64 protein-coding genes and 1 tRNA gene (2 of these 65 only partly in view) are annotated in these 57671 nt (G+C 40.0%); 7 read left to right on the top strand and 58 right to left on the bottom strand.

The features are described 5' to 3' along the window. Positions 1-1357: the 3' portion of a peptide ABC transporter substrate-binding protein gene (locus CPS94_RS02045; protein WP_112286351.1), read on the top strand. 281 nt of this gene lie to the left of the window's left edge; 1357 of the gene's 1638 nt are visible here — the last part of the coding sequence; its start codon lies off the left edge, out of view; its stop codon occupies positions 1355-1357. Between the two features lie 42 nt (positions 1358-1399). On the opposite strand, the gene CPS94_RS02040 is transcribed toward CPS94_RS02045, so the two are convergent. The 3 genes from CPS94_RS02040 to CPS94_RS02030 all read right to left on the bottom strand — a co-directional run bounded on the left by CPS94_RS02040 (position 1400) and on the right by CPS94_RS02030 (position 3480). Beyond that, positions 1400-1912 (bottom strand): tRNA (cytidine(34)-2'-O)-methyltransferase, encoded by a 513-nt coding sequence (locus CPS94_RS02040; protein WP_112195435.1) that lies wholly within the window; start codon positions 1910-1912, stop codon positions 1400-1402. Positions 1913-2104: 192 nt separating this feature from the next. Next, positions 2105-2962 (bottom strand): methyltransferase domain-containing protein, encoded by an 858-nt coding sequence (locus tag CPS94_RS02035; protein ID WP_112195437.1) that lies wholly within the window; start codon positions 2960-2962, stop codon positions 2105-2107. 8 nt (positions 2963-2970) lie between these two features. After that, positions 2971-3480: an aminoacyl-tRNA deacylase gene (locus tag CPS94_RS02030; protein ID WP_004048208.1), complete on the bottom strand. Its 510-nt coding sequence runs from the start codon at positions 3478-3480 to the stop codon at positions 2971-2973. Between the two features lie 221 nt (positions 3481-3701). Here CPS94_RS02030 and CPS94_RS02025 point away from each other — a divergent pair, with 221 nt between their 5' ends. Then, positions 3702-4679 carry a GMP reductase gene (locus CPS94_RS02025; RefSeq protein ID WP_004048209.1) on the top strand — a complete coding sequence of 326 codons (978 nt, stop codon included), beginning with the start codon at positions 3702-3704 and terminating at the stop codon, positions 4677-4679. Between the two features lie 54 nt (positions 4680-4733). Here the strand turns inward: CPS94_RS02025 and CPS94_RS02020 are convergent, their stop codons facing one another. After that, positions 4734-5096 carry a PTS glucitol/sorbitol transporter subunit IIA gene (locus CPS94_RS02020; RefSeq protein ID WP_076150053.1) on the bottom strand — a complete coding sequence of 121 codons (363 nt, stop codon included), beginning with the start codon at positions 5094-5096 and terminating at the stop codon, positions 4734-4736. Between the two features lie 193 nt (positions 5097-5289). On the opposite strand from CPS94_RS02020, the gene CPS94_RS02015 reads away from it, so the two are divergent. Continuing rightward, positions 5290-6312: a lactonase family protein gene (locus CPS94_RS02015; RefSeq protein WP_112195439.1), complete on the top strand. Its 1023-nt coding sequence runs from the start codon at positions 5290-5292 to the stop codon at positions 6310-6312. A gap of 5 nt (positions 6313-6317) precedes the next feature. After that, positions 6318-6962: a copper homeostasis protein CutC gene (locus CPS94_RS02010; RefSeq protein WP_191981792.1), complete on the top strand. Its 645-nt coding sequence runs from the start codon at positions 6318-6320 to the stop codon at positions 6960-6962. A 78-nt stretch (positions 6963-7040) separates the two neighbouring features. Here CPS94_RS02010 and CPS94_RS02005 read toward each other — a convergent pair whose 3' ends face one another. From CPS94_RS02005 to CPS94_RS01985, 5 genes are all read right to left on the bottom strand, one after another. Then, positions 7041-8003, bottom strand: a complete 963-nt coding sequence (locus CPS94_RS02005) for a YdcF family protein (RefSeq protein WP_225357133.1) — start codon at positions 8001-8003, stop codon at positions 7041-7043. A gap of 65 nt (positions 8004-8068) precedes the next feature. Then, positions 8069-9436: a magnesium transporter gene (gene mgtE, locus CPS94_RS02000; RefSeq protein ID WP_004048221.1), complete on the bottom strand. Its 1368-nt coding sequence runs from the start codon at positions 9434-9436 to the stop codon at positions 8069-8071. 15 nt (positions 9437-9451) lie between these two features. After that, on the bottom strand, positions 9452-10348 hold the full coding sequence (locus CPS94_RS01995; protein ID WP_112195445.1) for an RluA family pseudouridine synthase: 897 nt from the start codon (positions 10346-10348) through the stop codon (positions 9452-9454). Continuing rightward, complete coding sequence (locus tag CPS94_RS01990; protein WP_004048223.1) at positions 10326-11144, bottom strand: NAD kinase; 819 nt, start codon at positions 11142-11144, stop codon at positions 10326-10328. Before CPS94_RS01990 ends, CPS94_RS01995 begins: the two co-directional genes overlap by 23 nt. A gap of 36 nt (positions 11145-11180) precedes the next feature. Continuing rightward, entirely contained in the window at positions 11181-11810 is a 630-nt protein-coding gene (locus tag CPS94_RS01985) for a GTP pyrophosphokinase (protein WP_112195447.1), read from the bottom strand. Between the two features lie 204 nt (positions 11811-12014). On the opposite strand from CPS94_RS01985, the gene CPS94_RS01980 reads away from it, so the two are divergent. Then, the gene (locus CPS94_RS01980) at positions 12015-12644 is read left to right on the top strand and encodes a DsbA family protein (RefSeq protein ID WP_112195449.1); all 630 of its coding nucleotides are present in this window, start codon (positions 12015-12017) and stop codon (positions 12642-12644) included. A 45-nt stretch (positions 12645-12689) separates the two neighbouring features. Here CPS94_RS01980 and pepF read toward each other — a convergent pair whose 3' ends face one another. The 6 genes from pepF to nrdD form a co-directional block, all read right to left on the bottom strand. Next, positions 12690-14498 carry an oligoendopeptidase F gene (pepF, locus tag CPS94_RS01975; RefSeq protein WP_112195451.1) on the bottom strand — a complete coding sequence of 603 codons (1809 nt, stop codon included), beginning with the start codon at positions 14496-14498 and terminating at the stop codon, positions 12690-12692. Positions 14499-14536: 38 nt separating this feature from the next. Further along, positions 14537-15511 (bottom strand): competence protein CoiA, encoded by a 975-nt coding sequence (locus tag CPS94_RS01970; protein WP_112195453.1) that lies wholly within the window; start codon positions 15509-15511, stop codon positions 14537-14539. A gap of 91 nt (positions 15512-15602) precedes the next feature. Next, positions 15603-16352, bottom strand: coding sequence for an adaptor protein MecA (locus CPS94_RS01965; RefSeq protein WP_004048228.1), 750 nt, complete (start codon positions 16350-16352; stop codon positions 15603-15605). A 134-nt stretch (positions 16353-16486) separates the two neighbouring features. After that, positions 16487-16885 carry a transcriptional regulator SpxA gene (gene spxA / locus CPS94_RS01960; RefSeq protein ID WP_004048229.1) on the bottom strand — a complete coding sequence of 133 codons (399 nt, stop codon included), beginning with the start codon at positions 16883-16885 and terminating at the stop codon, positions 16487-16489. A 356-nt stretch (positions 16886-17241) separates the two neighbouring features. After that, on the bottom strand, positions 17242-17919 hold the full coding sequence (gene nrdG / locus CPS94_RS01955; RefSeq protein ID WP_112195455.1) for an anaerobic ribonucleoside-triphosphate reductase activating protein: 678 nt from the start codon (positions 17917-17919) through the stop codon (positions 17242-17244). Further along, the gene (nrdD, locus tag CPS94_RS01950; RefSeq protein WP_112195457.1) at positions 17909-20074 is read right to left on the bottom strand and encodes an anaerobic ribonucleoside-triphosphate reductase; all 2166 of its coding nucleotides are present in this window, start codon (positions 20072-20074) and stop codon (positions 17909-17911) included. Before nrdD ends, nrdG begins: the two co-directional genes overlap by 11 nt. A gap of 334 nt (positions 20075-20408) precedes the next feature. On the opposite strand from nrdD, the gene CPS94_RS01945 reads away from it, so the two are divergent. Beyond that, positions 20409-21002 carry a TIGR01440 family protein gene (locus CPS94_RS01945; RefSeq protein WP_112195459.1) on the top strand — a complete coding sequence of 198 codons (594 nt, stop codon included), beginning with the start codon at positions 20409-20411 and terminating at the stop codon, positions 21000-21002. Between the two features lie 107 nt (positions 21003-21109). On the opposite strand, the gene smpB is transcribed toward CPS94_RS01945, so the two are convergent. The 10 genes from smpB to rpoN all read right to left on the bottom strand — a co-directional run bounded on the left by smpB (position 21110) and on the right by rpoN (position 33414). Beyond that, a complete protein-coding gene (smpB, locus tag CPS94_RS01940) occupies positions 21110-21577 on the bottom strand; it encodes an SsrA-binding protein SmpB (protein WP_004048245.1) in 468 nt (155 codons plus the stop codon). A 22-nt stretch (positions 21578-21599) separates the two neighbouring features. After that, positions 21600-23990 carry a ribonuclease R gene (gene rnr / locus CPS94_RS01935; protein ID WP_112195461.1) on the bottom strand — a complete coding sequence of 797 codons (2391 nt, stop codon included), beginning with the start codon at positions 23988-23990 and terminating at the stop codon, positions 21600-21602. Between the two features lie 99 nt (positions 23991-24089). Next, on the bottom strand, positions 24090-24326 hold the full coding sequence (secG, locus tag CPS94_RS01930; protein WP_004048247.1) for a preprotein translocase subunit SecG: 237 nt from the start codon (positions 24324-24326) through the stop codon (positions 24090-24092). Positions 24327-24413: 87 nt separating this feature from the next. Then, positions 24414-25979: a ClC family H(+)/Cl(-) exchange transporter gene (locus CPS94_RS01925; RefSeq protein ID WP_112195463.1), complete on the bottom strand. Its 1566-nt coding sequence runs from the start codon at positions 25977-25979 to the stop codon at positions 24414-24416. Positions 25980-26101: 122 nt separating this feature from the next. Next, entirely contained in the window at positions 26102-27427 is a 1326-nt protein-coding gene (gene eno, locus CPS94_RS01920; RefSeq protein ID WP_004048249.1) for a phosphopyruvate hydratase, read from the bottom strand. Between the two features lie 118 nt (positions 27428-27545). After that, complete coding sequence (tpiA, locus tag CPS94_RS01915; RefSeq protein ID WP_004048250.1) at positions 27546-28301, bottom strand: triose-phosphate isomerase; 756 nt, start codon at positions 28299-28301, stop codon at positions 27546-27548. Positions 28302-28385: 84 nt separating this feature from the next. Further along, positions 28386-29579 (bottom strand): phosphoglycerate kinase, encoded by a 1194-nt coding sequence (locus CPS94_RS01910; protein WP_004048251.1) that lies wholly within the window; start codon positions 29577-29579, stop codon positions 28386-28388. Positions 29580-29681: 102 nt separating this feature from the next. Further along, positions 29682-30695, bottom strand: a complete 1014-nt coding sequence (gene gap, locus CPS94_RS01905; protein WP_010689278.1) for a type I glyceraldehyde-3-phosphate dehydrogenase — start codon at positions 30693-30695, stop codon at positions 29682-29684. Between the two features lie 58 nt (positions 30696-30753). Continuing rightward, positions 30754-31782, bottom strand: coding sequence for a sugar-binding transcriptional regulator (locus CPS94_RS01900; protein ID WP_112286350.1), 1029 nt, complete (start codon positions 31780-31782; stop codon positions 30754-30756). 345 nt (positions 31783-32127) lie between these two features. Beyond that, positions 32128-33414, bottom strand: coding sequence for an RNA polymerase factor sigma-54 (gene rpoN / locus CPS94_RS01895; RefSeq protein WP_112195467.1), 1287 nt, complete (start codon positions 33412-33414; stop codon positions 32128-32130). A 66-nt stretch (positions 33415-33480) separates the two neighbouring features. On the opposite strand from rpoN, the gene CPS94_RS11280 reads away from it, so the two are divergent. After that, positions 33481-33552: transfer RNA gene (locus tag CPS94_RS11280), tRNA-Arg, on the top strand. A 534-nt stretch (positions 33553-34086) separates the two neighbouring features. On the opposite strand, the gene CPS94_RS01890 is transcribed toward CPS94_RS11280, so the two are convergent. The 33 genes from CPS94_RS01890 to CPS94_RS01730 all read right to left on the bottom strand — a co-directional run. Next, entirely contained in the window at positions 34087-34203 is a 117-nt protein-coding gene (locus tag CPS94_RS01890) for an XkdX family protein (protein WP_112195469.1), read from the bottom strand. Beyond that, positions 34196-34480 (bottom strand): hypothetical protein, encoded by a 285-nt coding sequence (locus tag CPS94_RS01885; RefSeq protein WP_112195472.1) that lies wholly within the window; start codon positions 34478-34480, stop codon positions 34196-34198. The genes CPS94_RS01890 and CPS94_RS01885 overlap by 8 nt, the downstream gene beginning before the upstream one ends. A gap of 4 nt (positions 34481-34484) precedes the next feature. Then, positions 34485-35510, bottom strand: coding sequence for a collagen-like triple helix repeat-containing protein (locus CPS94_RS01880; protein ID WP_112195474.1), 1026 nt, complete (start codon positions 35508-35510; stop codon positions 34485-34487). Positions 35511-35519: 9 nt separating this feature from the next. Beyond that, entirely contained in the window at positions 35520-36776 is a 1257-nt protein-coding gene (locus tag CPS94_RS01875) for a LysM peptidoglycan-binding domain-containing protein (protein ID WP_191981793.1), read from the bottom strand. Then, a complete protein-coding gene (locus CPS94_RS01870; protein WP_112195477.1) occupies positions 36776-37123 on the bottom strand; it encodes a phage holin, LLH family in 348 nt (115 codons plus the stop codon). Before CPS94_RS01870 ends, CPS94_RS01875 begins: the two co-directional genes overlap by 1 nt. Continuing rightward, on the bottom strand, positions 37114-37305 hold the full coding sequence (locus CPS94_RS01865) for a hypothetical protein (protein WP_112195479.1): 192 nt from the start codon (positions 37303-37305) through the stop codon (positions 37114-37116). The genes CPS94_RS01870 and CPS94_RS01865 overlap by 10 nt, the downstream gene beginning before the upstream one ends. A 6-nt stretch (positions 37306-37311) precedes the next feature. Continuing rightward, positions 37312-37686, bottom strand: coding sequence for a hypothetical protein (locus CPS94_RS01860; RefSeq protein WP_112195481.1), 375 nt, complete (start codon positions 37684-37686; stop codon positions 37312-37314). Between the two features lie 37 nt (positions 37687-37723). Beyond that, entirely contained in the window at positions 37724-38713 is a 990-nt protein-coding gene (locus tag CPS94_RS01855) for a hypothetical protein (protein WP_112195484.1), read from the bottom strand. 5 nt (positions 38714-38718) lie between these two features. After that, positions 38719-39228 (bottom strand): Ig-like domain-containing protein, encoded by a 510-nt coding sequence (locus CPS94_RS01850; RefSeq protein WP_112195486.1) that lies wholly within the window; start codon positions 39226-39228, stop codon positions 38719-38721. Between the two features lie 15 nt (positions 39229-39243). After that, entirely contained in the window at positions 39244-39375 is a 132-nt protein-coding gene (locus CPS94_RS01845) for an XkdX family protein (protein WP_112195488.1), read from the bottom strand. Position 39376: 1 nt separating this feature from the next. Next, positions 39377-39754, bottom strand: coding sequence for a hypothetical protein (locus CPS94_RS01840; protein WP_112195490.1), 378 nt, complete (start codon positions 39752-39754; stop codon positions 39377-39379). Positions 39755-39772: 18 nt separating this feature from the next. Next, positions 39773-40240, bottom strand: coding sequence for a hypothetical protein (locus CPS94_RS01835; protein WP_112195493.1), 468 nt, complete (start codon positions 40238-40240; stop codon positions 39773-39775). Positions 40241-40256: 16 nt separating this feature from the next. Next, positions 40257-41144, bottom strand: a complete 888-nt coding sequence (locus tag CPS94_RS01830; protein WP_112286349.1) for a hypothetical protein — start codon at positions 41142-41144, stop codon at positions 40257-40259. 14 nt (positions 41145-41158) lie between these two features. Further along, positions 41159-43111: a phage tail spike protein gene (locus CPS94_RS01825; protein ID WP_182465656.1), complete on the bottom strand. Its 1953-nt coding sequence runs from the start codon at positions 43109-43111 to the stop codon at positions 41159-41161. Continuing rightward, a complete protein-coding gene (locus CPS94_RS01820; protein WP_112286348.1) occupies positions 43111-43830 on the bottom strand; it encodes a distal tail protein Dit in 720 nt (239 codons plus the stop codon). The genes CPS94_RS01825 and CPS94_RS01820 overlap by 1 nt, the downstream gene beginning before the upstream one ends. Continuing rightward, entirely contained in the window at positions 43817-47614 is a 3798-nt protein-coding gene (locus tag CPS94_RS01815; protein ID WP_238145369.1) for a tape measure protein, read from the bottom strand. Before CPS94_RS01815 ends, CPS94_RS01820 begins: the two co-directional genes overlap by 14 nt. A gap of 187 nt (positions 47615-47801) precedes the next feature. Beyond that, entirely contained in the window at positions 47802-49055 is a 1254-nt protein-coding gene (locus tag CPS94_RS01810) for an RNA-guided endonuclease InsQ/TnpB family protein (protein WP_112193438.1), read from the bottom strand. 44 nt (positions 49056-49099) lie between these two features. Then, entirely contained in the window at positions 49100-49759 is a 660-nt protein-coding gene (locus CPS94_RS01805; RefSeq protein ID WP_112286347.1) for a hypothetical protein, read from the bottom strand. A gap of 4 nt (positions 49760-49763) precedes the next feature. Further along, complete coding sequence (locus CPS94_RS01800) at positions 49764-50408, bottom strand: Gp15 family bacteriophage protein (RefSeq protein ID WP_112286346.1); 645 nt, start codon at positions 50406-50408, stop codon at positions 49764-49766. A gap of 5 nt (positions 50409-50413) precedes the next feature. Further along, positions 50414-50872: a hypothetical protein gene (locus CPS94_RS01795; protein ID WP_112286345.1), complete on the bottom strand. Its 459-nt coding sequence runs from the start codon at positions 50870-50872 to the stop codon at positions 50414-50416. A gap of 52 nt (positions 50873-50924) precedes the next feature. After that, positions 50925-51488: a phage tail tube protein gene (locus tag CPS94_RS01790; protein WP_112195504.1), complete on the bottom strand. Its 564-nt coding sequence runs from the start codon at positions 51486-51488 to the stop codon at positions 50925-50927. A 15-nt stretch (positions 51489-51503) separates the two neighbouring features. After that, positions 51504-51902, bottom strand: coding sequence for a phage tail terminator protein (locus CPS94_RS01785; protein WP_160192574.1), 399 nt, complete (start codon positions 51900-51902; stop codon positions 51504-51506). Then, positions 51902-52258 carry a minor capsid protein gene (locus tag CPS94_RS01780; protein ID WP_112195508.1) on the bottom strand — a complete coding sequence of 119 codons (357 nt, stop codon included), beginning with the start codon at positions 52256-52258 and terminating at the stop codon, positions 51902-51904. Before CPS94_RS01780 ends, CPS94_RS01785 begins: the two co-directional genes overlap by 1 nt. Next, on the bottom strand, positions 52258-52623 hold the full coding sequence (locus CPS94_RS01775) for a putative minor capsid protein (protein WP_112195510.1): 366 nt from the start codon (positions 52621-52623) through the stop codon (positions 52258-52260). Before CPS94_RS01775 ends, CPS94_RS01780 begins: the two co-directional genes overlap by 1 nt. Further along, a complete protein-coding gene (locus CPS94_RS01770; RefSeq protein WP_112195512.1) occupies positions 52617-53006 on the bottom strand; it encodes a head-tail connector protein in 390 nt (129 codons plus the stop codon). Before CPS94_RS01770 ends, CPS94_RS01775 begins: the two co-directional genes overlap by 7 nt. A 16-nt stretch (positions 53007-53022) precedes the next feature. Further along, the gene (locus CPS94_RS01765) at positions 53023-53898 is read right to left on the bottom strand and encodes a capsid protein (protein ID WP_112195514.1); all 876 of its coding nucleotides are present in this window, start codon (positions 53896-53898) and stop codon (positions 53023-53025) included. 11 nt (positions 53899-53909) lie between these two features. Next, the gene (locus CPS94_RS01760; RefSeq protein WP_162626392.1) at positions 53910-54488 is read right to left on the bottom strand and encodes a phage scaffolding protein; all 579 of its coding nucleotides are present in this window, start codon (positions 54486-54488) and stop codon (positions 53910-53912) included. 111 nt (positions 54489-54599) lie between these two features. Beyond that, a complete protein-coding gene (locus tag CPS94_RS01755; protein WP_112286343.1) occupies positions 54600-54827 on the bottom strand; it encodes a hypothetical protein in 228 nt (75 codons plus the stop codon). Beyond that, on the bottom strand, positions 54814-55509 hold the full coding sequence (locus tag CPS94_RS01750; protein ID WP_112286342.1) for a phage minor capsid protein: 696 nt from the start codon (positions 55507-55509) through the stop codon (positions 54814-54816). Before CPS94_RS01750 ends, CPS94_RS01755 begins: the two co-directional genes overlap by 14 nt. 196 nt (positions 55510-55705) lie before the next feature. Then, a complete protein-coding gene (locus tag CPS94_RS01745; RefSeq protein WP_112193438.1) occupies positions 55706-56959 on the bottom strand; it encodes an RNA-guided endonuclease InsQ/TnpB family protein in 1254 nt (417 codons plus the stop codon). Positions 56960-57037: 78 nt separating this feature from the next. Continuing rightward, positions 57038-57265 carry a DUF6877 family protein gene (locus CPS94_RS01740; protein WP_162626391.1) on the bottom strand — a complete coding sequence of 76 codons (228 nt, stop codon included), beginning with the start codon at positions 57263-57265 and terminating at the stop codon, positions 57038-57040. Between the two features lie 43 nt (positions 57266-57308). Next, positions 57309-57569, bottom strand: a complete 261-nt coding sequence (locus tag CPS94_RS01735) for a hypothetical protein (protein ID WP_112286340.1) — start codon at positions 57567-57569, stop codon at positions 57309-57311. A 3-nt stretch (positions 57570-57572) separates the two neighbouring features. After that, on the bottom strand, positions 57573-57671 hold the 3' end of the coding sequence (locus CPS94_RS01730; RefSeq protein ID WP_112286339.1) for a DUF1642 domain-containing protein. 456 nt of this gene lie beyond the right edge of the window; 99 of the gene's 555 nt are visible here — the last part of the coding sequence; its start codon lies beyond the right edge, outside the window; it ends in the stop codon at positions 57573-57575.

Below are 57671 nucleotides of genomic sequence, written 5' to 3'. Positions count from 1 at the left end.
TGGGCTGACCTATACGATGACCTTACGCAAAAATGCTAAATGGTCAAATGGTGATCCCGTCACCGCTCATGACTTTGTCTATGCTTGGCATCGAGCTGTTGATCCTAAAAATGCAGCTCCAGGATCATATCTTTACAGTGGGATCAAAAATGCTGATGCGATCATCGCAGGTAAGATGGCACCAGATACCTTAGGCGTCAAAGCAAACGGTGACTATGAACTTGTTGTTCAACTTGAACAACAGACACCTTACTTTAAACTTTTGATGGGCGATATTCGTTTCTTCCCGCAAGATCAAAAAGCCGTTGAAAAATATGGAGCTAAGTATGGAGCTTCAGCTAAAACCACCGTTTTTAACGGTCCTTTCTTATTAGAAGGTTGGACGGGGTCTAACCTAAACTGGAAATTCGTTAAAAATAAAGATTACTGGGACAAAAAACACGTCAAGATGGAGACCGTCAACTTTAAAGTCAATAAGAGCACCACAACAGCTTATAACCTTTATCAAGCAAATAAAGTTGACTTCACAACGCTTTCTGCTGAACAAGCAAAGGAATTAGCCAAAACACCAGGTTATAAAGTTTTACAAGAAGCTCGCACAACATATATGGAATATAACTTAGAGAAGAAAGAATTCAAAAACAAAAAGATCCGTCAAGCATTATCTTATGCGATCGACCGTAAGTACTTAGCTAAAAATGTTGCTGGAGGCGGCGCTGTTCCATTGACCAATTTCGTTCCCAAAGACCTAGCCAAGTTTAAAGGTAAAGATTTTTCTGAGCTAGCTGCTACTAAGGTTGGCGTGACATATAATAAAAAATTAGCCCAAAAGTTGCTCAAAGAAGGTCTCAAAGAATTAGGTGAAGATCATTTTGAATTTACCTTACTAGGACGCGATGATGAAACGTCTAAAAAAGAGACTGAGTTCATCCAAAGTCAGATCGAGCAGACTTTACCTCAAGTTAAGGTCGTAACACGTAATATCCCAGGAAAAGTTATCATCGCTCAAGCTTCAAAAGGTGATTTCGATGTTCAACTTACCGGTTGGCTAGCTGATTTTGCTGATCCGATCAATTTCTTAGATGTTGAAACAAAAGCAAACTTCACTAACATGGGTAATTATGATAGTCCTGAATACAATAAGCTTGTTACTGCAGCTAAAACAACTGATGCTTTAAATGAAAATAAACGCTTCGAAGACATGATCAAAGCTGCTAAGTTACTCAACGAAGATCAGCCAGTTGTTCCATTACTTCAAGATAATGTTCCTGAAATGCTTCGTCCAACAGTACACGATATGGTTCAAAATTCAGCTGGGATCACAGATGATTTTAAAGAAGTTTATGTGACTGAATAGTTAAAAAAGAGACTTGCCTTTTATGACAAGCCTCTTTTTTAACTATTTTAATTTATCGTTTTCATACGTATGTGTCTTATCAAGCTTTGGAAAACCTTGTTGTCTTAGAGCTTCATAAACTACGATCGCTGCTGTATTCGATAAGTTCAACGCCCGAATGTGTTCATCGTTTTGTGGGATCCGAATACACTTTTCTTCATTTTGGCGCATAAAATTTTCTGGCAAGCCAGTCGTTTCCTTTCCAAAAAGAAAATAATGATCAGTCTTAGGATCGGTATAGTCGACTTCAGTATATGCTAAATTAGCAAATTTTGAAACGACATGTAATTTAGCATCAGCACCTAAAATTTCTAAAAATGCTGGTAAATTAGCATGATAAGTGATCTTTACTTTATCCCAATAATCTAAGCCAGCTCGTTTTAAATATTTATCATCAGTTGAAAATCCCAAAGGTTCGATCAAATGTAATTCAGTATTCGTTCCTGCACAAGTTCGAGCGATATTGCCAGTATTTGCTGGCATCAAAGGTTCAAATAAAACAATATGGTTAGCCATCTTTTTTCTTCTTTCATTTTAAGATCTTATTTACATAAAAAAAGCGTAACTGTTCGGTGTGGGCACGGCGAACAATTACGTTAATGAAGTACAATCACATAGCAACTAACGACAGTGCATTAATTACTCATAACCGATTTCTTATCGACTATCATAGCACTTATTTAGGTAGTTTTCAATCTTTTTTCAAAATTATTTTTCACCACTGAGTAAGGTCACATCCACTGTGATCTGCTTTAATGGCTGACTCGCAGCTTTTTGCAAGCTTTCAGCCGAAGCTCCCCACTGTAAAGGCGTCATTTTCATAAGTGCAGTAAACAAAGCATCATCTAACGAAAAACCATACTTTATCCGCGTACTAGTCGCTTTAGGATAGTGCTTATAGAAAAGATCCAACACTTTTTGATTACTATATTCGTGTTTTTCATCATTTTCAGCATACAATAACCGCCGTAATTCACCTAGATAGTTAGCATTTGGAATGACTTTCAAAAGTTTGCCCGATTTTTTCTGGACCCGTGCAAATTCACTATAGGCAGATGGTGAAAAAATATCGATCAAGTAATCAAAACTTTGTTCACTAAATGGAAGATCAGCTAGATCGGCAATGCAAAAAAAGCCAGCCGTTTCTTGTTGTGTTGCCAGATTGATCGCACGTTTCGAAATATCAAAGCCTACATATCGGTCAGAGCTATCAGCTTGCTTATGTTCTAAGCGTTGTAAAACACTACCTTCTCCACAGCCAATATCAAGTACTTTGATACCTGCTCGTTTACCGATCTGGTTTGTTATTTCTTCAATGATCGGATCAAAAAAGCCAGCTTGTAATAGAGTACGGCGCGCTTGCCACATTGCATCGTCATCATAGTCACTCTTGACGCCATGCTTGATCAAATACAAGGTCCCTTTTTTAGAAAGGTCAAATTGATGCTCTTTGATACAGTAAACTGTCGTCTTTTCTACTTTACTAAAGGGCGCTTTACAGGTCGGACACCGAAATAACTCTTTGTTTTGCGCAACAAATCGTGCTCCCCGTTCGATTTTTTTCATACTCATCCCTACTTTTCGACCTTGATATATTTACCCTTGACTAGATCTATTAGATCAGTTTGTTTTAAGCGGACCGAACGCCCTACTTTACCAGCTGAAACTGAGATCAATGGTTGATCTTTGATCCGTTCATCAAAATAGATCGGAAATCCCTTACGTACATTGATCCCGATCGGCGTATTAGCACCATGGATATAGCCCGTGATGTTGATCAAATTTTTGTTATCGGCTAAATGAACTTGCTTTTTGCCTAGCTCTTGGGCTACCAACTTAAGGTCGATCTCATATTCAAGTGGTAAACATACGACCACATAATCTTTAGGATCTTTATTTGCTTGTAAGACGATCGTTTTTAAAATAGATTTGGGATCGACACCTTGAGCATTAGCTTCATCTAGTGCAGATCGCCCCCTAGTCAACCATTCAAATGAAGCTTCTTCATATTCAATATGATGTTGATCTAGGATCCGCTCGTCATTTGTCTTTTTTTCTTTATTTTTTTTAGCTTTTTTTGCCATAAATTCTCCCTCACTTTCACTGCTGCTTTATTTTAACGTGGATCCATGTACTTGTCGAATTGCTTAATTTATTAAGTCAAATTTAATCAATGTAAAAACCGAACCTTTTTTAATACGAATATTTTTTTATTTGACTTACTCTGACTAATACGTTATATTTAATTTTGCTCTTTGGAGTTAATGATTTTTTTTACGAATAATAGATAAAGGGGTTTATAATCATGCCAGTATTTGATTATGAAGATATTCAACTTGTTCCTAATAAATGTATCGTTAAAAGTCGGTCTGAGATCGATACCCGCGTTAAATTTGGTCCAATGACCTTCAACATTCCTGTCGTTCCGGCCAATATGCAAACCGTGATCGATGAAGACCTAGCTATTTGGTTAGCGCAAAACGGTTATTTCTATATCATGCACCGGTTTGAAGAAAACGAACGTGTCCCATTTGTTAAAAAGATGCACCAACTTGGACTCTTTGCCTCGATCTCAGTCGGGGTCAAACCACAAGAATATCAATTGATCGATCAACTTGCACAGGAAAACTTGATCCCTGAGTACATCACGATCGATATCGCCCACGGTCATTCAGATACCGTGATCGATATGATCAAATACATCAAGGCAAAACTCCCTGGGACCTTTGTGATCGCCGGTAACGTTGGAACTCCTGAAGGCGTACGTGAGTTAGAAAACGCCGGGGCTGACGCTACTAAAGTCGGGATCGGACCGGGTAAAGCCTGCATCACTAAAGTCAAGACTGGCTTTGGGACTGGCGGTTGGCAATTAGCGGCTCTTCGCCTCTGCGCTAAAGCTGCTCGCAAACCGATCGTAGCTGATGGTGGGATCAGAACTAACGGCGATATCGCTAAATCTGTTCGTTTTGGGGCTTCAATGTGTATGATCGGCTCAATGTTTGCTGGACATGCCGAAACACCAGGCGAGATCATTGAACAAGACGGTAAAAAATATAAGACTTATTTTGGTTCAGCTTCTCAATACCAAAAAGGCGAATACAAAAATGTTGAAGGTAAGAAGCTCTTAGTTCCTTATCGTGGGCACATTTCCGATACCCTTCGCGAAATGCAAGAAGACTTACAATCCTCCATCTCTTATGCTGGGGGGCGTGACTTAGCTGCACTTCGTAAAGTCGATTATGTGATCGTTAAAAACTCGATCTTCAATGGTGACCAATACTAAAGAATGAAACAGATCCCCTCTAGGACTTAAACAGTCTTAGAGGGGATATTTTATCTATCCGTAAATGATCTGCGTTCCTTGTTTGATCACTGGCATAGTATGTGGCTCTAAATAGAGTACATTTTCTTGGAGATGCTCTTTTTCTGGTACCGGTTTAAAGTTGAGTACGGTATGCCCGATCGTTGTTAGGTTACTTTCAACTAATTCACCTAAATATTTTACATGATAAACTTGATCATCGATCTGGATCTTAGAACCGATCTTTAGATCATAGTTCTTGGCCGCATCATTTTCAAAGCGTTGGATCACAGAAACTTCTCGTAAGCGAGGAGAAGCTGTTTCATCAAATAAGATCACCATTGGCTCATCTTTAGAGACTGCCTTAGCTCCGATTTCAATAACTTCACTTTTGATCATAACTTTACAAACCCTCTCTAGCACATCACCTAATTTTGCGTCGCTTTATCTACACAACACAGCTACATTATACCGCACTTTTATGTAGAAAAGTAGTTTTTCTACCATTTGCGGACTTTCCAACCCAGGTTACACAATTTTTCTGCTAAAAATGTTAAAATAGTAGTTGAGCAAGATGAATGGAGGGATTTTTTTGAAAGAACAGATCTACTTTGGAACTTATACCAAAAAAACTAGCCAAGGTATCTATCACGCTTTTTTAGACACTGACACCGCTCAAGTTTCCACGCCCCAAGTAGCGATCACCGTGGAAAATCCTACTTACTTAACTATAACTGATCAAACTTTGCTGACCGTAGCAAAAGAAGGTCCGTTAGGCGGAATAGCTGCTTATGAACTAGCAGATGACAGCTATGTCCTTACAGATGACGCCCTTGTAGCTGGCCCCAATCCATGTTATGTAGCTTTCGATAAAAAGCGGTCTTTAGTCTACACTGCTAATTATCACAAGGGACAGATCGATGTTTATCGTTTAAATAATGATAAAACATTGACTCTTTGTGATTCTGTCGTCCAGACTGGCTATGGCCATGGCCCGCGTAAAGAGCAGGATGGCTCACACGTTCACTATACCGATCTAACTCCTGACGGGCGTTTGGCGGTCGTTGATCTAGGTAATGATACGGTCTCAACTTACGATATTTCAGCTGAAGGTAAGTTAGCACCGGTTTCGATCTTAAAAACCAAGGCTGGGCTCGGACCACGTCATTTAGTGTTTGCTCCTGATAAAAAGACAGCTTATTTGGTCGGAGAACTTTCAAGTACGGTTTCTGTGCTTGATTATGATCTTACGACTGGTGCTTTTTACTTACGCCAAACTGTAAATACGATCCCAGATGATTGGACTGAACATAACGGGGCAGCTGCGATCAGAATTTCTAATGATGGTCGCTTTGTCTACGTTTCTAATCGCGGGCACAACTCACTTGCTGTCTTTGAAGTTTTGGATGGAGAATTGAAATTGATCCAACACCTTACGACTCACGGTGATTTCCCCCGTGATTTTGCGCTAGATCCAACTGAAAGATTTATTTTGGTCGCTAACCAAAATACTGATAATGCAACTTTGTATACCCGTGACCAAGAAACCGGATTACTTGCTTGTTGCCAAAAAGATATTCCTCTTCCCGAGGGCGTCTGCGTTTATTTTAACTAAAAGGAATGAAGAATTTGCTTTATCGCGAAGTTTGCTTAGAAAATTATACTGATCTGCCTCAAGCTGTTTTAGATGGTGCTGACCGGATCGAGATCTGTGACAATCTCGCTGTCGGTGGAACTACGATCAGTAAAGGTGTTATGGGTGAAGCCATCAAATATACCCATGAAAAAAATATTCCCTTAGTGATCTTAGTCCGTGCTCGTGGTGGAAATTTTGTTTACAATGATATCGAATTAAAGATCATGGAAGCTGACATCTTAGAAGCCCAAGCTTTAGGTGCTGATGCTGTTTGTATCGGGGCTTTAACAGCTGATGGCCAAGTCGACTACGAAGCAATGGAAATACTCATTGCCGCAGCTGGTGGAATGGAACTCGTCTTTAATATGGCCTTTGATGAATTGAACTTTGACGAACAAAAACAAACGATCGATTGGGCCTGCGAACAAGGCTTTAGTCGGATCTTGACCCATGGCGGTCCTAAAGATACTCCGATCGAAGCTAATTTAGGGCATTTAAAAGAACTCATCGCTTATGCTGACAAGCGGATCACGATCCTACCTGGTGGCAAGATCACCGCTAAAAATGCCCAAGCTGTAGCTGACGCCTTACAAGTCACTGCCGTCCACGGAACTAAATTATTAGCTTGAGCTAGATAACAAGTCTGACATTCGTTGGGCTTGTTTTTTTATACCAAAAAAGCCAGCCCTCTGACTGACTCGAAATAATTATATCTTTAAATACGCAAATGCCATATATACAACACCTAAAGCCAAAATGACGCTCAGTTGTAACTTGTAGGTGATCCTTAGATAAGCGATATATTCACGCATAAACGCATTGAGTGTAAAATACCAGCGCGTTTTGGCACCAAAGCCAACACATTTAAGCCCTTGGCGTTTAGCGATCACTAAGGCACGATAAACGTGATATGAATTAGTAGCGATCCCAAACTTAGCCTCTGGTGTCATCAAACGATGTGAAAATAAGATATTTTCATACGTAGTCGTGGACTTATTTTCAACGATGATATCGTCTGCAGGTATCCCTTGCTTTACAGCATAGTTCTGCATTGCTTCACCTTCTGCGATCACCTCATCTGGTCCTTTTCCTCCCGACATGATCAATTTTAAACCTGGTGTCTTACGGTAGATCTCAAGCGCCCGATCGATCCGCGCTGCCAATAACGGGGTTACTTCAGTTCCATTTAATCCTGCACCTAAGACTACGATATAGTCAAGTTTTGGCAACTTAAGATGGACTAGATTCAAAGTCAACGTTACAGTATACATTACCATAACGAGTAAGAAATAGACCGTCACCGAACCTAAATAACCATAGGCGTACATCCAAATATTTTTATCAGTAAAATGGCCAAACATCGGCCAGATCACTAAGTAAGCAACACAAAAAATTCCAAAACCTAGTGATAATAGATTATGGAATTTAAAGCCTTCATTTAAGATCACCTTGATCCCATTATAAAGAAAGGCTGACACTAACACAAACGGCCACAATACCATACATATCGTCACTATGATCGCTAAAAAGGTAATAATGTAAACCAACCACTGATGAGCATACAAAAACTCACTGTACCTCATTAAGATCGCAACGATAAAGACCGCCGTTGTCAGTAAAAAGGTCACAAATGAAACGCCAGCCCATAAAGAACGGGGCTCGTGTTTCATGGTATAAGTAAACCAACCAATCCCAATTAAGAATATCAATACAAATATTAACATTTAAATTACCCTTATGTCCCCATAAAAAATTTCATAAATAATTTTGCAATATTAAAGTAGATCAACACCGAAGTCAAGTCACTTAAGGTTGAAATAAATGGACCTGAAGCCACAGCGGGATCGACGCCGATCTTATCCATCAAATTAGGAATAAAACTTCCAGCTAAGTTTGCCACCGTGATCGCACACATCATTGCCATCCCGATAACAAAGCCTAAAATAAAGTTTTGCTTCCAAAAACCAACGATCAAAAAGATCGTCAAACCTGTAACTAATCCCGTAACAAGACCCGTCAAAAGTTCAATAAAAAATTGGCGATAAACAGACGGTTGATCTTCATCACGACTAGCTAGGCGACGAACTGCGACCGCCAAACTCTGTGTCCCCGCATTCCCAGCAGTACCCGTGATCGAAGAAACAAAGATCGCTAAAATACTAGCTTGGCTGATCATACCTTCATAGTGCGAGATCAATGTCGTCGTCGACATCCCCAGCAATAACAAGACGATCAGCCAAGGCAAACGATTGCTCGCAGCCTTGATCGGATTATCTGCCACTTCTTCTGTATCAACAGCAGCCAAACCAGAGTAGTCCTCAGCAGATTCTTCATCGATAACGTCAATGATATCATCGACGTTGATGATCCCGATCAATTTATTCTCATAATCGGTCACTGGGATCGCTAAGAAGTTATAGTCCCTGATCGTCTGTGCAACTTCAGCTTGATCATCAGAAACTTTAACTGACATTACAGGTGTTGTCATGATATCCGTGATCATTTGATCATCATCATTTATCAAAAGATCACGCAACGTCAAAACACCGATCAACTTATTATCAGCGCCAACAACATAAACATAATAGATCGTTTCGGCATCGCTTGCTTCACGTTTGACAACATGCATTGCCGAGCGGACCGTCTGATTGCCAGCGATCGCCACATATTCCGTCGACATGATCGCACCCGCAGTTTTATCTTCATAGTGCAACATTTCACGGATCTCAGCGGCTTTTTCGGTCGGCAAAAGGCGCAGATAACCCGCTAGATCTTTCTTGGGCACATATGCCAAGATATCGACTGCATTATCGGTATACATCTCATCAATGACATTTGCCACATATTGTGGCGTCATTTCTTCAAAGTATTTTACGACTTCTTCGGGTTCATCTTCGATCGCATCAAACATGTCTCCGACTTCCTTGGCTGTTAAATAGCGATACAGCCTTGCTCTTTGTTGTGAATTTAATTCAGTAAAGATCTGTGCTTGTTCATAAACGTGCAGATCCAAGTAATTTTCTCTAAATTGCCGTGCTTTTTGGCTGTTTAGCAACTGGATGATCTTCTCGTCACTTTGAATTTTTACCAGATTTTCAGCCATATGCATCCCTCTTTTCTAATTATTTGCTAGATACTGTTGCATATCTCGTGGTAATTCACAAGTAAACTCAACGTCTTTTTCTAAAAAAGGATGATAAAAGCGCAGATAGGCACAGTGCAATGCTTGCCGTTGTAAAGGCAAAACTTTGGCACCATCATACAAGCGATCGCCTAATAACGGATGCTTTAAATAAGCACTGTGAACGCGGATCTGATGTGTCCGTCCCGTGTGCAATTGGATTCGATACAATGTCGCTTGGCCTACACTTTTCTTATACCAATATTGAGTTTTAGCAAACTGACCGCTTGCTACTACTCGCCGCTTGATCAAACTACCCTCTTGGCGCCCGATCGGCAAGTTTACTATAAAATGTGGGTTCGTCAGTTTACCCGTAAGTAAAGCCAGATATTCCTTTTTGATCGTATGCGCATGTTGTTGCTGATCGATCAAAGCATGGGCATATCGATGTTTAGCAACTAAAACTAATCCAGTCGTATCACGGTCTAGTCTGGTTGCAATATGAACAACGGTCTGCGCGTAACCCCGTAATTTGTAATAACCCACGATCCGATTGACCAATGAATCAGTTCGCTGCTCGGTCAGTGGTGATGGGATCGTAGTCAAACGTGCTGGTTTATTGACGATCAAATAATGATCATCTTCATAGACGATATCTAACGGGACATATGATGGGATCACTGCCTCTTTGCGCGGATGTTCCGGTGGTAAAATGATCGTTATTTTATCACCTTTTTTTATTTGATCCACGATCCGACCTGAAGTGTTATTCACCAATAATTGGCCACCTTCATGTCTGATCTTAGCTGATAAACGTCGTGACACGCCCTTTTGTTTTAAAAATGTCTTTAAATGACAGTTATTTTCTTCGTTATAAATCCATTCTATTTTCATCTTCAGTTCCTATAAAGGCGTCTTGAACTCGGCGCCAAAAATGTGTGTGGCGGTATTTAGCAAAATAGATCCGTCTTTTTGAGACTTTATATTGGATCTCACAGATCTGACGATTATGATATGATTCTGAGTCAACGGTCAAAACAAAATCGCTCCCTTTTCCCGGTCTAAAGGTGATCCAATCATTAGGTGCCACGATCATTGGTGAACTCAAAGTCCGAAAAACTCGATTATTGATCGAACCGATCTCGGCTATCTGCAAGACCTCAAGATTAGGGTGAACTACTGCCCCACCAAGCGATTTATTATACGCAGTCGAACCAGTTGGAGTCGAAACACATAAACCATCACCTCTAAAGCGCTCAAAAAGTTCACCCCCGATATACACATCCGTTACCATAGTGGCACTATTGCGCTTTAAGGTCGATTCATTCAATGCTAAATAACGCTCACGCCGCGGGCTATCAGCGTATTTAACGGAAACTTCCAATAACGGGTAACTGACAGATTGACGATTATCCGACTGCAGACTGATCACTAAGTCGTCGATCTCATCATCACGCCAATCCGTATAAAAACCTAAGTGTCCCGTATGAACACCCACAAAACGAACTTGTTCTAATTTATCTTCATAATGATGAAAAGCCGATAGCAAAGTGCCATCGCCCCCGATCGTCACTACAACATCGGGCTCTTTATCATCGATCACAAAATGGCGTTCCACAAATTTTTGGTATAATTTTTTCTTAACTGCTTGAGATTTAGCTCGTTTATTAGCAAAAATTGCGATTTTCATTATTCTCACTTCCATGGTCGAATGTGTCTTGATTAGTTACTCTAATCCCGTATGCTTATCTTCAAATAATCTTTGTGCCTCATTGACTTCTTCTCTAATACTAGACATTTCTTGATCAAGTGCAAAAGCGATCTCAGCACTTGTTTCTAGTCTCATCGCAACTTCAGGTGGAATACATCCTTGGTACTTGTAGTTGAGCGAATGTTCGATCGTAGCCCAAAAATTCATCGCTAACGTCCTGATTTGGATCTCAACTTTTAGTTGTTGCTCACGCTCCAGCAATTGGACTGGATACATGACCACTAAATGATAGGAACGGTAGCCACTTTCCTTAGGCGTTTTGATGTAATCACGTTCTTCGATCACCTGCATATCTTTTCTTTTCCGTAAAAGTTCAACTACACGATAGATATCTTCCACAAACTGACACATGATCCGTATCCCAGCAATATCTTCCATATCCTGTGATAAACGCTTGGGCTGGATCTTGCGCCGTTTCATCTTTTCTAAAATACTTGGTATTGGTTTGACTCTGCCGGTGACATATTCAATTGGACTGCGGTTGCCGCTTTTTTTAAATTGCCCCCGCAAAGTTCTGAGTTTGAGTTTTAACTCATTGACCGCTTGATCGTAAGGCTCTAAAAAATTGCTCCAATCGTCTTCCATTAAATAGATCACCACCTTTCCATACTTTATCAGTTTAACATAGACCCACGTTCTTTTACATTCTCAAAAAAATTAAAGCTACATTTTAACATATGAAAACGGTTTTGTGCACAAAATAAGTCAGATTTATTGCAAAAATCATTTTTTTTGCTTAAAGTATAAATATAGAAAAAAGGAATATTTGATCAAGTGGAGGAAAACACCATGTTAGAGATGTATTTGTTTATCAATCCTCTTGGCGCTAAATGCTACGAAGCAGAACAAAACATTTTAAAACTTGCGGAAGAATCGTCACAAAAGTTTCAGATTCGTTTTATCCCACTTTTGAACTTGCAATCAGTGACCAAGGTCATGTCTGTGATGAATGTTTCAGGTGATACTTTGCAACTGCGCAATAAAGTATCCCAGATTTTGTATAATGCCGTTTTGGATTACAAAGCTGCCCTTTTTCAAGGGCGTAACCGCGGGCATAATTTCTTGCTCAATGTTCAGCGCCAACTCTATGTCGAACATAAAAAATACAGTGAAGAAGTCGTCATGCGTGCAGCTAAAGAGAGTAAACTAGATCTTGCTATGTTTGAACACGATCGTCGCTCGAAACTAGCAGTTGAAAGTTTTCGAGAAGATCAAAGATTAGCTGCTGAAATGAACGTTAATACGCCGCCATCTATGGTGGTGTACAATTTAGACTATCTTGAATGTGCGGTCTCAGTTGAGAACTGTACTTCGTTATCAAGTTTAGAAGAATTGATTTTTGGTAATGCAGCAAAGGAGTTTATTTGTACCAAAAATGAACTTCATCCAACTTACCACCAATTATCATTAAAAAAATAAACTTGCTCGGCCCCTTGTGGTCGAACAAGTTTATTTTTTTATTGTCTATTTAGCTAATAGCTCTTTTAATTCAGCCAAACGTTCCTTAAAGATCCCAAAAGCTTTCTCTAAATATTGACTATCAGTCATATCGACACCAGCTTTTTTCATTACTTCCAATGGAGCCGCTGAACTACCTGCTTTTAAGTAGTTCAAATAAGCTTCAGTGTGCGCAGGCTCTTCATCTAAGACGCGCTCTGCTAAAGTAGAGGCCGCACCAAAACCAGTTGCATATTGATAGACATAGAAATTATAGTAGAAATGCGGGATCCGTGACCATTCATATGCGATCTCTGGGTCATTTTCAACTGCATCACCATAGTAGCGTTGATTTAATTTACTGTAAAAGTCTGACATCAGATCTGCTGTTAATGGCACTTGTGACGCATCTTGCTCATGGATCCAAGCTTCAAATTCAGCAAATTGTGTTTGCCGATAAACGGTTCCCTTAAAGCCATCTAAATAGTGATTCAATACGTAAGCCCGTACCTTAGGATCAGTCTGGGTCTCTAGCAAATACTGGGTCAACAAGTTTTCGTTTGTCGTTGATGCGATCTCAGCAACAAAGATCGAATAATCCCCATATTGATAAGGTTGATTAGTCCGTGTATAGTAGCTGTGCATCGTGTGTCCCATCTCATGGACTAATGTAAAGAGATTATCTAGCGTATCTTGCCAATTCAATAAAATATATGGTGCAGTATCATAGGCCCCACCCGAATAGGCCCCCGAACGCTTACCTGCATTAGCAACAACATCGATCCACCGTTCAGCAAAAGCCTTCTCTACATAGGTAGTATATTCTTCGCCTAAGACGCTCAAAGCCTCTAAGGTCATCTTTTTAGCCTGCTCATAAGTAAACGTCAATGTCGGTTCACCCGTCAAGGGAGTATACATATCATACATATGCAACTCATCGACCCTTAAGATATCCTTACGTAAAGCTACATAATCATGCAGTAGCTCCAAATTTTCATTGACTGTTTTAACTAAAGTATCATAAACAGCTACTGGAATATTATTTTGGGCTAATGAAGCTTCCTTGGCACTTTGATAATTACGTAATTTAGCTGAAAAATTATGCTTACGTACATGCGCAGACAGAGTAGCCGCAAACGTATGTCTGAACTGCTTATACACAGTGTATAACTGTTCGAATGCCTCACGTCTAACTGAGCGCTCGGTCGCTTCGAGCAATTTACCGTAGACTCCATTTGAAAGCTCGACTTTTGAACCCGATCCATCAGTTACTACGGGAAATTTTAGATCAGCATTGTTTAAAACTTCAAAAACATTAGCCGAAGCGCCTAAGATGTCGCTTGCACCTGCTAATAGCGCTTCTTCTTTTTCACTCAAGACATGGGCGCGAAGTCGAGTCCAATCATTGACTAATGTTTTATAGGCATTCAATCTAGACTCAGCTTGATAATAGCTTGCTAATTTTTCTGGTGCTAAAGCTAATAATTCAGGCTGAAACCAAGCTAATTTGGCTGAAACATCAGCCAATAACTTTTGGACCCGTGCCATTAAAGCTTGGTACTTAGCATTAGCAGTATCCTCATCATTTTTCATGCTTGCATAGACATAGACTACTTCAAGTTGACGATCCAACTTAAGCATTGCCATTAGAGCAACTAAAAAGGCTTGGGCCCCATTTTCTAATGTTCCTTTGTATTGTTCAAAATCTTCAGCTGCTTTAACAACTTGCCCAAATGCTTCTTCAAATTCTGCATCAGTCGCAAAGATCTTAGTCAGATCCCAAGTAAGCTCGAGTGGCACCTCTGATCTTTTTGGTAGACGTGTTACTTCACTCATCACAAAATCCCCCTTTAATTATAGGTAGTGCCTTAATTTTAGAAACTTTTTTTAAGAAAAGCAAGTCCTTTACAAAAATTATCAATGTCCTGCTCAACAAATGGCTTCAAATTAACAAAAACTAGCTCGTAAGACGGTATTTTAGGTCTTGGAAAATGAGCACAGTATATCTCTGTCCGCCACCATAAAGTTGCCGTCCGATATAATGGATAACCATAACTCAACGCCAAACAATCGGCTATCACCTCCGTCAGCTTTAGACGCTTTTGATATGTTAATTGTTGCAATTTACGCATGGCCCCAGTCGAATAATATATCTGTTTAGCCAAAGCCTGCTTTTGTCTGTTTCTTTCACTTGTCGATAAATGCTTTAATTGTATCTTTTGTGGGTCAGCAAAAAAAGCTTTTAATTTTTTGACATCATTTGTCCGCCAACATTGATATTTAAGTGGCAAAAAATCAGCTTTTTGGATCCCATAAATAACTTCAAAATACGCCTTGCTGGGATCGAGATAGATCAAATAAAAGCCACAATTTTTTGACCACCGCATAAATTGTGCGACTTGTTGTGGCAAACTGTGCTTAAGTCTATACTTATTCCCTAAGATCCATAATTCAGCCAGACCGGCATTTTGATAGCCACGTGAGCGTTTTTGCAATTTACGTAAACTAAGTGGTGCACATTGATATTCTAAAGCTAAAAGTTGGTGATCAGGTAACTGGATCAAAAGATCTGGACGTTGCTTTAGTCCAGATAGATAGGCTTCAAGTTTAACTTGCGCTCCAAACGCCCTAAAAAAAGTAGCTAATAGCTGTTTTCCACGTAAATGTTCACTGGTCTCACCTTCACTAAAAGCCCCACAAGCCTGCTTTAAATGCGCGAAATGTGCCATATAATAATGTCCTTGACGCAAAATGACAGGTTCATGGCAACTGGGACAGTAATATTTTTGCTCTTTTGTTGCTACTTGAGCTGTGATCATTTTTGAATCTTTCGTTAGCGCATATAACATTTAAAAGCCCCCTTTACTACTAAAATACGCAAAGACAACTAAATTTAATGCAAAAAAATAGAACAGGTAGCCTGTCCTATTTGATCAGTAATTATTTAAAATGATACCGCGCTAATTCAAGTGCCGCATGTTCCATCAAACACTTGCCACGTTCTTTAACGACAGCAGATTCAAACTGTTCTTTTTGACCATATTCATAAACTAAAGCCATCGCATCTTTGACATCAGCCACTTCCATCTGATCAGCAAAAAAGATCAATTCAAGATAGTATTTGCCATCTAAATGGTAGAGATTCGAAACTGTACTGTCATAATTAAAAGCCTTAGCTAATTGGATAAAATCTTCAAAGTCAGCAAAACTTACCACATAGCGATACTGTGCTTCTGGATCTTCTTTTAAGTAGCCTGATACTCCGTCACCGTCATTGGCTAAAGCAGGCTTTTGGCGTCTAATTTTTTCATTTTCACCGGTGATCTGTTTTCTGATATAGTCAGCTAGATCATTCCCGATCCCGGCATTAGCGATATTTAACGGCGAGGCGTTTGCATCACTTTCTTTTGAATCATCGCGTTCTAAATTCATCGAAGCTTCTGCTTTTTTAGGATCCACCTTGGTAATAAATAGCTCTAATCCATTTTGATTAGGGATCAGTTGGAAAGTTACCGCATCATTATCGCGAAATTCGTGGTCCTTATCGACCTCTTCTAAAATGCTAAAAAAGAAATTTTCGATCTCTTTTTGATTGCCAAGTAGATCAAGGACGGTGATACCACGATCAGTCAGATCTTCGGTTCCGAGCAATACCCTAATTGTATTCTCATTGACTTTTTCCATTTCCATCTGTGATCCTCCCTTTCCTACTTAAATGCTTGCAAAACACTTAATTTGCAACCTTTATCATACCAAAAATTATCAAAAAAGACCACCCAAAAAACTTGGAATGGTCTAATCTATAATGTATCTTATTACAAACTTTAGAAACCTGCAAGTTCACGGGCACGGCGCAATTCGAGCGCACGCACTTCCCGTGGTAGGAAACGACGAATCTCATCTTCATTATATCCTACTTGAAGTCGCTTTTCGTCCATAATAATTGGTCGTCTTAACAGGCCGGGATGTTTTTGGACTAGATCAAGTAATTCTTGCAATGGCATTTCCTCGATGTTGATATCAAGTTCTTGATATGCCTTCGAACGTTTGGAGATGATCTCCTCTGTTCCATCTTCAGTCATTTTCAAGATCTGCTTGATCTCATCAATACTCAATGGTTCCGAAAAAATATTTCTCTCACTATAAGAAATGTTGTGATTTTTAAGCCATGCACGCGCCTTACGGCAAGATGTGCAACTTGGTGATGTGTATAAGGTAACCATATAAATCGCCCCTTCTTAATAAAACCTGGTGCAACCATACAATATATATCCTCACCCATCATTATACACCTATTTTAAAAAATTGATACCTTTTTTATAAAAAATGATCACTAGAATTTCTTCAAATTTCTAGAATCATTCTAAACACAAAGGACTCACCTTGATGCTCAAAGAAAACGTATTCACAAACTCTAAAGTTAATTTTATAATAAGATATAATCCAAAAACTATTCTTAATTAACTAAATAATTATCTAACAACTTTAACATTACCAAAGAACTCAAACTTTTACATATGCGCTCTATAATAAACTATATAACTAGATAGTATTTTTTAGATTTAAATATATAAATCTATCAACGCTCTAATTTATCCCAAATAACGACTTTCCCAGCTGCCAAAGATCTTTGAACATCAATGATCCGTTGGTTAGAACTCCCTCTAAATTGCAAAGTTAAGTCCTTTAGCTCTTCTTGAAAACGGCCGTCAACTAAAATATCGATCTTAGACAATAACTCCAATTTATCTTTTGAGTCAAGCAATAACTCCTCAAAAGTATAACCACTCCACGACCAAATATCTTTAGATGTACCGTACTCTTTTCTTATCCGCTCAACTAAGGGCAAACATACCTGGGTATTTAAAAAAGGTTCGCCTCCTAGTAACGTTAAGCCTTGGACATAGTCATGAGAAAGATCGCTAATGATCTGGTCTTCTAATTCTTTAGTATAATCAAAGCCATAATTAAAATTTTGAGCTACCTTGTTATAACATCCTGGACAAGCAAATTTACACCCACTAACATATAAACTGCACCTGACACCTTCACCATCAACAAAATTAAATGGTTTATAATCAGCGATTTTTTGTTTACTCAACTCACTAGCTAACCACTCTTTTGGCTTAGGGTCTTTCGGGCGCCGTACTTTATTGGTGGCGCGCGATCTGTGTTTTGATTTTGGAGATACAGTTTCAGTTGCTACAAAAGCTGTATCTCCCTCGACTGTAATACGGATCAGTCCGTTATTTTCCATCTACTATCATCCCCGGAGCAATATTTTTAGCACGAGCAGCTATCTCCTCATGGCGTCCATGTACCATCGGTCGTTGCAATGGATTTCCTAAATAACCACAAGTTCGCTTGACACAATCACAGCTCTTAGGGTCATGATTACCACAATCAGGACATTCAAAGCCACGAGCAGTAGCTTTGAATTCCCCCTCAAAACCGCACTTATAACAATGATCGATCGGCGTATTAGTCCCTAGATAACCGATCTTATCATACGCAAAATCCCAAACCGCTTCTAAGGCTTTTGGATTTTGGCGTAAATTAGGATATTCACAATAATGGATAAAACCACCGGCAGCATACTTGGGATAATCCATTTCAAATTCGAGTTTTTCAAATGGTGTCGGATGCTTTCTGACATCATAATGAAAACTATTGGTGTAATATTCCTTATCAGTGATATCTTTGACATTGCCAAATAATTCTGTATCTAACCGACAAAAGCGATCAGTCAATGATTCACTTGGCGTCGAATATACACTGAAATGATAACCACTTTCTTTTGACCAACGTTTGCAAGCTTCAGATAAACGTTTGACGATCTCAAGTGTAAAATCATGCGCCTTTTTATCATGCTCCCAATTTGGTCCATAAAAAGCCGTTCCGACTTCATAAAGTCCGATATATCCGATCGAAACTGTCGCTCTTTCATTCTTGAACAAACGACTAACATCTTCACCTGGACGTAAGCGTTGACCAAAAGCACCATATTGATAAAGGATCGGTGCATTTTCTGGAAGGGCATCTAAAACACGTGCGACTTTGAAATCAAGCGCTGTTTTGCACAATCTCACTTTATCATTAAATATCTGCCAAAAAAGCTCTTTGTCGCCTTTAGCTTCTAAAGCGATCCGAGGTAAATTGAGCGTCACGACCCCAAGATTCATTCTACCAGAATTGATCTCTTTACCCTGGTCATCTTTCCAGCCCTGTAAAAATGACCGACATCCCATCGGAGCTTTAAAACTTCCAGTCAATTCCTTGATCTTGTCATACATCAAAACGTCAGGGTACATTCGTTTAGTAGCACACTCAACAGCTAACTGTTTGATATCATAATTAGGATCACCTGGTTTTAGATTTAGATTTTTTTTGAGCGTAAAGACCAATTTAGGGAAGATCGCGGTGCGCTTTTCTTTTCCTAGCCCGCCGATCCTGATCTTTAAGATCGATCTTTGGATCTCACGTGCGATCCATGATGTCCCTAAACCAAACCCTAACGTAGTAAAAGGTGTTTGCCCTTGTGAAGAAAACAGTGTGTTGATCTCATATTCAAGTGCTTGCATCGCATCATAAATATCTTTTTTGGTCCGTTTCTTAGCAAATTCAGCCTGTTTATCAGTATCTGTGATATACTCCTTTGCTTCAGCCAAATGTTTATCATAATTTTTTAACGCAAACGGTTCTAAAACTTCATCGATCCGATCAGCTGAGCAACCGCCATACTGGCTCGAAGCTACATTAGCGATGATCTGTGACATTTGTGCCGTAGCGGTTTGGATCGAATGAGGACTTTCTACCTCAGCATTTCCGATCTTAAACCCATTCGTCAACATTTCTTTAAAATCGATCAAACAGCAATTTGTCATCGGACTCCAAGGAGTATAGTCCAGATCATGATAATGGATATCTCCTCTTAAATGTGCCTTGGCAACATGCTTTGGCATCATCTTTAAGCCTAAAGTCTTCCCTACTGTTCCCGCAGTAAGATCACGTTGCGTATTAAAAACATTACTGTCCTTATTAGCATTTTCATGAACTAAACTTGGATCTTTTGACTGTAATCTTCCTAAACGAAGTGTTGGGTCAGTCTGTTTTTGCCATTCGATCTCCTCTTCTTTATGAGCTGTGATATAAGCGGCAGCTGCTTTTTCATAGCCCAGCTCGCTCAATGTTTCACACAATTTCGTATAGATCTCAGCACTAGTAACTGTTTGTCTATTATCAAATTTAGCAAGCAAGGCAAACATGATCGCATCACTTTTTGTAGCTAGATCTAACTTAGCCAAAAGATCTTCTAATTTATAAAGTGCAAGCGGCACTTCATATCCATCTGTTTTGATGACCACCTTGGGTAATGCATATTTTGTCTGTTCTTTAAATTCCATCATCGTCATCAGGTCCCTTCTATATCAGTTAAAAGCAAAGAACCACGACATTTAACTATCATGGTCCCTTGGCAACGCACTAACTGATAAAATCAGCTATCTTCAAAATCATTGTAATTTCCCTTTGGTACTTTATATGATATAACCATCCACAACAAAACACAATATATTGTATTTGGTTTCACAAAAGGCACACTATATATTGAAAACAACATAAAACCTTTTGAGCGCGTTCTTATCCTATTCATGTATTGCCTAGTAGTTGTGAAACTTTTTTTGAGAGAGTCAGCTAGAAAGTATTATACTTAAAGAGTAGAAAATTTTAGAAAGTAGGGACTTTTATATGCAAGAAGAATTTCTAGACCAGATCAAAACACAGCTTAAAACCGGAATGACCGAATTTTTAGCTCAAACTGATCTTAAAGAGCACGACCTTTTCGTTTTAGGTTGCAGTACCAGTGAGATCCAAGGGAAAACTATCGGAAAATATTCAAACTTGGATATCGGAAGAACGATCGTCCAAACTTTAACTGAGATCTTACCACAAGGAGTAGATCTAGCAGTCCAAGGTTGTGAGCACTTAAATCGGGCTTTAGCAATGGAGCGACAAGTAGCTCTCGACCATGGTCTAGAGATCGTCTCTGTTTGTCCAAGTCTTCATGCTGGTGGAGCAGCTCAAGTGGCTGCTTTTGAGACCTTCTCTGATCCTGTTGAAGTCGAGCATGTAACTGCTAAAGCTGGGATCGACATCGGCGATACTGCGATCGGAATGCACATCAAATTTGTCCAGATCCCCGTAAGAACTTCGATCAAAGAGATCGGTGCAGCTCATGTGACTTATCTAAGTTCTCGTCCAAAGCTTATCGGTGGAGAACGTGCTGTTTATAAATTCGAAAATTTAAATCAACAGCTCGATCCTTTAGATTCACTTGCTTGATCAAATAGTTCGATTTCAAACAAGATACTACTATTTTTGTGATATCTTGTTCGAATTTAGAACACTAAAAAAGTATCAGCATCCTGTAATAAGGATACTGATACTTTTTAACTATAATTTTTTAATGTTCGTCTGATTTCGCGCTCTTGATCACGACGTTTGATCGTTTCACGTTTATCGTAATTATGTTTTCCTTGTGCGACTCCGAGTAAAACCTTAGCAAAACCATTTTTTAAGTAAACCTTCAAAGGTACAAGCGTGATCCCTTTACCACTTGTATCATCTGCTAATTTAGTGATCTGTTTTCGATGTAAAAGCAGTTTACGATTACGCAACGGATCATGATTGAATCTATTTCCTTGGGTATATTCCGAAATATGGACATTCATCAACCAAGCTTCACCATTTTTGATCTGAGCAAAACCATCCTTTAAATTGAGGCGTCCTGCTCGCACCGATTTGATCTCAGTTCCTGTCAAAGCGATCCCTGCTTCGATCGTATCTAAGATATAGTAATCATGGCTTGCTTTACGATTTTGCGCTAAGGGACGTTCATGTTGCGCTTTTTTTACCATTTATCTCATTCCTTTTTTGACGTTACTTCTTTTGTTCACGCCGTTTTTTATAAAATGGTTTACGTCCTCCACCATTTCGGTCACCCAAACGAGGTTTATCACGTTTATAGTCACGACGGTTATTGTTATTTTGTCGTTTGAAGGGACGCTTACCACGTTTATCACCATTTTTACGATCAAATTTCTTTCTTGGTGGCATTTCAGGTAATTCAACACCTTCTAGTAGATCAGTTTTTGGTGCCTCACCTAAACTCAAAAGTTTAAAATCGATCTCTTTTTGTTCGGCATTGACATTGACTAACTTCACGCGGATCGGTTGTCCAATACGATAAGTCTGCTTTGTCTTGCGCCCGACTAAAGCCATTTGCTTTTCAACAAAAACATAGTAATCATCGTTGATCTCACTGATGTGGATCAAGCCTTCGACCGTATTTGGTAGTTCAACGAACATCCCAAATTTAGTCACTGAGCTTACAACTGCATCAAATTCTTCACCGACATGATCAGCCATATATTCAGCTTTTTTCATTGCATCAGTATCACGCTCAGCATCGATCGCTCGCCGTTCAGCTTGTGAACTGTGTTGGCTAACTTCTGGTAATTCTGCTTGGAATTTAGCTTGACTAGCTTCACCAAGCCCATTTTCAGCGTAATAATGGATCATTCGATGAGCCATTAAGTCAGGGTAACGTCTGATCGGAGAAGTAAAATGAGTATAATCTTTAGCAGCTAAACCAAAATGTCCCAAAGGTTCTGGTGAATATTTGGCTTGTTGCATCGAACGGAGCAACATCACTGAAACCATAGGTTCTTCAGGTTTACCAGCAACTTTTTTTAAGATCTTTTGTAACATTTTAGGTTTGATGTCGGTCACTTTCCCAGTTACTTCGACACCTAAACCAGATAACATCTCAAAAAATGACTTGATCTTTTCTTCTTTTGGTGTTTCATGGATCCGATAAATAAACGGAACATGTAAATTCTTATAGTGTGCTGCCACTGTTTCATTTGCCGCTAACATAAATGATTCGACCATACGCTCACTTGTACCACGTTCACGTAATTGAATGTCGATCGCATGCCCTTTTTCATCTACAATGATCTTAGCTTCGGTATCTTCAAATTCGATCGCACCACGACGCTTGCGCATTTTTAAAAGGATCTTGTGTAGTTCTGCCATTTCTTCAAACATCGGCACTAGGTCATGATACCGTTCTTTTTCTTTTTGATCATCTGATTCCAAGATCTTATTGATCGCTTTATAAGTCATCCGTTCCGTCGTTTTGATCACACTTGGAAAGATCTCGTGTGAAACTACTTCACCTTGCGGATCGATCTGCATCTCACAAGTCAAAGCTAATCGTTCAACTTGGGGATTCAATGAACAGATCCCATTAGATAATTTAGCTGGGATCATTGGGATCACACGATCCGTCAAATAGACTGATGTCCCACGCTCAAAAGCTTCTCGGTCTAATGGGGTATTAGGCGTCACATAATGAGATACATCAGCAATATGGACTCCTAAATGGTAGTTGCCGTTGGCTAATTTTCGGACACTAACAGCATCATCTAGGTCTTTTGATTCGATACTATCGATCGTTACCATTGGTTCACTTGTTAGATCACGACGTCCGATCTTTTGTTCTGGAGTCACATGATCAGGGATCTTAGCCACTTGTTGCATCACATCTTCTGGAAATTGGTGTGGAATATCATGTTGATATACGATCTGTAAGATATCGATCCCTGGATCATTGACATTTCCGATCACTTTAGTTGCGATCCCCTTAATGATCCCTGGAAGTTCAGGACTTGGATAAGTCGTAATATCAGCTAATACGATCTCACCAGCAACTGGATGTAGACCAGTATCTTCAACTAAAAAACGATAATTTGAAAGTTTCTTATCACGTAGATGAACGCTCCCAATGATCCCATTAGGTAGATTTTCACCTTCCAAAGGTTTAAATTCACCCACGACTTGTGTCAAATTCCGTTGAATGATCTTAGTGATCTTTCCTTCAGGTCTTTTACCGATCGTTGGATCACCTGCTGCGATCATTTCAACTTCGACCTCATCACCATTTAATGCTGAAAGAGTCTGTGTTGGATTGATAAAATAGTCTGGTTCTTCAGGATCGACCGTCACAAAACCAAAACCTCGGTCATTTGCATGAAAGATCCCCGGAAATTTAGGGGCGCTTTCATGCCGAACAAGACTAAAATTGCCTTCATCATCCAAAGTAATGACTTTATCATGTTCAAGTTGAGCTACAGCTTGAACGACAAAATTAAATTGCCCAGCCTTATTCATTTTTAACTTGTCGGCTAGCTCTTGAACAGTAAATTTCTCTTCAGGTTCTGCTTCAAAGTAACCTATTAATGCTTCTTTTATCTTTTCTTTTTCCATTTAAATCCTCATCATTTCGAAATACTTGATCTTCACTGTTATTGCTTTACTCTAAAAAAGCCCCCTGTGATCATTATGCAGGAGGCTTTAAATATAAAGCTAGTGTGCCGAGATGTATACTAAAGCTAAAGATAACGCAAAGAACACGACCCCTAAAAAGGCAGTGACCTTTTGCATAAACGCTTCAAATCCACGTGGCTTTTGCTTACTAAATAATTCGGTAGCTCCTCCAGATAAAGCTGAAGATGCATTATCGGTCTTAGCTGGTTGCATTAAAACAGCAATAATGATCAACACTGACACGATCAATAAAAGTGTTAAAAGTATATTGTACAATCCAAATTTACCTCCTTACCCGCTATGGTAAACTATATCTATTATAATTTAGCATACTTACTAAAATTTTTCCAGTGACAATTATCCTTAATCCGGTGGTAGCTTGGACAATTTATTCAAATTTAATTGAACTGAGCGCCGATCTTTAGGTGTGGTCAAAAGAACCAAAGTGTCGCCTGCTTTAAGCACTGTTTCACCATGTGGTAAGATCTCTTTTTCCCCTCTTCTGATCACTAATAGCAGACATTCTTTAGGCCATTTGATATCTTTTATCATTCTATCCTGTAAATTGGATCCTACAAAGATCGGAAATTCGAATTGTTCATGTTGTTCAGTCGATAAGAGCGAAACTTTAGCGGTATGTGCGGCCAGATTGTCCAGCATTGCTTCATAAATAGGCCGTCCATGTAAAATATCACATACGGCATAAGCACTTAAAGTAACCAATGCTAACGGCATAAGATGTTCGAGCGATCCGACCATCTCGGTGACCAATAAGATCGCAGTAAAAGGTGCCTTACTTATTCCTGCAAAATACCCTGCCATCGCATAAACGATACAATTAGTCAAAAGTGCTGGAGTCAACAAACCGATATCAGCTAAAATTTTCCAATAGATCGCTCCCAAAAGTGCACCTAATGTCAAGATCGGTAAAAATATCCCACCGGGTAAACTCGAACCATAGGAAAGCGTAGAAAAAACTAATCGTAGTACAAATAATCCTAATAATCCCAGTAAAGATAAATGTAACACTGGTAGACTCGTGATCAATTTATTGCCCCCACCTAAAACTTTAGGCCAAAACATTCCGATAAATACGACTATACTTAGGGGGATCAGACTATAAAAGCGTGGTGTTAAACACTTTATTTTTTGATATAAATAGCTACTATTTAGTGTCAAAAATTCGTACAGCAGACCTAAAAGGCCTAAGATGACCCCTAAAATAACCAATAAGCCATAACTTTTTGGAGGAAAACTCTGATCATGTGGTAGATATAAGACCGGTCGTGATCCAAAAAAACTCAACGAAACAAAATTAGCCGTAACCGCAGCTGCTAAGGAAGTCGTCCACACAAAAGGTGAAAAATTATGATAGATCTCCTCAACTACAAACAATGAAGCTGCGATCGGAGCATTAAATGCGGCTGCTAAACCTGCCGCTGCTCCACCAGCTAATAAACAACGTTCTTTTGTCTTAGGCAAGTGTAGGCCTTTAGCAACTCCTTGCCCTACCATTGCTCCTAATTGGATCGAAGGGCCTTCACGTCCTAAAAACAAACCTGAACCGATCGCCAAGACCCCACCGATCCATTTTCGCCATAGAACTGACCACCATTTCACTTCTAGTAGACCAGCTAACTGACCTTCAACTTGTGGGATCCCAGAACCACTGATATTAGGCTCTTTAGCCAAAAAATGTGCATTTACCAATAAGACCAACATTAAATATCCGATCACAAGTGGCCAAAGTAGCGGTGTTTCTAGTAGTTTTGGATAAAGTGTCTGCATCACTGTAAGTAACTTTTCGATCACCAAGCGAAAGAAACTGACAACAAAACCAGCGACTACCCCGACAAAGGCACCATGCATGATAAAACGAAAACGAATATAATTTAAATTTTTAAATCTAAATTCCTGAATTTTTTTCATTTTTTCTATTATTGTCTTAGCGACAATACCCCTTATAAAAATTATGTAAAAACAAAAAGAGACCTATAACAGGTCTCTTTTTGTAGTAGCTATACTACTAGATTGTTAAGTCAATCAACTAATTACTTTTCTTCGATTGCTTGACGTGCTTGTTCACTCAAGTTGTAGAAAGAATTGATACCCTTGTATTGAGCAACACCACTTGTCAATTGATCTTCGATACGCATTAATTGGTTGTACTTAGCGATACGGTCTGTACGGCTCATTGAACCTGTCTTGATTTGGCCAGCGTTTGTAGCAACGACTAAGTCAGCGATTGTTGTATCTTCTGTTTCACCAGAACGGTGGGAAACGATAGCTGTGTAACCAGCTTCCTTAGCCATTTCAATAGCTTCGAAAGTTTCTGTCAAAGTACCGATTTGGTTAACTTTGATCAAGATGGAGTTTGCACAACCCATACGGATACCCTTAGCTAAGTATTGTGTATTTGTAACGAAGAAGTCGTCACCAACCAATTGAACCTTCTTGCCAAGTTCAGCTGTGATTTCTTTCCAGTCATCCCAGTTGTTTTCATCGATAGGATCTTCGATCGAGATGATTGGGTATTTAGCAACTAAACCTTCAAGATATTTGATGAATTCAGCTGTTGTGAATTCTTCACCTGTTGACCAGCGAAGTTTGTACTTGCCAGTTTCACCATCCCAAAGTTCAGAAGAAGCAACGTCGATAGCGATAGAGATATCTTTACCTGGCTTGTAACCAGCTGCTTCGATAGCTTTGATCAAGTATTGTAATGGTTCTTCGTTGTTTGCGAAGTCAGGTGCAAAACCACCTTCATCACCAACAGAAGTTACTTTGCCATCAGCTGCAAGAAGTTTTTGCAAGTTGTGGAATGTTTCAGAACCCATACGAACAGCTTCCTTGATAGAAGAAGCACCAACAGGCATGATCATGAATTCTTGGAAGTCAACCTTGTTATCTGAGTGTGCCCCACCGTTGATAACGTTCATCATTGGTGTTGGCAATACGTGTGCATTTGTACCACCCATGTAGTTGTACAATGGCACTTGTAATTCATCAGCAGCTGCACGAGCAACAGCGATGGAAACAGCCAAGATAGCGTTAGCACCAAGTTTACCTTTGTTTGGTGTACCATCCAAAGCGATCATAGCTTTGTCAATAGCGATTTGGTCTGTTACTTCGTAGCCAACGATTTCTTTTGCGATAATGTCATTTACATTAGCAACAGCTTTTGTAACACCTTTGCCCATGTAACGTGACTTGTCGCCGTCACGCAATTCAACAGCTTCGTGTTCACCTGTAGAAGCACCGGAAGGCACGATACCGCGACCAAAACCGCCATCTTCTGTGTAAACTTCAGCTTCAACTGTTGGGTTGCCGCGTGAGTCTAAGACTTCGCGAGCATAAATTTCTGTAATTGCAGACATAAAATATTACTCTCCTTTTAGTTTGATTGACTTTGAGAAATATTGTCCTCATCAATTATTTTAATGGTTTTGGCCTAAACTTTCAATCCATTTCATGAAGGTTCAAGCAAAAATTAATCTAGTCGTTAAAATTAACCAATTCTAGATATGATTCAGGAACTAATGAAGCCCCACCAACTAAGCCACCATCGATGTTTGGCTTAGCCATTAATTCTTTAACGTTAGCTGGTTTTACAGAACCACCGTATTGGATGCGAACTTTATCAGCAACGCCTTGGTCGTATAAGTCAGCAACAGTCTTTCTTACAACTGCACAGATCTCTTCTGCTTGGTCAGATGTAGCTGTCTTACCTGTACCGATAGCCCAGATAGGTTCATAGGCGATCACAAGGTTTGAAACTTGTTCTGCTGTTAAGTCTTTAAGCGCAGCCTTAACTTGTGCTTCGACCCATTCTTCAGCCTTGCCAGCTTCACGAGTTTCTAAAGATTCACCACAGCAAACGATAGGTGTCATGCCATTGTTAAAGATAGCATGGGCTTTTTTATTGATGTCTTCGTCTGTTTCATGGAAGTAGTCGCGACGTTCGGAGTGACCGATGATCACATAGTCAACGCCCATTTCTTTTAAAACTTTAGGTGAAGTTTCACCTGTAAAGGCACCTTCATCTTCAAAGTAGCAGTTTTCAGCAGCTACTTTTAATTCTGAACCTTTAGCATTTTCTAGCAATGCTGGAAGATCAACAGCTGGAGCGGCAATAACAGATTCTACTTCTGTTGCCTTTGGTAATTTATCTTTAACGGCTTTTACAAATTCAGCAGTTTGTTCTGGATTCATGTTCATTTTCCAGTTACCTGCAATAATTGGTGTACGCACGAAAATCATCCTTTCAAAGAAAATTGTTTAAACAAACTGGCAGGGGCAAAAACATTACCCCTGTCAGCAATTGATCAATGGTTATTACTTGTCAGAAACGGCAGCAATCCCAGGAAGTGTCTTACCTTCAAGATATTCAAGAGATGCACCACCACCAGTAGAAATGTGTGTCAACTTGTCTGCGATACCTAATTTCTTAACAGCAGCAGTTGAGTCACCACCACCAACGATCGTAGTTGCATCTGTCAATGTGCCTAAGAACTCACCAACGCCAAGTGTACCCTTAGCAAAGTTAGGCATTTCAAATACACCCATAGGTCCGTTCCAAACAACTGTCTTAGCATCTTTTAAAACGCTCTTGAACAATTCAACAGATTTTGGTCCGATATCAAGTGCCATATAGCCATCAGGAATATCGCCTTCAAATACTTCTGCAGGTGCATCATTGTTGAATTCAGGTGCACATACGTTATCAACTGGTAAGACGATCTTGTCGCCAGCTTTTTCAAGCAATTCTTTAGCCAATTCGATCTTATCTTCTTCAACTAAGGAGTTACCGATCTTGATACCTTTAGCAGCGTAGAATGTGTATGTCATACCACCACCAACGATGATCTTGTCAGCTTTATCAAGTAAGTGTTCGATAACACCGATCTTATCAGAAACCTTAGCACCACCTAAGATAGCAACAAATGGATGTACTGGGTTGTCAACAGCTTCACCTAAGAACTTGATCTCTTTTTCTAATAAGAAACCAGCTGCTGCTTGTTTCATGTTGCTTGCGATACCAACGTTAGAAGCATGGGAACGGTGTGCTGTACCAAATGCATCATTAACGAATACATCGCCAAGTGATGCCCAGTACTTGCCAAGTTCTGGATCGTTGCCAGATTCTTTCTTACCGTCTAAGTCTTCAAAACGTGTATTTTCAACAACTAAAACATCGCCATCTTCCATTTCAGCAATAGCTTTTTCTAATTGTTCACCACGTGTAGCTGGTACAAAAGTAACTTTCTTGTTCAAAAGATCAGCTAAGTGTTCTGCAACTGGACGTAAAGACAACTTTTCTTTGTCTTCTTCAGTCTTGATACGGCCAAGGTGTGAGAACAAAATAGCCTTGCCACCTTGATCTGTGATGTATTTGATAGTTGGCAATGCAGCTACCATACGGTTATCATCACCGATAACGCCGTCTTTGATAGGAACATTAAAGTCAACACGAACTAATACTTTTTTACCTTTAAGATCTTTTAAATCTGAAACAATAAGTTTAGACATAAGTAAGCCTCCATGATTTGTTAAAAATAAAAGGCGGGAGGAGTCTGCCTCCCCCCGCCTCATAACCTGCATAACAAGTTAAAATTAGCGTTTAGCTAAATCTTAAAGCATGCTTGCAAATTTTTCTAATGTACGGATCATTTGTGCTGTAAAGCCAGCTTCGTTGTCGTACCATGCAACAGTCTTAACAACTTGTGCATCGCCTTCACCAACAACTTGTGTTTGTGTTGGGTCGAAGATTGAACCAAATGATGTACCGATGATATCTGAAGAAACGATACCGTCAGCATTGTAACCAAATGATGGGTTGTTTTCTGTAACTTTCTTAACTGCTTCGTTAACTTCTTCAGCTGTAACTTCTTTGTCAAGAGTTGCAACTAATTCTGTTAATGAACCTGTGATAACAGGAACACGTTGTGCATGACCGTCTAACTTGCCGTTCAATTCTGGAACAACTAAGCCGATAGCTTTAGCAGCACCTGTTGAGTGAGGAATTGTGTTTTGAGCTGCAGCACGTGCGTTACGTACGTTACCACCGCGATCTGGACCATCTTGTAATTTTTGTGTAGCTGTGTAAGCGTGGATCGTTGTCATTGTACCAGCTTTGATGCCAAATGCATCGTTAACAGCTTTAGCAAGTGGTGCCAAGCAGTTTGTTGTACATGAAGCAGCAGAAACGATTTGGTCTTCTGGTGTCAATGTATCATCGTTAACACCGTAAACGATCGTCTTCATCTTGCCAGCTGGAGCTGAAACAAGAACTTTCTTAGCACCTGCTTCTACGTGTGCTTGTGCCTTTTCTGGAGATGTATAGAAACCTGTTGATTCAAGAACCAATTCTACACCATCGTTTTTAACCCAAGGAATGTTGCGTGCATCTGCTTCTGCGTAAACAGGAATTTCCTTACCATTAACGATAAGTGCGTTTTCTGTTGCGGAAACTTCACCTTCAAATTGACCATGAGCTGTATCATATTTCAACAAGTGAGCCAACATTGCTGGAGATGTCAAGTCGTTGATAGCAACGATTTCCAAGTCTTTTGATGTTTCAGCAATACGACGGAATGCTAAACGGCCGATACGACCAAAACCATTAATACCTACTTTAGTAGTCATACTACAATTTCCTCCTTTAGGAAATAAAAATTTATTTTAAAAAGTAATGTTCAAAACACTACTCTTTTAAAATCGCTTTTGCTGCTCCTTCGTCTGTGATCAGACATGTTTGTTTAGGAGCGTGTTTCATGTAAGAGACGATCGCTTTAGCTTTTGAAGTGCCACCAGCGACGGCAATTACACATTCCATAGAAGCGAGGTCTTCTAACTGGATCCCGATACGTGAGATCCGATACACGATCTGCCCTTTTTCATCAAAAAAGTAACCAAATGCTTCACCGACCGCTTTTTTCTTATTTAGCATTGCGATCACTTCTGGCGCCATCGAACGTCGATGTGCCATATGCATTGCTGTTCCGATGCTGTGGATCACAGCATTACTTTGGCCGATCAAATTGACGACCTCTTGAACAGCAGGTTCTTTTAACAATGGACGATACGTACTCTCGCTTACTTGCTCGGGCACATAGAGCGAACGGCTTTTCCCACCAGTCCGTCGAGCCATCCGAGCACACACGTTATTTGCCTGGATCTCCATCCGTTCACCTAGTCCTCCTCGTGCAGGCACAAAGAGAAGCTCACGTTGAAGACCAATATCAGGAGTCAAACAGGCAGCGATCTGTGCCATTGTCGTCCCACCCATAGCCGCTATAATATTACGACCATGGGGCAATAACGTCTTTAATGTGTTGGTAACAAGTTTTCCCATCTCATCAACTACCTGTAACTGATCATCGCTGTCACCAGCAACGACCAAACAGTTCTCGATCCCAAGCTTTTGACTCAAACGCAATTCCAATTGCTTAAGATCTAATAATTGATCGATAAAACTTGCTAACCCCTGAATAACTTCTTTACCCTTATCTGTCAAGACCATCCCAGACTTAGTTGCTGCGACGAGTTCTTGTCGTTTTAGGCAATCTGCCTCACTCCGTAGGATCCGTTCGCTCATGCCCAAGGCTTCGGCTAATGAACGTCTACCTATTGGTCCAAATGCTGCAATCTGCTTTAGCACTGCGTATCTTTGACTTAAGGTATCGATCACATCTGGAACGATCCGCTCGATCCACTCGATCTCTTGGTGCATAATCTTCGTCTCCCTTTCTGTGGGACATGAAACGTCCAGAGGTTGGACAACTCATTGCTGAGCTGATCACTTAAGTAAATCATCACAAATTATCCTACCGTGATGACCCACTCTCCTAAGCACAATGAAATTATAACAACAATATTTCCCTTTTGCAAGGTATTGAGCGCGAAAATTCAATAAAAAAAACGAAAGTCACTTAGCCACACTACCGACTATCCGAAGTTTTAGCAGTTTACAAGTGTGATCGTTTATAAATTAACGAACTTTAACTTCAAAACATACCCTTATCGCCCGTAAATCAAGGAACAATCATGTTTTTTAGAAAATATTTGGTTTGGTCACTTAAAATCTTTTTCGTTTACTTGAAGAAGCGATATTTAATTTTTCACGATACTTGGCAACTGTTCTACGGGACACTTTCAGTCCATCACTTTGTAACTGCTCTACTAATTTTTGATCTGAAAGTGGTTTATGTTTATCTTCAGCTTCAATATAAGCCTGGATTTTTTTATATACTTCATCAACACTAGTTTCATTGCCAGCTTGATCAGTATTGATCGCTTTGGAAAAGAAACTCCGCAATTCAAAGATCCCAAAGTCAGTCTGCAAATATTTACCATTCACTGCCCGACTGACTGTTGATTCGTGTAACTGTAATTTTTGGGCTACATCACGCAATAGCATCGGTTTTAATGGATGATCTAAGGCCGTAAAAAATTCTGGCTGACGCGCTAAGATCTCGGCTCCAACTCGCTCGATCGTACTTTGCCTTTGAGCCAACTCGGCTACTAAGGTTTGATATTGCTTCTTTTTTTCTTTTAAATAGTCAGACACGCTTTGATCGAGCTCACCAACTAAACTTTCATAATAACTTTTGCGGAAAATGATCCGTGGCTTGACTAAAGTAGTTGATTCTGCTTGGAGGGTACCATTAATATTTTTAACGATCAGATCTGGCGCGATATAGGCAGTTTCACTTTGATCGTAAGCCTTACCTGGTGCAGCTGACAACGTCTTTAGATAATCGATCAACGCCTGCATCTGCTTTAGATCGATCGCCATTTTTTCAGCGATCTGTTCCCATTTACTTTGCGTAAAGAGTTCAAAATGCTCAGCGATCACGCAATAAGCTAGATCATCGCGCCCCCGCTCACTTTCGATCTGAAGTAATAAACACTCTTGCAGATCACGCGCACCAACTCCTGGAGGATCTAAGCGCCACAAAAGGGTCAAGGCATCATCAAGTGTTGTTTGGTCGATCTTTTTATCACGGACCAGTTTTTTTGTATCTAGTTTTAGATATCCATTTTGATCTAAATTTTGGACAAAGTAGACGACCCAATCACGCAAAACAGTTTTTCGCATTGTTAGATTGACTTGATCGAGTAAATAATCAAAAAGCGAGCTAGTTTTGCTTGGCGGTGTCACAAAATCTGGCAATGGCTGTCCGCTTGAACTTCCATTAAATGAAACAGCTACAAAAGGGTTATCCAATTCGATCTGTGAGAGATAGTCTTGAAGTTCGCTAGCATTAAATTTGAGCATTTGGATCGATTGTTGCATTTTTTGCGTCATGATCAGCTTACCTTGTTGCTTTTGTTGTAATGTTGCATCTTGTCTAAGTTTCATTTTTTTATCCTTTTTGCAAATTTATACTTGTAATCATATCAAATATATTTTAATATAATAAAGTACGCATCGCTAGTGTAATGGATCGCACGCAAGATTCCGGTTCTTGTAATCTGGGTTCGACTCCCAGGTGATGCATCTTAATATGCAGTTAAAAACAGTTAATTGTGTTAAATCAACGTTTTCAAAGACAACAATCAGTTAAAAAATGATATGAATTTATATTTTGTTGTCCAGTTGTTGTCTCGTGTAAGCTAGCACCTTGTATTTTTTACGAGGTGCTATTTTTATAAAAAAATACCCTGATCACCGAAGCGACCAGGGCCATGTTATCTATAGATGGTTTTTCAACCAATCATAGATAATGCTTGATACTAAATTGACTAGGATAGCCAAGATCAAGCTTAAAAATGTTGATAGCAAGGTACTTCACCACCTTGTGTACTAATTGAAATTGGTTAGATTTCACGTACCACATTAGTATACAAAATATCTTGACATAAATAAATAACTATCTTATTATGAAGATGTTGATAGCAAGGTTTCATACCTTGATAGCGAGCTGGTTACTCGCAACAGTCTTACCTTCCAACTTTATGTTGGGGGGTAATTTTTTTTGCAACAAAAAAAGCGCCACACCTGATACTTTTTCGAGTGTGACGCTTAGTCTAGCTATTCATATTTCTCACCTGTGATCTCTTCATACTGCTCAGCTGTGATAGAGCCCATCTTAACAAAGCGCTTGATTGACAAGCCTAATTTATGAAGCGACTTACATACGTTATACATTTTCGTGATCACCTCCTGTTACGGTTTCAAGAACCGCTGTATTTTGCGCTACTTGAATAGATAGATCTTTAATAGCATCTAAGACATCTAGTTCCTTATTCTTGCCTACCCATTTTTCGCCGTCCCAGACGGGATTATCGAGATGATATGTCTTTCCGTTAAATTCTCGGACTGGTGGTGATTCAGTCATGTTTTCTGTCTTATTTTTTAACATCACTTCTCCAGCAAATTCTTTCGTCACTGGATCAAATGCGTAATAAATTTTCGATTCTTCCATTGAATTATCCTTTCTTTTTAGCTCCTAAGCTCAAAATATCAGCCTCGGACCAGATGCCGAGCTCGAACATAACTCTAGCAAAAACTGGTTTTCGCCCAAACGATTCCGCATTAGTTCCTTCATCGCCAAAAGCGTTGGTCCAGTCATATTTACTTGCATCTTGTAGTGATGCGATCACTTTCGTTGTTGGCGACCAGTAATCGAAAACACCACTCTTGCTTCTGAACTTTTCGACTGTGATCGCCCCTCTTGACGCTCGAATTACATTTGGAATTAGTGGCCAGCTATCGAAATCAGTCGTTGTTAAATTTTCTGCAAAACCGTACCCATAAACGGTTCCAGTTGTTTCGTATTCTGGGAATTGCAGACCACAACCATTGTCTAGCCAAATGGTCCAAGGCTTAGTAGTGCGATCGAGTGTCCATGAAGTTGGCGCACATCTGACTCCAGTCTCAGACTTAGGTTTCAAACTGTCGATAAAGTCTTGCTCTGATCCTGCGTTGCCTAAATCAAGCCAAACTCGGTAGGCAGACTTGCCATCTTGACCGGCTGGTCCAGGATCTCCTTTGGGACCAGTTTCACCTTGTGGTCCCTGGTCGCCTTTATCGCCTTTCGGACCAACAACAGGTACACCAGCACCACCACTTTCAGCGATCGCTTTTCTAAGTTGTTCGATCGTGATCGTGCTTAGCGTTGTACCTGTGATGTCATTGAGCGTGCTAGATAATCGCAATGTGATCTGCTTCTCGTCCGGATAAATATAGAGCTTATTGTCGCGCTTCATCCAAATCTCAAGTCGATAGTCATCCGCAGGTAGATCAGCAAATCTTTCGCTGTCTACTGTGATCGCACCATTTGCAACACCAGGTTCGATGTCGAGCAAAAAGCCTGTCCTATTACCGATTTTTACGGTGATCTTATCGTTTTCTGACACGATAGTCTGCTTGTCGTCGTCAAACAACAAAAGCTCATAAACACGACTTGTATCACGAGCTTTTTGCAGACTATTGTTTATCGCTACTTTTCGCATAGCGATCACCTAGTAGCGTAAATTTTGCCCGGGATAGATAATATTTGCATTTCTGATCCCGTTCACACTTTGCAAGTGTGATACTGTTGTGCCTAGACGACTAGCGATCGTGCTTAGATTATCACCGGATCGTACTGTATATACGCTCATGATTGTAGCTTGGCCGTTTACTCGCAATACTTGACCCGGGTAGATCAAGTTTACGTTTCGAATGTTGTTAGCACTCTGTAATGCGCTGACCGTTGTACCAAAACGTGTTGCGATCGCACTCAAGCTATCACCAGATTGTACTGTGTACGTACTTGTTGTAGCTTGAGCGTTGTTTTGCTTAGCTGTCGATAGGATCTCAACGTTAGAACGATCGATCCATGACATAATTCCCCCAAGCAAAACTTTGTTGCCACTTGTTTGAATTACTGGATAGTCACGACCTTTTACCCACTGTGGGATTGTTTCGCCACTAGCCCAGTTTTTAGCGCTGAAGTTGACTTTGACTGTGTAACCAGTTGTGATATTCTTCTTCGGTGTGTTATCTGCGATGATCCCTTGCTTGACTGCATCAGGCTTTGTCACTGGCTTTTCAACATTACCACCTTTGTAACCAACATCAGACAATCCGGTTAGATCGATATTACCATCTAATCCACCAGCAATGTACGTACTAGTGAACTGAAAGATACCGATATTGTCAAAGCTTGGGAAATAGTTGTAGTTCGGTTCTGGTGTAACATTATAATCTGGGTACTCACCTAACCAGAGTGGATATTGTCGTGCGATCCGTGCTAAGTCAACATGATTGAGTAAGAAACTCTTGTAACCGTACAAAACAGCCGTATAACCAGCCTTCTCAACACGATCTAAAGCGTACAGCACTGCTTCGGTGTTCGGTGTACCATCTTCAACGTCCAAAGCTACAATGGACTTCTTAGGCGTCTGAACCTTTGGCAAATAGTGGTTTAGCATTTGGTCTGCTTCCCACTTATTACTAAAACGTGCATAGATATATGTGTGCGCTCGTTTACCTTGTGCGATCGCATATTGTACTTGTGTCGGATAGGTCCACTGATCAGCAAAATAACCATTGTAATAACCACCGACTTGAGCGATCGCAAACTTATCGTGTGGATAACCAAAGATACCATTTGCACCTTGATATTTGGCCCAGTCGACACCATGATCGCCTTTAGCAGCTTGTGCCGTCATTGGCGTTGCAAGCGATAAAAAAAGAGCTGCCGTTGCGACAACTCCTAAAATCTTCTTTTTCATCAATCTAGTCCTCCTTTTTTTTGCGGGTATTGAGCAAGTAACTCTTTTTGCTCGACATACGCTTTTTCTACTGCATTCTTGATCACTTGCTCATCTGTAATCGTGAACCCTGCGTCAGAAAGCGCCTGAACAACAGTCTGCACTGCGTGTTTTTTCTTAGCCACGCCCGTTAAATACTCAGTTACCCCAAGCTTTTGCGCTGCGATCACAGCGTCTTTTGCCAAAGGTTCGATAGCACGCAAAACAGTTAGCACTTGACTATTCTTAGCTAACAAGTGACCGCAGTAGCTGATAACTGCAGTTAAGACAGTTGCGAGTACCGTAACAACTAATTCATTTATTTCCATTTTTTCTTGTTCCCCCTATTTTTCAATTTCGATCTGAGCTTAGCATTTTCTTCTCTAAGCTTCTCTAATTCGCTGATATCATCTTCCTTATCAGCTTTTCTGCTATTAGCAGATGCTGTGATGTAAGCCACAATTATAGAACCAAGCGTACTAATCACAGCGACCCACACTTGGTCAGTCACAAACCATCACTCCCAACGAAGTTCTATCACTATTCCAATTAGTACGAAAAACGAATAAATCCCCGGAAAACTAAGATAAACACCACGAAGCGCATCATTCGCACAAAATGACAAGAAAAACGCTAACCACACAAAAGTCAATGTAGCTGTCATGATTTGCTTATAATACAAGTGCTTGATGTCCCACAAAGCAAACACTAGCGCAATAGTCCCGACAACTGCCAGCATAAAGATAAACGGTGGATCGTCAAGTGCAGCTAGCGGACTGTGATCCCAATCAAAAACTCCTGCAGATCGTTTGACGATAAAGAAAAACGCCAGAGAATAAGTCTCCAGCGCTTTCAATAGCCAAAATCGGTTCTTTCTAATATTTTTTAACATTTTTAACACCCTTTTCCTACCCGCCCACCACAAAAAATCATTTAAGATAAATAGCCTTGTAGCTATCGAAAGCCGAGTAATTATTATCGATCTGGTCTGTACCGTAAATATCTTTCCTTGCTGGTGTCCATGGTGTTGCTTGTGAACCTTCCTCAACTTTGATATTTGCTAAATACAAGTCAGCAGATACCCCTTCTTGAATGGTTGCGTTATTGTCAAAACGAATATATCCCTCATCGTTATTTCCAGTATTAAAACTTACCGACTTATTTACCACTCCACTATTACTTAACTTTTGGCTCGCAATTGGTAATATAGCTTCTGTCCAAGAGGCTTGGCTAGTGTGCATGCGTGCCAAAAAGTATACATCATAGCTTGCCAAAGCATAATTATGAAACCCAGAAAAGCTAATAGTGTAAATTGTATTTGGCTTTACTCTAAAACGATCCGAACCAACGGTTACTTCCCTCGTTGTACTTTTATTTGAAATAATAAGCATATTTTCAGTATTATTCTTCCAAAATGGGTGCTTACCTAAGTACGGTTGGCCAACGGTATTAGTATCAGTCCAACCATTCAAATTCTTAAAGTTACTTGAATTTGCAACTAAATTGATCCCTGGTATCTGCAAATTAGTGACTAGTTTTAACTCGTCCGACAATTTATCAAAACTATTCTTTAACTCAACTCGGCTTTGTCCATTAGAAACAGATACTACTTTGCCTTGTAGCGTTTGCCGATTACCGCCACCGAACATCCCAGCTGGTTCGGTTCCGAATGGTACAACTCCAAACGGATATTCTAAATATTCAAACGTTACTTCTGAATCTACTTGTAAAGCCTTATCAACGATCATAACTAGACCTCGTGTAGTCATCGTGATCATAGCTCGTGTACTTTCACGTAGTCCGTTGTATGCTGAAACACCTAGCGTGTATGTCGTTTTGGGCTTTAGGCCTGTAATCTCAACTTGTCTTGATGTTGTTTCTTTGATCTTGACGTCATCTTTATAAATGCGATACTGCATTTGCATCAACTCCAATTCAAAGTCACGCTATTAGCTGTCACATTTGAACTACGCAAGCCACTGACATTGACTAACGCTTCGTATACCGTGATACGTACTAAGCTAGACTCAACGCCACCGATTGTAGCTTTAATATCCGTTGTACCAGTATTTTTTGCGGTAATATTCCCATTTTGATCGATCGTCGCTACTTGCGCATTCGATGACGTATAGGTAACAGCGCCATCCGTTTGATTTGCTGGGTTGATCGTCACAGTAGCTTTAGCGATCCCGCCAACTTCCAGCGAAGTCGAATTGATCGTTAATGTAACTGATACCGCAGAGATACCGGATGTCGCAACAGTCACAATGTTAGACTTCTCGCTTTCACGTAGCCCATTATGCGCAGAAACAGCAAAGCGATACGTTGTTTTAGCTTTTAGATTTGTTGCGGTGTATGTCGTTGTATCTGTGACTTCTGCAACTTTTTGCAGTTGTCCAGTCGAGCCTTCACCACGATAAATGAAAAACTTCATTTGTGATCACCCGCCTTAACCTTCTGGGAACATTTTGTCATAATCTTCTTTTGCAAAATACTTTACTTCAACGAATAATTGAACGTCTTCTTTTGTGAATAGACCCATTTTGTAAAAACGGTTCACTACTTCGTAACTGTATAGCATACTAGTTAGCCTCCTTTGCATTATTTGCTTGTTGTTCCATCAATGTTGCTAAGATAGCAGCACCTTGTTCCTGACTTTTCTTCAGTGCATCAACATCTGCTTGCAGTTTAGCGACTGTCAACATTTGCTGAGCTTCTTTCTTTTCCACAGGCGTTACTGCTGGAACGTTATCCGGGCGCTGTTGTTGTGCAAATTCTTTGTCGAATTCTTCTTTAGTCATTGACACCCACTCTGTTCCGCTCCACGATGGTGCATACATTCCTGTACCATCTGCATTGACTGGCGCAACTGTTGTAGCATTAGTTGGGATTGTTTCATCATCAGCGATCACATCAGTATATGCAAAGCGCTTAGTATCATCAAAATAATAAATCAACATCTAATTTCCACATCCTCTCTAGTTGTATAAGATACCTGCAAATTTAATATCCATTCCGCCATCATTCCATTCACTACCACGGGTGTAGATGGCTGCAATTGCTTTATCTGGTTCAAAATCAACATCATATTGTTTTGCATCGTCAGAGATACGTCTGCCAACTCCAAAAGAAGCAAACTTCGTAAAACCGTCTAAATATGACTTTGGAATAGCTAAGGCTTCTTTAAACGTCCATCCTTTGAGTGTGACATTTCCGATATAACTTTGAAAATAGATGATCGCAAAACTATCGAATTTGAAGATGAGACCCTTGCAAGCATTACGTTCAACGCTAAAACCATTGATCGGCGTAAACTGCTCTTTTGAAATTTCTACTACACTACCGTTCATACGTTCAAGCTCAGCTTTGACCTTATTGAAATTTTGTTGGATAGCCTCCGGACCACCATTCATACCAGTAACGATCGCTTCTAACGAGATAGTCATAAACTATCACCCTCCTTTATTTTTCCCAATCTAATTTTTCCGTTTCATCATTGATCCGTGTCGCACGTAAATTTCTTGGTGCGATCACTGTTGTAGGCTGTTGATCTGTTTGCGGTGGTGCAACTGAATCAGATGAGATCTGATGTTGACCATTCCCCGCCAAAGCACGTCGATCATCGACTTCGCCTAGATCAAAGCGCAGTGTTTTATACCCGTCAATCAAATACCAGTAACCATACTTATATTCAACGACCCCACGCATTGCATATGCCGTTGGCAAATGGATCACTACAGTATTTAGATCTTGATATTCGATCTGTGGTGCTACGCTAGTGAAGTTAGTACCGCCAAACGATCCACTTGGACCAGTACCAAAGCCCCCGGTTTCCGTGCCAATCGCGTATTCGTAATACAAAACATTGACTCGTGGATTACGATTTTGGTTGTGCTTCAACGTGATCGTAAAGCCTGCAGGAACATATGAAGCAAGCAATTGCTCAATGTGTTCCAATCGATTATCTAGCGTTATATAGCTACCGTAGCGGTTAGAATTGCGAGCTAGAATAACTTCGCTGTCGACTGTCGCATTTGCGATCACTTGCAAAAATTGGTTCTCTAAGTCGGTTTGTCGTCCTTCAACTTGCCCTTGTCGATTGATAAGCTCAAGTTTTAGATCGTTCATCGCTCGCTTAAATTCTTGCTCGTCATTGATCAGATACTGTGCGATACGTGTGGTATAGATGATCCATTGCGCTAACGTCTCACGCACGTCTTTACCGTACATCTTTTCTCTAAGCCAAGTAGCGACTGTTTGAGCGACCTTTTCAACATCACCCACCGAAATATCACGCTGAAGCTTTTTTAGATCCTCTTGCGTGATCGGTGTGTTATCTCGATATGTCACTTTCTCACCTCCTTTCAATTAAGATAAGCTTTGAATTTATCACTTGGTTCTGTGTTCATATCAACGTTGCCAATGATCCCAGACACACGGCCTTTGCTTGTGTATTGCCAAAGATCATAAGGATGTGTAGGCTTCGTACTATTGACGATAGATCCATCATTTTGTCCATAGCTGGGGATCCAGATCGCACCAGCTCTTGCAGTATTCAAGTTGAAACTACTATACAGATGATTTGCGATATATAACACGATCTTATGATCTGGGACACCTAAAGTATTGAGCTGTGACATGAACGCTTCAATGCCGGCTCGCATTTGAGATACATTACCGCCCATCTCAACGCTTTCCACATCGATCGCATAAAAAACAGGCTGTTGCTTGTTAGCAACAACCCGCTGTGTTCTCTCAAAGAAATCTCTAGCTTCTTGCTGTGCGTCCGATGTCGATGTACCTCGGAAATAAGCATACACTGCATATTTACCGCCGGCGCTGATACATTTTTGCAAGTTCTCCATGTATTTCAAATCCTGATGCGACGATCCATCTTGTACTCTGATGATGCTTAAAGTTACGTCATCTCTGACAACGCTATTCCAGTCGATAACACCTTGCCATTCCGAGATGTCAATAATTTTCCCGATGTGCGCAGGTTGTGGCTGTGGCGTCTGTCCATTGAATTTGTTTTCCAGTTCCTGCAAAGCCTGCTGTAAGCTTTTAATTTGAGCATTTGAACTTTTAAGTGCCTTTTCGAGATCTGCAGTGCTCAACTTCTGATCTCTGATCAAATTATAAAAAGCGTCACGTTCAGCATCATAAGCTTGCGATGATTGATTTCTATACGCATTTACAGAAAGAGGATCATTACTTAGAGTTATCGTTGTGTTTTGAACTTGCAATAGATCTATCGACATTGACACGATCCGTTCATCGATTTCTAGGCCTTGCAAAGAATTCTGTACGGTAACAGTATCTCCACAATCGAACATAGCGACACCATCTTTGATATAAGATAGGTCAACATATGTTAGTTGTATCTCGTATTTGATAGCTTTTTGTGAAGCTAGATAAGCACGTCCCTTCTGCAACAAAGTATCAGCAGTATTGACATCATCCCACGTCTGAACTTTAGCTCTGATCCCAAATTCTTTGATCAATTCTTCATCTCGCAGATACTCGTTACCACCATTAGCACTAGCGATCGTTAAACGTGGACTTGATACCTCAGTCTTGTTTTCTTCGTTTGTTTGACGCTCTTGTGTAGCTCCCAACGGTTTAAGGACCGTTACTACTTCGGTAGGATCGATATTTCTTGAAGATGACAGCAAGTTCTTAGCCAACTTTATCTTCTGCGTAGCCGTTCCACCAATCTTTGGCATATAGTCAAGATACAAATTTCCAGCCTCATTGCGAACTCTAAGCTCGCCGCCTAAACGGCTGACTAGTTTGTCTTGAATATTATCATACGTATCTTTTGTATCATCAACAAAACGATAGACATTATCAGTTGAATTAGTGACTGTAACATTACCTAAGCGTACCTGCTTAAAGCTTTCTACTTGCTTGTTGTGCTCATTGATTAGCGCTTGTAGAAAGTCTTTAGGCGTTGTATCGTGAAACTCTCGCCAAGGCTGTACGCTGTCATGCAAGAAGCCCTCAAGTCCTTCACATACAGCTGTTTTTTGAATGACACCACTAGTATCCATACTGTCTGAATAAGTTAATACACGACCTTCAAAAAGAACTTTGTTTTGATCTGGGCGTGTTACTTTCACAAAGAATTTGTACGGCTTAATAACCGCATAGAGTTTATGTGAGGGATCCAGTGTAAACGTGAAGCTATCATAGGCGCTAACGCTCTTTGAAACTGTTGCAGATACTAACCTAATACGTTGGTAGATATCTGAATTAAGCAACATTTCTGGGCCATTCCAGCCTTCCCTTATCGTTACTCGATAGCCTTTGCTCATTAGATCACCTCTTCTGTCCAATCAAATGATACTTTGCCATTGCCAATGATCGTGATCAAGCTTTCACCCTTGGGTAGTATCAGGTCATCATTTGAATTACCACCACTACGCAAGTGATAACGTTGATCATTCAAAATAAGATCTACTGGATTTTCACAAGTAACTGTAAGTTCTGCTTCGCGATCCCCTGTATTGATCAACATCAGATTTTCAAACTCCTTGACATCGAACTCAGTTTCTTGCGCTGCATCAAGGTCAAAGCTAAATGGATCCCAGACATCATCAAAACGCTTTTTGAGTCGATAGGCATCACACTGAAATGTGATTGTAAGCTTTGAAAAGTTATAGTTTTCTTCTAACGTTGGTGCTGTCTGAACTTCACCCATAAAGGCATAATTCGGCATAGCATCATCACGTAACAAAATCTTTCCAACTGGCTGATATAGCCAACGTGTGATCTCTGTCACTCGATTATACAGTGCGTATGGATCTTCACGCCCAAAAGGTATTTTGCAAGGAAACGTGATCGTACGTTCATCATACACATTTTCGCCATATACATTGCTCAAATCTACTTGCTTAGAGCTATACGGCAATTGTATTAAACTTTTCCGCTTTTGAGGTAGCGTTATTTGCTTTGTATCCAAAACACGCATGTCAAACTCGCTCGAATGTCTACCGTTGAACGTAAAGCCATACGTTTTACTAGAAATTGACATCTATCGCCATACCTCTCTTTCCTAAAATATCTCTTTGGTTTCGCTCATGAGTACCGTATCTTTCATAAGCGACTGCAAAACTTCGACCATCTACCTTAACTTGCTTATCAGCAATGATATCAAGTTTTCGATTGATAGCTTCGATTTGTTGACTATAATCAGTACCCGTGTAGCTTTGCGTGCTATGAGTAGCGCCAACGCTTTGACTCGTACTTGGCGCCATACCGTAACCGTTTGATCCACTAAATTTAGCGCGATCGATAATATGTGCGATCTTTGCGCTAAAGCTGTTCGGGTTGATCTCAGCCCGTTGCTTGATTGCACTAGCTAACAAGCTGTCTGCATTTGGCTTGCGATTGTTGATCACAAATTCGTCACCATCTTCTGCGATCCACGCAAGCTGCTTGTTGTATACATGACCGCCGTTAGCATAACCGTGACCGTGTCCAATTACGGCTAACATGTCAGATCCGTAACGTGCTTTAGCATAATGGATCGCAGCTAACATATTGTCGTAGCCATTGAAAATATCTTTGTGGCCCGGAAAAGCATGTGCATTAAATGTCGCTGAAATCGTCTGTAATAAACCTTTTGCGAGATCACCAGTCAACGTGTTAATGTCGACATAGCCACCTTGAACTGCTTTAGGGTTCCCCCCAGATTCGCTTTGAATTTGGCGTAACCAAGCCTGTACATAAGCATCTGATGTTGGTAAACCGTTAGCGGCTAATGCCTTTTTAACATATGGTTCCCAACGTTTTGCACCTTCACCTGGCGGGTTTCCTCCAGATTCATCAAACTTCTTCTTAAATCCGTCTAAAATACCTTTAAACCAGTCAACAGCTTGTTCAGGTACATATTTACCAGCACCCTCTCCGATGTCATGCCAAATAGCTTCAGCACTATTCTTACTTTTCTTGAAAAGGCCCATTAATACACCTAACGGATCCTTTAGAGCATCTTCTAATTGATCTATCTTATCAGCTAGCCATTCGCCAACATCACCACTGACATCACCGATCCAGTCGGCAGCCTTTCCTAACCAATCACCAAAACCTTCTTTATACTGCGGTAGCCCTAGCAACATAGCTGTTTGTTTAGCTGGCATAACAGCATCACCAGCCTCTAAGTGGGTAAGTACGTTACGCTCTTGTGGTAATTCAACCGATCCATCACGTCTAAAAATAGCTTCTCGATATGTTGGACTTTCTTCGTCATTGACCAACGCTAGTGTTGATCGTGACATCCGACCACCATCTTTTAAACGTGGAATAAGATCAATGGTCTGTTTTTTACCACCGAAGAAATGAACTACGCCATTAATACCTTTAATACCACCATTCACAAAATCAATGATCCCATTAAATCCAGCCTTAGCAGCATTTTTCATACCATCCCAAATCCCACTAAAGAATTTTGCAACGCCGTCCCAAATTCCTCTCCAAGCACTGTCAATACCTTTAGCAACTCCGATAATGATATCTTTCAGACCGTTAATTGCTCCCGACCCAATAGACTTAATACCGTTCCAAATATCACTAAATAGGTTTTTAATACCATTCCAAACGCCAGACCAGTTGCCTTTGATCGCATTTGTTACGATCTTGATGACGTCTGCTATCACATCTAAGGCAGTTTTTACGATTGGCTTCATTATCTCCCAAACGCCATGTAAGACGCCCTTGATCAAGTTCCATGCACCTTTCCAAAGACCACTGATAACACTCATCGTTCCAGAGATAATACCCTTTATAATGCCCATCCCTAATTTAACGATAGGTTCCATGACTTTCCAAACCACTTTAACAGTCGTAGATAAAGCATTCCAAGCAAGTTTCCAAGCTATTTTAATTATTTCCATTTCGACTTTGATAGCATTAGAAATAATCTTCATACCAATTTTTACAATTGGTTCAATTATTTTCCAAGCCAACTTAACAGCACCAGACATTAAGCCCCAAGCTGTTGACCAACCTTTCTTTAAGACCGTCATTTCAAGATCAATGATAGCAGAGATAACTTTCATACCTGACTTAACAATTGGTTGGATCTCTTTCCAAATATTTGAAAGTGGCTTCTTTATAGTTTTTGTAATGTCATCAATTACTTTTCCGATATTTTTGATCCATTTCTTGATCCAAGATATTACTCCGGATAATCCATCAACAATACCGTGATAGATTTGTTTGCCAACTTTAGCAACTCCAGATCCAAAACTCTTGAGTGCATCCCAAGTTTTATTCACCCAATCTCTGAATGGTTTGAAGTGCTTGTAAGCTTCGTAAACTACGACGCCCAATGCTATTACTGCACCAATAATCAAAATTATTGGATTAGCTGCAAGGAAGTCTCCGAAAACCAAAAGTGAAGCACCGACAATATCAATAGCTCCAGATAGCACTTTAAAAGCAGAGGCTGCCGATGTAACAACGCTCGCAACTGTAGAAGCCGCCTTAATTGCTGTAAAAGCTGTTGCAATTGATCCTAACGCGACACCAACAGCCTTTAGAGCTCCTTCATGTTTAGTAATAGCAGACATTTTTTTATCAGTATCACTCAATGCGGGAATAAGTGGTGATATTTTATCAAACGCAGCACCTAACGCTTTACCAACGTCATTAAGCACATCTGCGAATGTTGAAAAAGCAGACTTAGCAATAACACCCGCCATCTCTCCTAACGCACTTACTACTGGCTTAACAAAGCTCAAAACTGTATTCAAAGCCTGCGATACAGTTGAAAAGATCCGAGCTACACCGCTAAAATCTAGCTTACCTTTCGCTTTATCAGCTTCATCACCCGTTAAACCTAAGCCTTTTGCCAACCCTTTGACAAGGTCAACAGCAAGTGAAAAAGCCCCACCTGTGATCACGCCTAAAAGACCACCAATAGCCTGTTCAATAGGCTTGATCGCATCCATGACTCGATCAAAGCTCTTTTTAAAACTCTCGACATTTTGAGTGATCTCTTTATTATTCAACACACCCGCCACGTTAACTTTGAAACTCGTCGCAAACATAGATAAAGTGTTGCCGATCGCTCCAAAAACTCCAGAAAAGACACCAGCAAGCGTATCAATAACTTTCTTGTTATTCTCGATCGTCTTTGTGATCTTGCCAAACGTATCTTGCACAATGTTGCCAAAACCATTGATAGGTCCAGTAATACGATCCTTACCAAACGCATCGATGACGTTTTTCATACCGTCAACGACTGCAGCTTGTAAGTTACCGATCGCACCTTCAAAAGTTTTGGTAGACTCAGCGGCTTTTTTAGCTCCGTCAGTTTGGCCAAGTTTCATCAAAGCATCACTAAACTCTTGAGCTGTGATCTCACCATTAGCCATAGCATCGCGGAAATCGCCAGTATATGCGCCAGCGTCTTTCATAGCTTTTTGAAGCACGCCAGACGCACCCGGAATAGCATCAGCAAGTTGGTTCCAGTTTTCAGTAGTCAACTTACCAGCACCAGCCGTTTGCGTAAGCATCAGAGCAACTGATTTAAATGTCTCAGCGTTACCACCAGCTTGAGCATTCAAGTTACCCGCCGCTTCTGTCAGCCCCATATAGTCCTTAATACCGTTAGCGGCTAACTGAGCAGTCGTATTAGCGATGTCATCTAGTCCATAGACTGTCTTATTAGCATAGTCCATAACTTGATCAGATGTCTTTTTGATCTCATCTTCGCCAAAGCCACCAAGTTGCATTGTCGATCTAAATTTGTCCATCGCATCTGAAGCGTTAGCCCCTTCAACGACAACATCTTTTAGACCGTCTACTAACATTGTGATCCCATGTCAACTACCCCTCACTAAAGTGAGGGGCTTGTGAGGCTAAGCCTTACGGCTTTTAATCACAATTTGCGTAGATACAGCCCTGCTTATAATCCATCTGAGATAAATCATAAGTCTGACACGCTAATTACCAACGCCATTAGAGTCCGCAAGTTGCCAAACGGACTATTTTAATGAGTTATTTAGCCAACTTAGCTAAGCCTTTGTCTAAGATATTTAGACTAGCATTGTGGTCACGAATGTGGAAAGCTCCACATTGAGGGCATATCCACTGACGGTCCTTTAGGGTTAGTTTTTGAGTATCATCAGTTCCCATTACAAATTTGCACGTATGACACATTTGCGTTGTGTTCTTTGGGTTAACGGTAATAAAGATTCGTCCGTATAAATTAGCTTTGTATTCTAATTTTTGTAAAAAGCTTCGCCAACCGACATCAGAAATTGACATAGCTAAAGCGTGATTTTTCAACAAATTACTACTTCTTAGATTCTCTGCCACAATCAAATCGTGGTTATTGATAAGTACCATGGAGAGATAATTTAAGAAGTTTTTTCGTTGATTGCGAATTTTATCATGCAACTTAGCTACTAAGTGTCTTTGTTTTTGATAATTCTTACTATCACGTAAGGAACGGTTTTCTTTCTTAGCTCGCAATTCACGCCGTGATAAGGTTCGTTGAGCCTTAGCTAATTTATGCTTAATAGTTCGATAATAACGTGGGTTATCAACAATTACGCCGTCACTAGTCGTTAAGAAGTTCTCGGTATTAAGGTCAATGCCGATTTGAGAATTGGTTTTAGGTAAGATTTTAACGAATGGGGTATCAGACCCTAATTGCATGGAAACAAAATACCTATCAGCACTATCTTTTGAGATAGTTACTGTTCCGATTCTAATATCGCTTTTCTTATCTAAAATACGACGGTATGAGCCACTGACTCTCAATTTACCTAATTTGGGCATTTGGATATGCTTCTTATCAATAAATCTAACTGACCCACTAAACATATCCATGGATTTATTTTTACCGTACTGGCAATTGGTTTGATAACTTTGTCGATAACTTTTCTTATGATAGTTAGGTGTGCCAGCTTTATGAACCTTCCGATACAATTTCCAAGCCTTTTGATAGTTTTGGATTGCATTAGCTTTAGTCAAACTATCAATTCGTTTATCTTGCATATATTGGTAGTGATTAGACATGTTTCTAGCGTTTTTACGACTCTCCAAGTCAACAATCCGTGCTTGGATAGTATCAATTGGCAATTTAACTTGCTTTAAGTGGTATAATTCTTGGTCAATCGCCACCATCTTATTATACACCGTGCGACTAATATCAGAGTTGACTTGAATAATTTGCTTTTGCTTAGTCGAAGGATAAATTCGCATTTTTAACCCAAAGTGATAAGCTAGTTTACTCATTGATTTCATTTTACTTCACCACCTTTCAACTATTAATATATCATATTAATAGCTTACTGACGTAAGCTAGGGCTATCCAGCCCCTCACTAAAGTAAGGGGATTTCCGCCCAACTATTATTAAAGCAGCACCACCAAGAAATGAACCAGCTACAATAGTTTTTAAGCGAGTAAAACCTGTTTCAGTGCTTTCAGACTCTTTCTTAATAGCTCTTAGCTTGTCGCTTGCATTATCATTTAGCTGGACTTCGGTCAATATCTTTTTAGGTAGCTTGTTTAGCAAAGCTTCATAGTCGATGACTTCGCCTTTTTGTGCTTGTGCTAAGATCTCAGTACGTGTCTTCTTTGGAACTCGTTTTAAAAGGGTCGTAAAGTCGTCTATGCCGGCCTTTTTAGCGTCTGCGTCTAACTTTACTTTTTGTTCTTTAGGTAGCTTACGCAAGCTCGTGATGATCTTCTGCGTGCCTTTTTGCGCATCGCTATCATCGACTTTAGGAGTGATCGTAGCTGTTGGCTTCTTTAGTTCAGCGTCAACGTCTTTTTTGACGTCTTTTGCTTCATTCACAACATTACTTGACGCTTTTTTAAAGTCGCTATCCATTTCGCTACCTGCGCCATTACCAAGTTTTTTCAACAAGCTCTCTGCTAGCTGCATATCGCTCTTAAACTTATCGAGTGGCATATCGATATCGATCGTAACAACACCATCAGCCATCTAATCACTTCCTTTCTTGTTGATGTTTAGCCATGTTATAAAAGCCGCTAAAAGCAGCGTCTGCACGTTGCTCTTGCGCTTGAACGTTGAACTGCTGTCCTAATGAAAAATGATCCTTAGCTTCTTGCAACGAGTTCAGTGCTTCACCTTCTAGCCCATCAAGCGATCTGCGTCTTATATCGATAATACGCATGATGTAAGTATCTTCGCTTAAGCCATTAAACAAAGCTTTGAACTCATCCCAGTGCAAACGCTCATTTGCTGGCTTATACAACTCACGAGCTAAATTAATGTTGTAGCACTGCACGAAACTAGCAAATATCGCTTCCGCATCTTTCGTGTACGAGTAGTACTTAATAGACTCCATCTCATTTCCTGCGATATCTTTTTCAGGTTCTGACGATCCATACGACTGCTGACCAATATATTTGATCAGTGCGTCAGTTCCAGTGATCACAAAATCTGGATCAAGTGGCGCATCATCTTCAAAAAACATCTTGAAAGCTGTCAAAAATTTATGATCGTTGTCAAGTACTTCATCGTCGAGCATTTCATAGAATCTAAGCACGTTATCAAATGCTAAGTTGACCGCATAAAACTTGCCGCGGTATTCAATCGATCGGTTTAATTTTTCGGTCAAACTGATCATCTATATCACTTCCGTTTTTTGCGCTTGTTCTTGGTATAAAGACTCATACGATCGTTTTGCTTCTTTTCTTCCTTTTGTTTTTCTTTAATTGAATCGGTATAGATCTTGCGAAGTTCTCCAATCAAATAAGATAAAGCAACTGTCTTTCGACCTAACCGTTCATATAAACGGTGACCTTCGTTTTGGCCTAGTAATTCATCTAATGTTGACATCATTTTCTTGTTGATCTCGTTAAACATATTGCTGATGATTTCTTTACGTCCATCAGCACCGATCTCAGCAAATTTTTCTTCACTGATATCTCCTAATTCAGCAAAATATGTCGCAAGTTCAGCTTGCAATTCGGTCAATCGTTTAAACATTTCGTCATCGATTGTGATCGGATATACTTTGCCAGCAATACGAACTTCTGCTTTTGTAGTGTTATCAATAAGTGCGTCTAAGTTAATTTGTTTTACAGCCATTTTAAATTCCTCCATTTTCGTCTCACATCTCTCGTCTCTGTCGCTTTATTGATTAGTCAGTTGAACCAGTGACTTGATCACTAAGTTTGAACAAACCATCTTCGTCGCCTGCGACAACTTTAGGTTTGCCGTTTGGGATCACAGGTTCGCCGTTCATCCCCAAAACAAAACTAAATGTTTGCTTTGCGTTAGCGTTACCGCCACTTGCAACGATCGTCATGATAGTTACATGTGCTACGATCATTTCACCAGTCGAATTGATCCATAACATACGTGTCTTAAGAGCTTCACCGACGGCAAATTCTTTGCCTGCAACAAAGTCTTGAGCTTTATCGCCGTAAACGCGATGCCCAGAAAAAGACCATTGCGGACGCTTACCAGTGATGTCATTAGATCCGTAAGCGCCACCGTCGTAGTAAGCATCGTTGTTCGCTGTTTCGTTTCCAGCCGGTGTTACACTAGCGATTCCTTTTGCCAAGCGGGCCCACTTTGCGTCGGTAACATCAGCTAGATTGTCACCACCAGTAACATCGATATAGTATTGATTAGTTGAGTTCAGTAAAAATCCGTCGCTCACAGGTTCAGAGTTAGCGACTTTTGTAGTAGTAATTGCCATGTTAATACCTCCTAATTATTTATTGAATGTGTCAACTACAACTTGAAAATCAAGCACATAAACCGCTACTCCTGCAGGATCAGCAGAAATAATGTGTGGGAACGATGTCAGTTGTAGTGTGTTAAAAATAAAACTATTGTCTTGACTGACAACAGAAAAATCATGATCGCCAAGCAATTCAGCAATTAAAAAAAGGCACTGATTGATCAGAGCCTCATCGTCGGAACGCATAGCGATCTCAAAATTGAATTGTTCAGTCTTGTTACCTTCGTAGTCGCAGCTAATGACATTTGATCCTGGTAAAGAATAGATTCTCAATTCGGGAATTTTCTTGCCATTCATATAGCCACGCTTGATTGCAGTTGGCAGTTCAAGCTTGTTGATCACTTTTTGCAAAACACTTTCTAGATCCATCATTGTCCTCCTTTTTCCCAACCAACTATAAAGGCTCTCTTCCAGTCATTCATGTACAAAGACTTAGCCTTTAAATCCCATCGCTTGGTAGCAAGTGGGTGTTGATTTCGTGTGTAATTAACTACTGGACTACCATTGATAACACCGTAAAATTGAGCCCTTGCATACGGAGCTTGCCAACTGATGTGATTTTTAAACGTATGACCAGTATTGGACAAGTACCCACTTTTGAACGGAACAAATTGATCCATGTCAGCAGCTGCTTGATTGGTTGCATGATATAAAGCTGAGTCAAGCCTACTGGATGAACCCTTTTTATCAAATCCATCGCCATGAAAAGAAACTGTTACACTCATCACAACACCTCCAATTCATAACTATAAACACCGTTACTAAAAGGATCTTGATTGACAACGATATTGATGATCGTCCACTCTTTTCCGGCATATTTGATCTTATTGCCTACATCTTCTCTTGAAAGTTTTGGCATCGGATCAGTTACACCCGCAAACAAAAAGACAACTGCATTAGCCGTGATGACACGACTATTACCGTTGCCTGCGTATATCGTTTGCTCTTGTACGATCACATTATTTACCTGTGTTGCTTTCTCTGTTTTGATCGGTTTGCCCCAATCATCTGTTTCATCACTGACATTGCTCTCGATAAATTCTACTTTTTGGTTACACAATTGTTTGCTTATCCGTGGAATGTTTACCATGTTGATGCCACCCCACGATACAACAAACCGTAATGCGCTAAAAGTGTGTAGGCTTCACGACATAAGCCAGCAACGACCTTATTGGATACTTTATCTCCCGGCGTAAGTGATAACCGTCCGATCGACACACTCGAAAAGTTAGAGTTAGCCATATCATACGATGTTCCGCCACCGGCATTGATAAAATCTATTTGTTCACAGATTGCCCGCTTGAATGCTTGGGCTCGCAAACCGAACGTATCTTCTTCAATATTACGGATAACATAGAAGTCTCGAGTTGCGTTATCGATCATACGTTCAGCTTTTTTTGCAATTCTATCAAAATCATTAGTATCTACAGCGTCATACCCTAAACTTACGTAGTCTTCAAAACTAATATACACGGTTATCACCACCTAACTATTTTGACTTAGCTGGTTGTGTTGCCACATAAATAGCTTTCTTAGCGTTCTCAAAAATAACAGCGTCATAGTAGCTTAAGCCTTTGATCGTCCAACGATAGCCCGAGCGGTCATCTTCTGGCGAGATAACATCAATTGTGTTATATTTTACGATCGGTGCCACAGCAAATAATGGAACTGCCATGAAATTAACGTCATCTGTGATACTTAATCCTTGCAGACGTTGCTTAGGTACTGTCAAAATCGGTGTGCCTCCATCTAATTGAGCAACACGGCGATCGATACCGTTGATCGATTGTTGATTTACTGTAAACGACTTATTGACTCCGTCAGAGTTCTTCAATGCTTTATAGTAATCAGATGATACAAGCATGATCCATCCGCCCGGAATTTCGTTGTCAGTCATGTATTGTTCTACATCATCATAAGCTGCTAGTGCATTCTTGCTGTCGATACTATCCGTTACTAACTTACCACCATCAGTTGCTGTATCATATAGCTTTTGAGCCATGAATTTATCACGATGTGGCACTGTGATACGCTGTGTGTGTTCACGTACAACATTAGCTACTGTATATGCTCCATTTTCAGACATATCAAGCTGATCTAAGTCGTAACCGATCCATTCTTCTTTAGTGAGCTCAATCGTTTCTTTTGTGACGTTTACATTCTTACGTGTGTTGTCACCGTTACGTACATACGCTGTAGCGTCTGCAAAACCGTCCATCTTATTGATACGTACAGAACGTACACCTGTAAAATCCGATTCACTGATTGATTTTGCCCCACCTGTTAAAGGTTGCCAAATCTTAGAGTCAGCGTGAAATTCACTATCGATCTTTGCTAAATCTTTACTATCCAATACAATTCCCATTTTGTTTCCTCCTATTCGTTTGCCATGCGTTCAGCAATCTTAGAAATAATTGGATCTTTGCTAGCTTCTTTGCCATTGTCATTTCCAAGGCCTGCACCAACAACGATCCGTCCGTTTTGATGTGCTTTCTCATCTTCAAATAAAAAGGCATTATCTTTTTTGATCGCTTCGAGCTGATTATCAAAGCCATTCAACTTACCATCATCACCGATAGTAATATCATCTGCTTTTAGCAACGCTTGAACGGCAGTGACATTCTTTGCATTTGCATCTCTCAAAGCGTTTTGGATTTTGAATTCTTTAGCCTGTTTGGCAAGCTTAGCTTCGTAATCCTTTGACGCCGCCTTATTATCATCTTGAAGTTGCTTGATCTGATTTTGCAGTTCTTCGCTATCACCAGCAGACTTCTTGAGATCCTCAAGTTGTTTATCACGATCGGTAACTCGTTCTTTCAAGCTATCACGTTCGCTAGTTAGTGATTGAACATCATTTTTAAAATCCGAAACAGTCTTACCATGCTCGGTCATTACTGACGTGATCTGTTCATCAGATAAGCCGTGTTCTTTTAAAAACTCTCTTGTTAATGCCATGCAAATCTCTCCTATCGTTTTTATTTTTCGTGGAACGCTCCACGAGATTGATTGCATAAAAAATAAGCCTTTTAACGACTTGCTCGGGTCGAGTGAATTGTGGGTGCAACTTTATTCAGCTAACTCAATAAAGTCTATCTTGCCAAAGGGAATGTCATCATCTCCGTAAGATTTACTCCCAGTGTGATTGTAGATAATCATATCATACCCCCACGTTTCATAATCTACATCGACAATATACAACTTCTTCTTATCGCCATTCTTCATAGTAACAATGCACCATTTATGATAAAAAGCATCCATGACATCCCAAATATTGGTTTTTTTATCTATTTTCATCGTTTCTCATATTGCTTTGAGCTATTTGTTCACGATTATAGTCACGAGCCAATATCTGATCATTTTTATTTACTTCCTTGATCAACTGTCTAAGCTTTCTCTGCCTGTTTGCAATAAGCGTTTTAGAATTGGCTATCATTGTTTCATCTTCCAATTCTTCTGCCACTCGTAAGCGTTTCTTAGCATCTCTGATAGATCGTTCATACTGACGTTGCTTTTGCTGTAATCCAGCATTCTTGATCGCTTCTTCCGGTGTGACCGTTGGATGCTGATTGTTAGTGTTCGTATCTTCTGAAAATGGATAAAAATTATGATGACAGTTGATGCCCAACGTTCCACTAGGTTGACCATATCCATGATTATAGATGCTGTCGTATTTAGCGTTATATCGTGGATCATTTGGTGGGACCATATTGACAACGTGACCTTGTATATACGCACAAGCTTCACGACTTGCCATATGCCAACTCATTACACACAATGTTTGTCCGTAATCTTTCATACGCTGAGTTCTGAGCTCGTGATGCGCACGGTTTACAGTTGTGGTGATCACGGTGCGGGTATAACCTTCAATACTCCATCGATGTCCAGCTTTATCCACCATATTTGATTTTAGACCTGCATCAACTTGCTTATAGATCGCATCTTTTATCGCTTGTTCGTTAGTTTTTAGGCCTGTCATGCTCTCAATACTCGCTTGTTGTCAACTACCCCTCACTAAAGTGAGGGGCTTGTGAGGCTAAGCCTTACGGCTTTTAATCACAATTTGCGTAGATACAGCCCTGCTTATAATCCATCTGAGATAAATCATAAGTCTGACACGCTAATTACCAACGCCATTAGAGTCCGCAAGTTGCCAAACGGACTATTTTAATGAGTTATTTAGCCAACTTAGCTAAGCCTTTGTCTAAGATATTTAGACTAGCATTGTGGTCACGAATGTGGAAAGCTCCACATTGAGGGCATATCCACTGACGGTCCTTTAGGGTTAGTTTTTGAGTATCATCAGTTCCCATTACAAATTTGCACGTATGACACATTTGCGTTGTGTTCTTTGGGTTAACGGTAATAAAGATTCGTCCGTATAAATTAGCTTTGTATTCTAATTTTTGTAAAAAGCTTCGCCAACCGACATCAGAAATTGACATAGCTAAAGCGTGATTTTTCAACAAATTACTACTTCTTAGATTCTCTGCCACAATCAAATCGTGGTTATTGATAAGTACCATGGAGAGATAATTTAAGAAGTTTTTTCGTTGATTGCGAATTTTATCATGCAACTTAGCTACTAAGTGTCTTTGTTTTTGATAATTCTTACTATCACGTAAGGAACGGTTTTCTTTCTTAGCTCGCAATTCACGCCGTGATAAGGTTCGTTGAGCCTTAGCTAATTTATGCTTAATAGTTCGATAATAACGTGGGTTATCAACAATTACGCCGTCACTAGTCGTTAAGAAGTTCTCGGTATTAAGGTCAATGCCGATTTGAGAATTGGTTTTAGGTAAGATTTTAACGAATGGGGTATCAGACCCTAATTGCATGGAAACAAAATACCTATCAGCACTATCTTTTGAGATAGTTACTGTTCCGATTCTAATATCGCTTTTCTTATCTAAAATACGACGGTATGAGCCACTGACTCTCAATTTACCTAATTTGGGCATTTGGATATGCTTCTTATCAATAAATCTAACTGACCCACTAAACATATCCATGGATTTATTTTTACCGTACTGGCAATTGGTTTGATAACTTTGTCGATAACTTTTCTTATGATAGTTAGGTGTGCCAGCTTTATGAACCTTCCGATACAATTTCCAAGCCTTTTGATAGTTTTGGATTGCATTAGCTTTAGTCAAACTATCAATTCGTTTATCTTGCATATATTGGTAGTGATTAGACATGTTTCTAGCGTTTTTACGACTCTCCAAGTCAACAATCCGTGCTTGGATAGTATCAATTGGCAATTTAACTTGCTTTAAGTGGTATAATTCTTGGTCAATCGCCACCATCTTATTATACACCGTGCGACTAATATCAGAGTTGACTTGAATAATTTGCTTTTGCTTAGTCGAAGGATAAATTCGCATTTTTAACCCAAAGTGATAAGCTAGTTTACTCATTGATTTCATTTTACTTCACCACCTTTCAACTATTAATATATCATATTAATAGCTTACTGACGTAAGCTAGGGCTATCCAGCCCCTCACTAAAGTAAGGGGATTTCCGCCCAACTATTATTAAAATTCTCCAAATATCTTACTTGTTGCCATAAGTAAGGATCATTATCATCCGCTGGTGTATGCGATAGATAGTAATCGCTTGTACGTTTAATTACATCTTCGATCACCGACATCGGATAGCTGTACTTACTTAGCAACTCAGCTATTCTTTCTTTAGCTGTCACCTTTGTTCTCCTTTCAAAAAAGCGGACCACCGTGTTTTGCTCCTCTGATCACCAAAGATAGGACGTTGCCCAATCACTCTTCTTCCTCCACTAATTCATAAGTCTTCTCAAAAATTTCTTTCTTGATTGCCCAATGCTCACCATCGAATCCAGTAGCAATATAATCGCCTACATCAAACTTCATATCGCCTTCTAGCGTTTTCAAAGAATAACCAGGTGGCAAAATTTCTGAAATAAACGGTGCATACTGAATTGGATATCTCATCATCATTTCAAACGATCCGTCAAATTGTTCAGCTTTGATCGTTGCTGTCTTTCTATACTCTTTTAGCATTTCTCATTCCTCCAATTCATCTTCAGGTACTTCGACCTTTAACACGTTGAGATTAAGCCCTTTGGCTCGTGGATCTTTTTGCATCTCGTCGATTTCATCTTG

Origin of the sequence: Ligilactobacillus murinus, assembly GCF_003288115.1 — a bacterium.
Lineage (GTDB): Bacteria > Bacillota > Bacilli > Lactobacillales > Lactobacillaceae > Ligilactobacillus > Ligilactobacillus murinus.
Note: the sequence above shows the minus strand (reverse complement) of the source record. Positions and strands in the feature narration are given on the sequence as shown.

Coding starts and splice junctions, on each gene's coding strand:
- CPS94_RS02040 (WP_112195435.1), bottom strand. CDS start 1,912: ATGGCTAACCATATTGTTTTATTTGAACCTTTGATGCCAGCAAATACT.
- CPS94_RS02035 (WP_112195437.1), bottom strand. CDS start 2,962: ATGAAAAAAATCGAACGGGGAGCACGATTTGTTGCGCAAAACAAAGAG.
- CPS94_RS02030 (WP_004048208.1), bottom strand. CDS start 3,480: ATGGCAAAAAAAGCTAAAAAAAATAAAGAAAAAAAGACAAATGACGAG.
- CPS94_RS02025 (WP_004048209.1), top strand. CDS start 3,702: ATGCCAGTATTTGATTATGAAGATATTCAACTTGTTCCTAATAAATGT.
- CPS94_RS02020 (WP_076150053.1), bottom strand. CDS start 5,096: ATGATCAAAAGTGAAGTTATTGAAATCGGAGCTAAGGCAGTCTCTAAA.
- CPS94_RS02010 (WP_191981792.1), top strand. CDS start 6,318: ATGAAGAATTTGCTTTATCGCGAAGTTTGCTTAGAAAATTATACTGAT.
- CPS94_RS02005 (WP_225357133.1), bottom strand. CDS start 8,003: ATGAAACACGAGCCCCGTTCTTTATGGGCTGGCGTTTCATTTGTGACC.
- mgtE (WP_004048221.1), bottom strand. CDS start 9,436: ATGGCTGAAAATCTGGTAAAAATTCAAAGTGACGAGAAGATCATCCAG.
- CPS94_RS01995 (WP_112195445.1), bottom strand. CDS start 10,348: ATGAAAATAGAATGGATTTATAACGAAGAAAATAACTGTCATTTAAAG.
- CPS94_RS01990 (WP_004048223.1), bottom strand. CDS start 11,144: ATGAAAATCGCAATTTTTGCTAATAAACGAGCTAAATCTCAAGCAGTT.
- CPS94_RS01985 (WP_112195447.1), bottom strand. CDS start 11,810: ATGGAAGACGATTGGAGCAATTTTTTAGAGCCTTACGATCAAGCGGTC.
- CPS94_RS01980 (WP_112195449.1), top strand. CDS start 12,015: ATGTTAGAGATGTATTTGTTTATCAATCCTCTTGGCGCTAAATGCTAC.
- pepF (WP_112195451.1), bottom strand. CDS start 14,498: ATGAGTGAAGTAACACGTCTACCAAAAAGATCAGAGGTGCCACTCGAG.
- CPS94_RS01970 (WP_112195453.1), bottom strand. CDS start 15,511: ATGTTATATGCGCTAACGAAAGATTCAAAAATGATCACAGCTCAAGTA.
- CPS94_RS01965 (WP_004048228.1), bottom strand. CDS start 16,352: ATGGAAATGGAAAAAGTCAATGAGAATACAATTAGGGTATTGCTCGGA.
- spxA (WP_004048229.1), bottom strand. CDS start 16,885: ATGGTTACCTTATACACATCACCAAGTTGCACATCTTGCCGTAAGGCG.
- nrdG (WP_112195455.1), bottom strand. CDS start 17,919: ATGGAAAATAACGGACTGATCCGTATTACAGTCGAGGGAGATACAGCT.
- nrdD (WP_112195457.1), bottom strand. CDS start 20,074: ATGACGATGATGGAATTTAAAGAACAGACAAAATATGCATTACCCAAG.
- CPS94_RS01945 (WP_112195459.1), top strand. CDS start 20,409: ATGCAAGAAGAATTTCTAGACCAGATCAAAACACAGCTTAAAACCGGA.
- smpB (WP_004048245.1), bottom strand. CDS start 21,577: ATGGTAAAAAAAGCGCAACATGAACGTCCCTTAGCGCAAAATCGTAAA.
- rnr (WP_112195461.1), bottom strand. CDS start 23,990: ATGGAAAAAGAAAAGATAAAAGAAGCATTAATAGGTTACTTTGAAGCA.
- CPS94_RS01925 (WP_112195463.1), bottom strand. CDS start 25,979: ATGAAAAAAATTCAGGAATTTAGATTTAAAAATTTAAATTATATTCGT.
- eno (WP_004048249.1), bottom strand. CDS start 27,427: ATGTCTGCAATTACAGAAATTTATGCTCGCGAAGTCTTAGACTCACGC.
- CPS94_RS01910 (WP_004048251.1), bottom strand. CDS start 29,579: ATGTCTAAACTTATTGTTTCAGATTTAAAAGATCTTAAAGGTAAAAAA.
- gap (WP_010689278.1), bottom strand. CDS start 30,695: ATGACTACTAAAGTAGGTATTAATGGTTTTGGTCGTATCGGCCGTTTA.
- CPS94_RS01900 (WP_112286350.1), bottom strand. CDS start 31,782: ATGCACCAAGAGATCGAGTGGATCGAGCGGATCGTTCCAGATGTGATC.
- rpoN (WP_112195467.1), bottom strand. CDS start 33,414: ATGAAACTTAGACAAGATGCAACATTACAACAAAAGCAACAAGGTAAG.
- CPS94_RS01890 (WP_112195469.1), bottom strand. CDS start 34,203: ATGTATAACGTATGTAAGTCGCTTCATAAATTAGGCTTGTCAATCAAG.
- CPS94_RS01885 (WP_112195472.1), bottom strand. CDS start 34,480: ATGGAAGAATCGAAAATTTATTACGCATTTGATCCAGTGACGAAAGAA.
- CPS94_RS01880 (WP_112195474.1), bottom strand. CDS start 35,510: ATGCGAAAAGTAGCGATAAACAATAGTCTGCAAAAAGCTCGTGATACA.
- CPS94_RS01875 (WP_191981793.1), bottom strand. CDS start 36,776: ATGAAAAAGAAGATTTTAGGAGTTGTCGCAACGGCAGCTCTTTTTTTA.
- CPS94_RS01870 (WP_112195477.1), bottom strand. CDS start 37,123: ATGGAAATAAATGAATTAGTTGTTACGGTACTCGCAACTGTCTTAACT.
- CPS94_RS01860 (WP_112195481.1), bottom strand. CDS start 37,686: ATGTTAAAAAATATTAGAAAGAACCGATTTTGGCTATTGAAAGCGCTG.
- CPS94_RS01855 (WP_112195484.1), bottom strand. CDS start 38,713: ATGCAGTATCGCATTTATAAAGATGACGTCAAGATCAAAGAAACAACA.
- CPS94_RS01850 (WP_112195486.1), bottom strand. CDS start 39,228: ATGAAGTTTTTCATTTATCGTGGTGAAGGCTCGACTGGACAACTGCAA.
- CPS94_RS01845 (WP_112195488.1), bottom strand. CDS start 39,375: ATGCTATACAGTTACGAAGTAGTGAACCGTTTTTACAAAATGGGTCTA.
- CPS94_RS01840 (WP_112195490.1), bottom strand. CDS start 39,754: ATGTTGATTTATTATTTTGATGATACTAAGCGCTTTGCATATACTGAT.
- CPS94_RS01835 (WP_112195493.1), bottom strand. CDS start 40,240: ATGACTATCTCGTTAGAAGCGATCGTTACTGGTATGAATGGTGGTCCG.
- CPS94_RS01825 (WP_182465656.1), bottom strand. CDS start 43,111: ATGAGCAAAGGCTATCGAGTAACGATAAGGGAAGGCTGGAATGGCCCA.
- CPS94_RS01820 (WP_112286348.1), bottom strand. CDS start 43,830: ATGTCAATTTCTAGTAAAACGTATGGCTTTACGTTCAACGGTAGACAT.
- CPS94_RS01815 (WP_238145369.1), bottom strand. CDS start 47,614: ATGTTAGTAGACGGTCTAAAAGATGTTGTCGTTGAAGGGGCTAACGCT.
- CPS94_RS01810 (WP_112193438.1), bottom strand. CDS start 49,055: ATGAAATCAATGAGTAAACTAGCTTATCACTTTGGGTTAAAAATGCGA.
- CPS94_RS01805 (WP_112286347.1), bottom strand. CDS start 49,759: ATGGCTGATGGTGTTGTTACGATCGATATCGATATGCCACTCGATAAG.
- CPS94_RS01800 (WP_112286346.1), bottom strand. CDS start 50,408: ATGATCAGTTTGACCGAAAAATTAAACCGATCGATTGAATACCGCGGC.
- CPS94_RS01795 (WP_112286345.1), bottom strand. CDS start 50,872: ATGGCTGTAAAACAAATTAACTTAGACGCACTTATTGATAACACTACA.
- CPS94_RS01790 (WP_112195504.1), bottom strand. CDS start 51,488: ATGGCAATTACTACTACAAAAGTCGCTAACTCTGAACCTGTGAGCGAC.
- CPS94_RS01785 (WP_160192574.1), bottom strand. CDS start 51,902: ATGGATCTAGAAAGTGTTTTGCAAAAAGTGATCAACAAGCTTGAACTG.
- CPS94_RS01780 (WP_112195508.1), bottom strand. CDS start 52,258: ATGAGTGTAACAGTTTCTTTTCATGGCGATGGATTTGATAAAAAGGGT.
- CPS94_RS01775 (WP_112195510.1), bottom strand. CDS start 52,623: ATGGTAAACATTCCACGGATAAGCAAACAATTGTGTAACCAAAAAGTA.
- CPS94_RS01765 (WP_112195514.1), bottom strand. CDS start 53,898: ATGGGAATTGTATTGGATAGTAAAGATTTAGCAAAGATCGATAGTGAA.
- CPS94_RS01760 (WP_162626392.1), bottom strand. CDS start 54,488: ATGGCATTAACAAGAGAGTTTTTAAAAGAACACGGCTTATCTGATGAA.
- CPS94_RS01755 (WP_112286343.1), bottom strand. CDS start 54,827: ATGAAAATAGATAAAAAAACCAATATTTGGGATGTCATGGATGCTTTT.
- CPS94_RS01750 (WP_112286342.1), bottom strand. CDS start 55,509: ATGACAGGCCTAAAAACTAACGAACAAGCGATAAAAGATGCGATCTAT.
- CPS94_RS01745 (WP_112193438.1), bottom strand. CDS start 56,959: ATGAAATCAATGAGTAAACTAGCTTATCACTTTGGGTTAAAAATGCGA.
- CPS94_RS01735 (WP_112286340.1), bottom strand. CDS start 57,569: ATGCTAAAAGAGTATAGAAAGACAGCAACGATCAAAGCTGAACAATTT.